Source organism: Halorubrum salinum (assembly GCF_024494575.1).
In the GTDB taxonomy this organism is placed as follows: Archaea; Halobacteriota; Halobacteria; order Halobacteriales; family Haloferacaceae; genus Halorubrum; species Halorubrum salinum.
The window spans coordinates 1-56471 of sequence record NZ_JANHDO010000002.1 but is presented as its reverse complement, the minus strand read 5'-3'; the positions used below and the strand labels follow the sequence as shown (position 1 = coordinate 56471).

Below are 56471 nucleotides of genomic sequence, written 5' to 3'. Positions count from 1 at the left end.
AGCATCCCCCGAACGGCCGAAGATTTTTGAATAGATACAACGCGATTGGCGAGTTTCCAAAGCGATTGTCCGCTCATATCGACACTCATCCGGTGATAATGGAATTATAAAAGACCTTCCTCGAATGTCTTCATCAGAGGGAATATACTTAGAGGACACACATCGTGGTAATATTAGATTATATATTGAATAGTAGTCGAATTATAGAGCAGACACGAGGAAGTAACACAGACATCTGAGATAAAACGGTTGCAAACTGGCTGTTCGCCGATCTGCGCTGACGGGGGCGTCGAGCACGGACGAGAGTGGGAGGCGACTCCGGACGGATTCGTGCCGTCGGTTCGTGTGAGCAACCAGTACACCTATCCAGCGGGAGCGACGTAACCGAAGTAGACGTGTCGAGCAGCCTACTGCCGGTTATCGCGACGATACTGGTCTCGGGGCTCGCGGTGCAACTGCTCGCGCACCGCCTTCGGGTCCCGAGTGTCATCTTTTATCTCGCTATCGGCGTGGTGTTGGGACCGGAAGTGCTGGGGGTCGTGACGCTCGAAACGTTCGGGAGCGGCCTGGAGATCATCGTCGGCCTCAGCGTCGCGATCATCGTCTTCGAGGGGGCGTTCGCCCTGGAGCTCGATCGAATCCGGCGCGCGTCCACGGTGTCGCTCCGGCTCGTGACGGTCAGCGCCCTCGTGATGTTCCTCGGGACGGCGGTCGCGGTCCGGACCTTCGAGGGGGCGAGTTGGGAGATCGCGCTGCTCGTCGGCGCGCTGCTCGTGGCGACCGGACCGACCGTCATCACGCCGATACTCGGCGTCGTCCGCGTCAGAGACCACGTCGCGACCGCCCTCGAAACGGAGGGCATAATCAACGACGTGACCGCCGCGATCGTCGCGGTGGTCATCTTCGAGACGCTGCTTCTCGACGACCTCGGCGTCCAAGCGACGGTCGGTGCCTTCCTCCAGCGGTTCGGCGTCGGCGTGGCGGCGGGCGTGCTGGCGACGGCGACAATCTACCTCCTCTTGGAGAGCGACTTCGTCCCGGAGCGGGACGTGCAGGCCTCGCAGTTCCTCGTGTTGGCGGCTGCGGTCGGGTCGTTCGCGGCCGCGGAAGTCGTCGCCGCCGAGGCCGGGATCGCGGCCGCGGCGACGAGCGGAATGCTGCTCGGGAACCTCGATATCGACAACCGCGAGGAGATCGAGCGGTTCGCACAGAACACGACGCTCATCGTGCTGTCGTTCGTCTTCATCTCGCTCGCCGCGCTCATCGACGTGGCCGCGATCCGCAGCCTCGGCCTCGGCGCGGTCGCGCTCGTGGCCGTCATCATGCTGGTGCTCCGGCCGCTCGGCGCGTTCATCGCGACCGCCGGCGTCGAACGGTTCACCCGGGCCGAGCGGCTGTTCATCGCGAGCGTCGGTCCCCGCGGAATCATCCCGGCGAGCGTGGCCACGCTGTTCGCGATCGAGTTGGAGCTGGCGGGGAACCTCGCGGCCGGGCAGCTTCTCGTCGGGACGGTGTTCGCCGTCATCTTCGCGACGGTCGCGATCGAGGCCGGGCTCGCGCGACAGATCGGCGACGTTCTCGGAGTGACACCAATGCGCACGATAATCGTCGGCGGCGGTCGGGTCGGCCGAGCGCTCGCCACACGACTGGAGAATCGCGGCGAGTACGTCGTCATCGTCGAACACGACGACGACGAACTCGAACGAACGCGGGCGGAGGGGTTCACCGTGTACGAGGGCGACGGCAGCGACGCGGAGACGCTGCGCGGCGCGCGCGTCGACGAGGCGAAGCGGTTCGTCGCGACGACGGCGGACGACGACATCAACCTGCTCGCCTGCCAGCTCGCGAAGACGAAGTTCGGCGTCGACGCCGTGTACGCCCGGGTGAACGACCCGACGAACGTCGACGCCTTCGAGAGCGTCGGCGTGACGCCGATCGACTCGGCGACGGCGACGGCGGTGGCGATCGACGACGAGATCGAGCGGCCGGCGCTGGCTCACTGGATGAACGAACTCGGCGACGACCACGACGTCCAGGAAGTCGCCGTGACCGCCGGGGGTATCGCCGGCAAGACGATCCGAGACCTCAACTCGGAGATCCCCGACGGGGCGTTCGTCGCCGTCGTCAGCCGAGACGGGGAGAACCACGTCCCGTCGGCCGACCGCGTGATCGAACGCGGCGACCGCGTCACGTTCGTCGGCGACGCCGGCGCGGTCAAGCGGGCGATGAACCGGTTCCATCCGCACGATTAACATCGCGACTCGCTACGCTCGCCGTTTGGTGCCTCGAAAAACGTCCTGACGGAGTCCTGCGCGAGCGGTGCGAGGGCGACCGAAGGGAGCCCCCGAAGGTGAGCGGCGAAGCCGCGAACGAGCGAGCGCAGGGCACGTTAGGGCGTGAACGCAGCGGCTGTCGAACGAAGTGAGACAGCCGCAAGGTGAACGTCCTGACGGAGATTTGAACTCCGGTCCCTGGCTCCGCAAGCCAAGAGGATAGTCCACTACCCTACCAGGACTCAATACGACGTATCGCGGTGGAACTTAAGACGGTTACGGTCCGTGTGTCCTGTGGCGAACGGTCGCACGCGCCGTGGGTCGGGGCGCTGTCAGAGACGGAGACCGGTGCGGCAGCCGGCGGGCACGAGTCGTCGGAGCCGGACTGCACACCTTTTGTATCGGCGGGAACCACGAACGGGTATGACGAGGCTTCGATCCGCGAGAACGACGCCGCGGAGGGGACCGAGACCGGAGAGTCGTTCGGCCGCGAGACCCCGGCAAGGACAACGCTTATCGGCGGGCTCGACAACCGAGGGGGTACGCGTATGGGAGTGATAGAGGACGTCTACGAGGATCTCGACACCGACGTCGAGTTCGAGGAGTTCGAGGCGGCCGTGGAGGACAAAGTCGAGCAGATGGGCGGGCTCGCAGACGACGAGACCGCCGCGATGCTCATCGCCCACGAGCTCCGCGACGAGGAGGCCGACACGATAGCCGACATCGAACCCGGCATGAACGACGTGAAGTTCCTCGGGAAGGTGACGTCCATCGGCGACGTCCGGACGTTCGACCGCGACGACGAAGACGCCGAGGAGGGGCGCGTCTGCAACATCGACGTGGCCGACGCCTCCGGTTCGGTCCGGGTGGCGCTCTGGGACGACATGGCGGCGGCGGCCCAAGACGAACTCGAAGTCGGGCAGGTCCTCCGCGTGATGGGCCGACCGAAGGAGGGGTACAGCGGGCTCGAAGTGAGCGCCGACAAGGTCGAGCCCGACGAGGACGCCGAGGTCGACGTGCAGGTGCTCGACACCTACCGCGTCGAGGACCTCTCGCTCGGAGCCTCCGACGTCGACCTCGTCGGGCAGGTTCTCGACACGGACGCGGTCCGGACGTTCGACCGCGACGACGGCAGCGAGGGCCGGGTCGCCAACCTCACCGTCGGCGACGAGACCGGCCGAGTCCGGGTCACCCTGTGGGACGACAAGGCCGACCTCGCAGACGAGTTCGGAGCCGGCGAGGTCGTCGAGATCGGCGACGGCTACGTCCGCGAGCGCGACGGGGACTTGGAGCTACACGTCGGCGATCGCGGGACCGTCGATCGCGTCGACGAGGACGTGGAGTACGTCCCGGAGACGACGGAGATCGCCGGCCTGGAGATCGGCGAGACCGTCGACATCGGCGGCGGGGTCATCGAGACGGACCCGAAGCGGACGTTCGACCGCGACGACGGCAGCGAGGGACAGGTCCGGAACGTCCGTATCAAAGACGAGACGGGCGAGATCCGCGTCGCACTCTGGGGCGACAAGGCCGACCGCGACATCGATCTGGCCGACCGCGTCGTCTTCACCGACGTGGAGATCCAAGACGGGTGGCAAGACGACCTCGAAGCGTCGGCGAACTGGCGGTCGACGGTCGCCGTGCTCGACGGAGAGGCGAGCGCGACGACGGACGGCGCGGCGTCGAACGGGTCGGAGGGCGGCGGGAGTTCGAGCGAGAGCGAAACCGGCCTCGACGCGTTCGGCGGCGCTGCCGACGAGGGGGACGCCGGAACGGCAGCTGACAGCGTCGCAGATGGTGGAGCCGCCGACGGCGGCGCAGCGGCCGCAACGACGGAGCGCGCGGAGGGGGACGAGGTCGAGTTCACCGGGACGGTCGTCCAGACGGGCGATCCGGTCGTGTTAGACGACGGTCAACGGACCAAACGCATCGAGACGGACGCGAACCTCCGGCTCGGCGAGGAGGTCACCGTCCGCGGGACGGAGCGAGAGGGGACGATCCAAAGCGAGGACGTGTTCTGATCGGTCGGTGAGGCGAATCGGTGTGAAACGGATCGACGCCGATCGCGGGAGACACGGCTAACGGAAAGCGTTATACGGTCCACGGACGCGACTGTGTGTATGAGTGTCGAGTTGCCGTTCGCGCCGATCGACGGCATCATCCGGCGGAACGCGGGGGAGCTCCGCGTCAGCGCGGATGCCGCCGAAGAGTTGGCCCGTCGGATCCAGTCACACGGCGCGGATCTGGCGATCGATGCGGCCGAACGCGCAACCGAGGATGGACGAAAGACGCTGATGGCGTCGGACTTCGGGGTCGAACAGGTTATCGACCGCGAAGATCTCACGCTGCCGGTCGCGCCAATCGATCGGATCGCGCGGCTGCGGATCGACGAGCGATATCGCGTCGGCGTCGACGCGCGGATCGCGTTGGCGGATATCCTAGAGGACTACGCCGACAACGTCGCGAGCGCGGCCGCCACGCTCGCGCGCCACGCCGACCGGCGAACCGTACAGGCCGAGGACATCGAGACGTACTTCGCACTGTTCGAGTAGATGCGGTTCGGCTACAGTGAGCGGTGTCTCGAACACGACACGGGCGAGAGACACCCCGAGAACCCGGACCGACTCCGCGCGATCCGCCGCGGACTGGCGAAACGACACGGCGTCGAGTACGTCGACGCCGAGCCCGCCGCGCGCGAGGACGTGGTCGCCGTCCACGACGAGGAGTACGTCGACGAGCTTGAGGCGTTTCTCGACGACGGCGGAGGGAGCTGGGACCCCGATACCGTCGCGAGCGAGGGGACGTGGGACGCCGCGCTCACCGCGGCCGGACTGGCACAGTGGGCGGCGCAGACGGCGCTGGACGGCGTGCGAGACCGAAACACGCCGTTCGCGATCGGCCGGCCGCCGGGACACCACGCGGTCACCGACGACGCGATGGGGTTTTGCTTTTTCAACAACGCCGCCGTCGCGGCCCAGACCGTCCTCGATGCGGGCGTCGCGGACCGCGTCGCGATCTTCGACTGGGACGTCCACCACGGCAACGGCACACAGGACATCTTCTACGACCGAAGCGACGTCCTCTACGCGTCGATACACGAAGACGGGCTCTACCCGGACACGGGAGCGCTCGAAGAGACCGGCGAGGGAGACGGTGAGGCCACGACGGTGAACCTCCCGCTCGCCGCGGGTGCCGGCGACGCTGACTACTGTTACGCCATCGACGAAGCGATCGCGCCGGCACTCGAATGGTTCGACCCGGATCTCGTGATCGTCTCGGCCGGGTTCGACGCGCACCGACACGACCCGATCTCGCGGATGCGCGTCTCCTCTGAGGGGTACGCACTGATGACCGACCGTATTCGGTCGATCACCGACGACGTCGGGGCCGCCGACGCCTACGTGTTAGAAGGCGGCTACGGTCTCGACACGCTGGCAGAGGGCGTCTCGATGGTCCACGAGACGTACGACGGGCGAACTCCCGTCGGCGGCGACGACGAGCCCGACGAGAAAACGGAGTCGATCGTCGCGGAGTCGCGGTCGCTTTTGGGGCTGTAGTAGCATTCACCGCCGGGACGGGATGTGGAAACGGTTCCGCTCGTTTCACTCGCTAGTTCGAACCCCTGCGAGCGGTTCTGAACGGCTCGCTACGCTCACCGAGTCGTTCGTCGCCGCCGGTCGACTCGCTCGTCGGCGTTGCTCCTCGCTCGTCGATTGGCGGCGACAGAATACGCCCGGAGCGGGATTTGAACCCGCGTCACGACCGTGACAGGGTCGTATGATGGGCCACTACACCATCCGGGCAAACAAGCGACAGCGCCCCGAAGTGGGGGACGCCCGGAGCGGGATTTGAACCCGCGTCACGACCGTGACAGGGTCGTATGATGGGCCACTACACCATCCGGGCTTGTCGCACTCACTCGTATCCCTGTCTGGCAAATAAGGCTTGTCATCGGCGGCGACGGTGGGGACGGGTGACAGGGTCCTAGCGAGGTTCACACCCGGCGGCGCAGCCGACGAGAGCCGGCCGAGTCGGCGGGGAACGAAACGACCACATCGGCGGTACCCTTTTGTGTGCGTCCCGCATGTGTTGAGGTATCGCACGCCCCGTCGTCGTGAGCCGCGCACGGCGTCTGCTTGGCAAGCCTTATTGCGCTGGCGTATATACGAAACTGTAGTATCTCGTGATAGCTTCTCTCAATAACCACCACCCATGGTAGACGTAAGCCAACACGAACTCGTCCCGGACCACGTCCTTCTCGACGCAGACGAGATCGACGAGGTCCTGGCGGAGTACGATGTGAAGAGAACGGAACTCCCGAAAATCAAACGCACGGATCCCGCGCTCCCCGACGAGGCCGAGGTCGGCGACGTGGTGAAGATCACACGGAACTCCCGAACGACTGAGGAGGCCGTAGTATACCGATTAGTCGTCTCATGAACAGGCAAGACCGACGCGTGGTGTCACGCGAGTATTTCTCCGACGAACGGCTGGCCGAACACCACTTCCGATCGTTCAACAACTTCCTCGACCGCGGCATGCAGGAAGTCGTCGACGAGAAAGAGCGGATCGAGACCGACATCGGCGACAAGGAGGGCCAAGAGCCCGTGTACGTCGAACTCGGCGACGTTCGGATGGTCACCCCGCGCGTCCGAGAGGCCGACGGCTCCGAGGAACTGCTGTACCCCCAGGAGGCGCGGCTGCGAAACATCACCTACTCCGCGCCCGTCTTCATGGAGATGTCCATTGTGCGCGGGGGCGAAGAGGAACCGGAGCAGGTCGTCGACACGACGGAGACCAAGGTCGGTCGGATGCCGATCATGGTCGGTTCCGAGAAGTGTAACATGGCGGGCTTCTCCGACGAGGAGCTCATCGACATCGGCGAGGACCCGGTCGACCCCGGCGGCTACTTCATCGTCAACGGCTCCGAGCGCGTGCTGATGACCTCGGAGGACCTGGCACCGAACAAGATCCTCGCCGAGTACGACTCCAAGTACGGCGACGAGATCCAGGTCGCGAAGACGTTCTCGCAGCGCCGTGGATACCGCGCGCTGGTGCTCTGTGAACGCAACCGCGAAGGGCTGCTCGAAGTGTCGTTCCCGTCCGTCTCCGGCTCGATCGACTTCGTCACGCTCGTCCGCGCGCTCGGACTCGAATCGGACGAAGAGATCGTCCACCGCGTCTCTGACGACCCGGAGATCGTGAAGTTCATGCTGGAGAATCTGGAGGAGGCCTCGGTTCAGACGACCGAGGAGGCCATCGAGACGCTCGGCGAACGGGTCGCCTCGGGCCAGGGGAAGAACTACCAGCTCAAGCGGGCGAACTACGTCATCGACCGGTACCTCCTCCCGCACCTCCACGAGGAGGGCGTCGACGAGGAGGACGTGCGGATCAACAAGGCGTACTACCTCTGCCGGATGGCCGAGGCGTGTTTCGAACTCGCCTTGGACCGCCGGGAGGCCGACGACAAGGACCACTACTCGAACAAGCGGCTGAAGGTCTCCGGCGACCTGATGCGCGATCTGTTCCGCACCGCGTTGAACAAGCTGGCGCGCGACGTGAAGTACCAGCTCGAACGCGCGAACATGCGGAACCGGCAGCTCACGGTGAACACGGTCGTCCGCTCGGACGTGTTGACAGAGCGGCTCGAACACCCGATCGCGACTGGCAACTGGGTCGGCGGCCGGTCCGGCGTCTCTCAGCTCGTCGACCGGACCGACTACATGGGCGTGCTCTCGCACCTTCGCCGTCTGCGATCGCCGCTGTCGCGGTCGCAGCCGCACTTCGAGGCGCGAGACCTTCACGCGACCCAGTGGGGTCGCATCTGTCCCTCCGAGACGCCGGAGGGACCGAACTGCGGTCTCGTGAAGAACTTCGCGCAGGCGATGGAGCTCTCACAGACCGTCGAGGACGAACAGGGGCTGAAACGAGAACTGGCGTCGATGGGTGTCGAGGGGATCCCCGGCATCGAGGGCGTCGAACGACAGACGGCGGACGACTAACATGGCTCAGGCAGAACGCGAAGCGAAAGTGTACGTCAACGGGAGTCTCGTGGGTACGCACGCGGACCCGGAGGCTCTCGCCGAACAGATCCGCGAGGCGCGTCGACGCGGCGACGTCTCGGAGATGGTGAACGTCTCGGTCAAAGACCGAACGCAGGAGGTGATCGTCAACGCGGACGCGGGACGCGCACGACGCCCGCTGATCGTCGTCGAGAACGGCGAGCCGCTCTTGGGCGACGAGGAGATCGACGCGCTGGAACGCGGCGACGTCGAGTTCGAGGACCTCGTCGACCGCGGGTACGTCGAGTTCATCGACGCGGAAGAGGAGGAGGACATCCTCGTCGCGGTCGACGAGGAGGACGTGACCGACGACCACACCCACCTCGAGATCGACCCGCAGCTCGTCTTCGGTATCGGCGCGGGGATGATCCCGTACCCCGAGCACAACGCGAGCCCCCGCATCACCATGGGAGCGGGGATGATGAAGCAGTCGCTCGGACTTCCCTCGGCCAACTACCGGATCCGCCCGGATACCCGCCAGCACCTGCTGCACTATCCGCAGCTGGCGATGGTGAAGACGCAGACCTCCGACCAGATCAGCTTCGACAAGCGGCCGGCGGCACAGAACTTCGTCGTCGCCGTGATGAGCTACGAGGGGTTCAACATCGAGGACGCGCTGGTGATGAACCAGGGCTCCGTGGACCGCGCGCTGATGCGGTCGCACTTCTTCCGGACGTACGAGGGCGAAGAGCGCCGGTACCCCGGCGGTCAGGAAGACCGATTCGAGATCCCCGATCAGGACGTCCGCGGAGCGCGCGGTGAGGACGCGTACACGCACCTCGACGAGGACGGCCTCGTCAACCCGGAGACGAAGGTGGACGAGTCGTCCGTGCTCTTGGGCAAGACGAGCCCGCCGCGATTCCTCGAAGAGCCCGACGACATGGGCGGCCTCTCGCCGCAGAAGCGGCGGGAGACGAGCGTGACGATGCGGTCGGGCGAAGACGGCGTCGTCGACACGGTGACGCTGATGGAGGGCGAAGACGGATCGAAGCTCTCGAAGGTGAAGGTACGCGACCAGCGCGTCCCCGAACTGGGCGACAAGTTCGCGTCCCGTCACGGCCAGAAGGGCGTCGTGGGCCACCTCGCACCGCAGGAGGACATGCCCTTCACGGAGGAGGGAGTCGTCCCCGACCTCGTGATGAACCCGCACGCGCTGCCGTCGCGGATGACGGTCGGCCACGTGCTGGAGATGCTCGGCGGGAAGGTCGGATCGCTGCGCGGCTCGCGCGTCGACGGGACGCCGTTCCAGGGCGAAGACGAGGAGGAACTCCGCGGCGGGCTCGAAGAGCACGGCTTCAAGTCCTCCGGCAAGGAGGTCATGTACTCCGGCGTCACCGGCGAGAAGATCGAGGCGGAGATCTTCGTCGGGACGATCTTCTATCACAAGCTGTACCACATGGTGTCGAACAAGCTCCACGCCCGCTCGCGCGGGCCGGTCCAGGTGCTCACGCGCCAGCCGACCGAGGGGCGCGCCCGCGAGGGCGGGCTGCGCGTCGGGGAGATGGAGCGCGACACGATCATCGGCCACGGCGCGTCGATGGTGCTCAACGAGCGGCTGCTGGAGTCGTCGGACGCCGAGACGGTACACGTCTCGGCCGAGACCGGCCTCGTCGCGGTCGAGGACCGCGAACAGCGCCGCGTGTACGACCCGGTGACCGGCGACGAGGACGACATCCACGAGCTCGAGGTCAGCTACGCGTTCAAGCTGCTGCTCGACGAGATGATCGCCCTCGGCATCCGACCGAAACTCGAACTGGAGGACGCGATTTAAATGTCAATGCAAACACCGAAAGTGCTCGGCGGCATCGACTTCGGCCTCATGGACCCGGAGACGTACCGGGACATGTCCGCAACGAAGGTGATCACGGCCGACACGTACGACGACGACGGCTATCCGATCGACATGGGGCTCATGGACCCGCGGCTCGGCGTCATCGACCCCGGCTTGGAGTGTCGGACCTGCGGCTCGCACTCCGGCTCCTGTAACGGCCACTTCGGCCACATCGAACTGGCGGCCCCCGTGATCCACGTCGGGTTCACGAAGCTCATCCGGCGGCTGCTCCGCTCGACGTGCCGCGAGTGCGGACGGCTCGCCCTAGACGAGGCGCAGCGCGACGAGTTCCGCGACCGCTACGAGCGGGCGAAAGAGCTCGGCGACGACGAGCACGACGTGTTGAAGGCCGCGGTCCGGCAGGCGCGGAAGGCGAGCACCTGTCCGTTCTGCGGCGAGCCGCAGGCGGACATCAAACACGAGAAGCCGACCACGTACTACGAGGTCCAAGACGTGCTCTCCGGTGAGTACTCGGAGCGCATCGCGGCCGCGATGCAGCCCGACGAGGAGGAGGACGACCCGGGAACCTCACCGCAGGAGCTCGCCGAGAAGACGGACATCGCCGTCGACCGGATCAACGAGATCATGGCCGGCGAGTTCCGCCCCCGCAAGGAGGACCGACGCGCCATCGAGAAGGCGCTCGACATCGACCTCACCGAGGAGGACATGAACAAGCTGATGCCCTCGGACATCCGCGACTGGTTCGAGGACATCCCGGACGAAGACCTCGAGGTGCTCGGCATCGACGCCGAGGACTCCCGACCGGAGTGGATGATCCTGACGGTGCTCCCCGTCCCGCCGGTCACCACCCGCCCGTCGATCACGCTCGACAACGGTCAGCGCTCCGAGGACGACCTCACCCACAAGCTCGTCGACATCATCCGGATCAACCAGCGGTTCATGGAGAACCGGGAGGCGGGCGCGCCACAGCTCATTATCGAGGACCTCTGGGAACTCCTCCAGTACCACGTCACCACGTTCGTGGACAACGAGATCAGCGGGACGCCGCCGGCGCGTCACCGCTCCGGCCGCCCCCTGAAGACCCTCAGCCAGCGGCTGAAGGGGAAAGAGGGCCGCTTCCGCGGCTCGCTTTCCGGGAAGCGCGTCAACTTCTCCGCCCGGACCGTCATCTCGCCGGACCCGACGCTCTCGCTCAACGAGGTCGGGGTTCCGGACCGGGTCGCAAAAGAGATGACGCAGACGCTCAACGTCACCGAGCGCAACGTCGAGGAGGCGCGCCAGTACGTCCGGAACGGACCGGAGGCGCACCCCGGCGCGAACTACGTGCGTCGGCCCGACGGCCGCCGCTTGAAGGTGACAGAGAAGAACTGCGAGGAGCTCGCGGAGAAGGTCGAAGCCGACTGGGAGGTCAACCGCCACCTCGTCGACGGCGACATCGTGATCTTCAACCGCCAGCCCTCGCTGCACCGGATGTCCATCATGGCCCACGAGGTCGTGGTGATGCCGTACAAGACGTTCCGGCTCAACACCGTCGTCTGTCCGCCGTACAACGCCGACTTCGACGGCGACGAGATGAACATGCACGCCCTCCAGAACGAGGAGGCCCGCGCCGAGGCGCGCGTGTTGATGCGCGTCCAAGAGCAGATCCTCTCGCCGCGGTTCGGCGGGAACATCATCGGCGCGATTCAGGACCACATCTCGGGGACGTACCTGCTCACCCACACGAACCCCGAGTTCACGGAGACGCAGGCGCTCGACCTGCTCCGGGCGACGCGGGTCGACGAGCTGCCGGACGCCGACGGCGTCGACGACGACGGCAACGAGTTCTGGACGGGCCGAACGCTGTTCTCGGAACTGCTCCCTGAGGACCTGTCGCTTCACTTCACGTCGTCGACCGGCGACGAGGTCGTCATCGAGAACGGCCAGCTGATAGAGGGGACGATAGACGAGGACGCGGTGGGCGCGTTCGGCGGCGAAGTCGTCGACACCCTCACGAAGGAGTACGGCGAGACGCGCTCTCGCGTGTTCATCAACGAGATCGCGTCGCTCGCGATGCGCGCGATCATGCACTTCGGCTTCTCGATCGGGATCGACGACGAGTCGATCCCGCCGGAGGCCGAAGAGCAGGTCGACGACGCGATCGGCAGCGCGTACGACCGCGTTCAGGAACTGATCGCGACGTACGAGGCGGGCGAGTTGGAGTCGCTGCCCGGCCGCGGCGTCGACGAGACGCTGGAGATGAAGATCATGCAGACGCTCGGGAAGGCCCGCGACTCGGCCGGCGAGATCGCGGACCAGCACTTCGGCGACGACAACCCGGCGGTCGTGATGGCCCGCTCCGGCGCGCGTGGGTCGATGCTGAACCTGACGCAGATGGCCGGTTCCGTCGGCCAGCAGGCGGTCCGCGGCGAGCGGATCAACCGCGGCTACGAGGACCGGACGCTCTCACACTACAAGGAGAACGACCTCTCCGCGGAGGCGCACGGCTTCGTGGAGAACTCCTATCGAGGCGGTCTCACGCCGGAGGAGTTCTTCTTCCACGCGATGGGCGGCCGCGAGGGGCTCGTCGACACGGCGGTCCGGACCTCGAAGTCCGGCTACCTGCAGCGGCGGCTCATCAACGCGCTCTCCGAACTCGAGGCGCAGTACGACGGAACGGTACGGGACACCTCGGGCCGGATCGTCCAGTTCGAGTTCGGCGAGGACGGCACGTCGCCGGTGAAGGTCTCGTCCGGCGAGGGCGACGGAATCGACGTCGACGAGATCGTCGACCGCGTCGTCGACGCGGAGTTCGAATCCGACGACGAGAAAGACCGGTTCCTCGGCGAGCGCGCACCGCCGACGAACCTCTCGGAGCACGCGGGCCCGGGCCTGAACAAGGCCGCGGGCACGGGGGTGGAGTCCGATGACTGAATACGACCACGTCACCGACGACATGGAAGCGGTCGTGGAGGCGACCGAGCTTCCGCCGCGTCTCAAAAGCGAGGTGTACGAGGCGATAGACCGGAAGGCAACAGAAACCGGCGAGGTCACCATCGAACAGGCCACAGACATCGCGACCGGCGTCGAGAACCGCTATCTCGACACGCGAGTCGACCCCCTCGACCCAGTCGGAACCGTCTCGGCGCAGTCGATCGGCGAGCCCGGAACGCAGATGACGATGAACACGTTCCACTACGCCGGCGTCGCGGAGATCGACGTCACGCAGGGTCTCCCCCGGCTCATCGAGCTGGTGGACGCCCGGAAGACGCCGGACACGCCGATGATGACGGTCCACCTCGAAGGCGAGTACGCGACGAATCGCGAGAAGGCCCACGAGGTCGTCTGGTCGATCGAGGCGACCAGGATCCTCGCGCTCGGAGACGTGTCGACCAACGTCGCCGACATGCTCGTGCGGATCGACCTCAACGACGACACCCTCTTGGAGCGGTGGCCGACGCACTCGGACCCCTCCGAAGTCGCGGAGATCATCGCGGAGACGATCGAGGACTCACTCGGCGTCGACGCCCGGCAGTCGGGAACGGTGATCGAGTTCGGCCCGAACGAGCCGAGCTACCGAGAGCTGCTGCAGCTCGTCGAGCGGCTCCGCGACATCGTCTTCAAGGGTATCGAAGAGATCGAGCGCGTCGTCATCCGCAAAGAGGAGATCGACGGCCGAGAGGAGTTCGTCCTCTACACCGAGGGATCGGCGTTCGGCGACACGCTCTCCATCGAGGGCGTCGACGCGTCGCGAACCACGTGTAACAACATCCACGAGGTGTACCGCAACCTCGGCGTCGAGGCGGCTCGCGAGACGATCATCGACGAGACGAAAAACACGCTCGAAGAGCAGGGGCTCGACGACGTGAACGTTCGACACCTCATGCTCGTCGCCGACATCATGACGAACAACGGCGAGATCGAGTCGATCGGTCGCCACGGTATATCCGGGTCGAAGGACTCGGTGCTCGCGCGCGCGGCGTTCGAGGTGACGGTCAACCACCTGCTCGACGCCGCGGTCCACGGCGAGTACGACGAGCTCGACGGGGTCATAGAGAACGTCATCGCCGGCAAGCCGATCTCGCTCGGGACCGGCGACGTCGACCTCCGGATGGGCTCGCGGGTCGTCGGCGACGACTGATGCGCGTCGAGCTCTCCGACGAGGCGCGACGCTACATCGGTCGGTTCGACGAGCTGACGGGGGTCGCTCCGACCGACTGCCTCGTGGAGAGCGACCGGCTCGTGTTCCTCGTGCCGGCCGGCGAGATGGCTTCGGCGGTCGGACAGGCTGGCGAGACGGTCGAGGAAGCCGAGCGACGGCTCGACGCGTCGATCGAGTTAGTCGAAGACGCCGACACGCCGGAGGCGTTCGTCGCGAACGCGCTCGCGCCGGCTGCGGTGAACGCGGTGACGATCTCCGAACAGAACGATCGGGTCGCGTACGTCGAGGTGCAAGACGCCGACCGCGGCGTGGCAATCGGCGCGGACGGGACGAACATCGAGACGGCGCGACGGCTGGCGGAGCGTCACCACGACATCGACGACATCCAGTTGACCTGACGAGCGGCCCGACTATCGACGAGACGGAAACGACGCGCTCTCGCAGCCGCTTATCGGCTCATCGATTCTGTGCGACCGTCTTTCGGCCACGAAACAGCCTCAGATCCGGCGAGAGGTACCGTTCGAGCGATCTGCGGGCGTTTCTCCGAGTCGAAAGACGACGCTTAAGTACCTTCGTTTGGAAGTGGATGTACGATGGCGAACGGCAAGTACGCGGCCCGTAAGCTCAAGCAGGACCGGCAGAAGCGCCGCTGGTCCGACTCCGAGTACGCTCGGCGCGAGCGCGGGCTCAAAAAGAAGTCCGACCCCCTCGAAGGTGCCCCGCAGGCGCGCGGGATCGTACTGGAGAAGGTCGGCATCGAGGCAAAGCAGCCGAACTCGGCGATCCGAAAGTGCGTCCGCGTCCAGCTCATCAAGAACGGGAAGCAGGTCACCGCGTTCTGTCCCGGTGACGGCGCTATCTCGTTCATCGACGAGCACGACGAGGTCACGATCGCCGGGATCGGTGGGGCCAAGGGTCGCGCGATGGGCGACCTCTCCGGTGTCAACTACAAGGTCGAAAAGGTCAACGGCGTCTCCATGATCGAACTGGTGCGCGGCAACGCGGAGAAGCCCGTCCGATGAGCGGGGAGGAGTCCGAGGCGGCGTCTACAGAGGACGTCGCCGCCGACGAGCCGGACCCGGACGCGCCCGCATCGAGCGAGGCCGCGAACGAGAACGCCAAGCTGTTCGGCGTGTGGGACGTCACCGAGATCGCCTACGACGACCCCTCGACGAAGCGCTATATGACCGTGACGCCCATCGCGCACACGATGGGCCGCCACGCGTCAAAGCAGTTCAAGAAGTCGGAGATCTCCTTAGTCGAGCGGCTGATCAACCGCCTGATGCAGACCGAGGAGAACACGGGCAAGAAACAGCAGGCGACGCGGATCGTCCGCGACGCCTTCGACATCGTCCACGAGCGCACCGAGGAGAACCCGGTCCAGATCCTCGTCAGCGCCGTGGAGAACGCCGCGCCTCGCGAGGAGACCGTCCGCCTGAAGTACGGCGGCATCTCCGTCCCGAAAGCGGTCGACGTCGCACCGCAGCGCCGCGTCGACCAGGCGCTGCTGTTCATTTCCGACGGCGTCGCCAGCGCGACGTACAAGTCGAGCACGTCCGCCGCCGACGCGCTCGCGAACGAGCTGGTCGCCGCCGCCGACTACGACGCGGAACGTTCGTACTCCATCTCACAGAAGGAGGAGCGCGAGCGCGTCGCCGCCGCCGCCCGCTGAGGCCGGCTCCCGCGTACCGGCGAAGTCGTGGTTTTCGTTTTTGCTGACCCGCTTCGTGAGCAGCGGCTCTCGGAAGCGACGACGCGAACTGAGAGTCAACCGTCGAGGAGAGCGAGGCGCTCTGCGTGACTAAAAAATAGCGAGGACCGCGGGTCTGCGCGTGCTCAGTCGTCGGCCGGGGCAGCGCCGGAACCGCCCTGGTGCTGCTGTTTGACCCACGAGAGCTTGCCGCCGGCGGCGAGGATCTCGCGCTCGCGTTCGGAGGCGTCGAGTTCGGCGGTGAACTCCCAGTCGTCGTTCACGCGCGCGGTGAACTCCGTCTGGCCGGAGTTGACGCCGGCGGGCACGTCGTCGACGATCTCGATGTCGTCGCCCTGGTCGATCTGTTCGTACGTCTCCGCGTCGATCGCGAGCGGGACGATACCGAAGTTGAACAGGTTCGCCTTGTGAATGCGGGCGAAGCTCTGGGCGAACACGGCCTCGATACCGAGGTACATCGGACAGAGGGCGGCGTGTTCACGCGAGGAGCCCTGCCCGTAGTTCTCGCCGGCCACGAGGACGCCGCCGTCGGCGTCGAGCGCGCGCTGTGCGAACGTGTCGTCGACGCGCGAGAGCGTGAACTCGGAGAGCTTCTCGATGTTCGAGCGGAACTTCAGGATGTCCGCGGTCGCCGGGATGATGTGGTCGGTGGTGATGTTGTCCTCCATCTTGAGGAGCGCTTCGCCGCCGTCCACGTCGATCCCGTCTTTCAGCGGCACGTCGCCGATGTTCGGGCCCTTGACGAGTCCGTCGTCGATCGCCTCGTCGGGCGAGATGATGTCGGAGTCGTCCTGCCCCATTCCGGGACCGTACTTCGTTCCCATCTCCAGGCCGGGCGCTTCGAGGTCGCCGAGGTCGTCGGCCAGGTCTCGCGGGTCGACGATCTCGCCCGTGATGGCAGCCGCGGTTGCGACCTCGGGCGAACAGAGGAACACGGAGTCGTCTTCGATGCCCGAGCGGCCCTCGAAGTTGCGGTTGAAGGTACGCAGCGAGACGGAGTCGGAGGCGGGCACGTGACCGATGCCGATACACGCACCGCAGGTCGCCTCGGAGAAGTTGACGCCGGCCGCCATCATCTCCGCGGTCCAGCCCTCGCGGGCCAGCATCTCGGAGGCCTGCTTGGATCCGGGCGCGACGATCATCTCGGTCTGTTTCGCGACCTCGCGGCCCTCCAGCATCTTCGCGCTGGGGAGGATGTCCTCGTAGGCACCGTTGGTACAGGAGCCGACGATGACCTGCTCGACGTCGGTTCCCTCGTACTCGCTGACGGGGGCGACGTTGTCGGGCATCGACGGGGCGGCCACGAGCGGTTCGAGCTCGTCTAAGTCGACCTCGATCGTCTCCGCGTACTCCGCGTCCTCGTCGGGCGAGAGCTCGACGAATTCGTCTTCGCGGTCCTGGCGCGCCAGCCAGTCTTTCGTCTTCTCGTCGGTACCGAAGATCGAGGAGGTGGCACCGAGCTCCGTCCCGAGGTTCGTGATCGTCGTCCGCTCGGGGATGGTGAGGTTCTCGGCACCGGGGCCGGTGTACTCGAAGATCTTGCCGACGCCGCCTTTGACGGTCAGCTCGCCGAGCAGGTGAAGCGCGACGTCCTTGGCGGTCGCCCACTCGGGAAGCTCGCCTTCGAGGTGAACGTTGACGACCTCGGGCATCTCGACGTAGTACGGGCCGCCGCCCATCGCGACGGCGATGTCGAGGCCGCCCGCGCCGATCGCGAGCTGGCCGAGCCCGCCCGGCGTCGGGGTGTGCGAGTCGGAGCCGAGGAGCGTCTTTCCGGGGGCGGCGAAGTTCTCCTTGTGAACCTGATGACAGATACCGTTGCCGGGCCGAGAGAAGTACGCGCCGTAGGTGCCGGCCGCAGAGCGGAGGAAGCGGTGGTCGTCGGTGTTTTTGAAGTCGAACTGGTACGTCTGGTGGTCGCAGTACTGCGCGGCGAGCTCCGTCTGGACCTCGTCCATCTCCAGCGCCTCGAACTGGAGCCACACCATCGTACCCGTGGTGTCCTGGGTAAGCACTTGGTCGATGTCGATGCCGATCTCCTCGCCGGGCGTCAGCTCGCCCTCGACGAGATGCTCATCGAGGATCTTCTCCGTAATCGTTTGTCCCATATCATCCGGAGTTGGCTTTCCCGTGGATATAAAACCCGCGAGTTTTCCGGGAGATCGACCGTGTTAGATCGACTGGTCCAGCAATTTTCGACCCGAAATGCGTGTGGTATCACACACCACGAGAGAGATAGGCGTAACGAGTGTTTAAGGCCCATAAAGGCTAATATCGCTGTCTCAGCCCGCAACTGGGCGGCGACGATCGGTGCCGCGTTCGACGGATCGAGCGGTCGACACGGTTTAGTCTCGCCCGCGGGTCCGGGCGGGTATGTTCGACTCAGGCGCGGCGGTGGCAGCGGCGCTCGAAGCGGGCGACGCCGACCTCGACGACACACAGCGGCAGCCGAACGGCGTCGACCTCACGCTGGGCGCGGTCTTCGAGCAAACCGAGCCGGGAGTCGTCGGCCGCGACGGGAAGCGCGTCGGCGAACGCGAGGAACTGAGCGGCGACGGCGGGGCCTACCGCCTGGACGCGGGGACGTACGTGGTGCGGTACGGCGAGCCGGTGCGGATACCCGAGGAGCGGGTCGGGTTCGTTCTCCCCCGGTCGACGCTGCTTCGGAACTCGTGTACGCTCGACACGGCGGTGTGGGACGCGGGCTACGAGGGAATCGGCGAAGGACGCCTCGATGTGGGACACGAGATCGAGATCGAGCCGGGAGCGCGGATCGCGCAGTTGGTGTTGGCCGAGGCGGACCACGAAGAGACGTACGCGGGCGCGTATCAGAGAGAGAACCTCTGAGGAGACGGGAGCCGGTTGATCGAGAAAACGCCGGAACACGGCCGCATCGCTCGGCGGTCGAAAGGAACGAACGGCGCGGCCGTGCCGGAAAAAGTGGCACGGCCGCGTCGTTCAGTAGGTCCCCGCTGACGCTTCGGCCCTCCAAGCGAAGCGTCATTTGACGAAAGCGGGTGAGTGTACTTAAATATGCCGGGGGCGGCAGTCTTAGCGTCAGAGATATCGGCAATATAGACGGGAGTTCGGGGACTATGGCGACGGGGCCTCCGGAGAAGAGACGTACGCGGCGAAATCAGAGGTGGTGATGATACCGATCGGGGTACCGCCGTCGACGACGGGCACGTGGTGGATGCCGTGTTCGATCATCGTCGCCGCGACGGCCGCGACGGAGTCCTGTGCGCCCGCCGTGATCGGGTCGGGACTCATGTACCGCTCGACCGTCGTCTCGGCTTTCGGCTGGCTCTTGGCCACGATGTCGACGAAGTCGGTCGTCGTGAGGATCCCCACGAGCGTCCCGTCGTCGACGACGAGCGCCGAGCTGACGTCGTTGTCGAGAAGCACCGCGGCCGCGTCTTCCACGAGTGTGTCCGGGGTCACGGTGTGGAGGTCGCTCGTCATCAGTCGCGCGACGAACACGTCGTCGATATCGTCCATACCAGAGGATTCCGCCGTCGACGTATAAGAGTTCTCACGTCACACGGTACCGCGGTATCGGTTCGGACGGTGGGGCGAACCGGAGCGCGGCCGCGGACCGCTACCGGAACCGCGAGAGGCTCGCCTGTCGGCGTGGCTCCGCTCCGTCGGGATCTGCGACCCACGCGGTTCGCGCGTCGCGCAGCCGGTCGCGATCGAGCGCCGGCGGGTCGGCCGGTTCGAACGCGGCGCAGGTCGTGCCGCAGTCGCGGCCGGGGTCGACGATTTGGTCGAAGCGGTCGCAGTGGGGGCGGCCGTCGTCGGTCGCCCGCGCGTACACGCACCGTGGCGGGTCCGGTCGCCACCCCTTCCCGTAGGCGCGCTCGGCGATCCGGCGTCGCTTGCGGGCCTTCTCGGCCGGATCGACGAGCGCGACGTCCGTTCGGAGCGCGCGTTCGTCGCGGATCTCGACGCCCGACGCGCCGGGGTCGAGGCGGGTCGGTTCTCGAACCACCTCGCGGTCGCCGCTCTCCGGATCGAACCGCCAGACTCCGACGGTCTCCGGAATTCGATTGAGATGCGCGCGCGTGACGTACGAGCCGGTCGCGAGCACGACCTCGTCGAATAATCCGAGCGCGACGTCGTAGCGCAGTTGCGCGGCCAGGTCGCCGGGCGTCGACAGGTCCGGCTTGTTCTCGATCGCCGTCAGCGAGCCGATCCAGTCGTCGGGGTACCGTGCGGTCGCGCGGACGACCGCCCGGCCGTCGCGGCGATCGCGTTCGAGGTAGCCGACGCCGACCGCCCGGTCGATTACCGCGGCGGCGCGGTCGGCCGGGAGGTCGAACGCCGCCGAGACGGGGACCGCCTCCCCCGGCCCGACGGCCGCCTCGATCGCGGGGTCGGGAATGCGGTCGGCGGTGATCGACGCGCGGCGGTCGAATCCGGGACCGGGCGTGAGCACGCAGACGTCGACGATCCGACCGCCGGGGTTCGTGACGCCGGCACCGAGCTGTCTCGCGACGACCGAGTCGGGCGATTCGAGCGCGGCACAGAGCGCCAGCTCGAACCGGTACTCCATGCCCACCGGAAGGAGCGCCGGCGGCTAAAACGCATCGGGAACTGGGGCGAACGACGACGAGCCGACGGCGAAACCGGTGTTCCGCGGCGGTGCCAGCCGACGGCGAAACCGGTGTTCCGCGGCGGTGCCAGCCGACGGCGAAACCGGTATTCCGCGGCGGTGCCAACGGTGGGTATGCGCCGGGTCACCCGGAACCTCGTCGTCGCAATCGCGCTGGTCGTCGTCGCGCTGCTCGCGCTGGGCGCGCTCCCGAGCTATCTCGGCACCGGCGACCCCTACTACCTCACCGCCGAGCCGATCGAGACCGACGAGCCGGCGATCGACGTGACAAACGTCTCCGAGCGCCGGTATCCGTACCTCGTGGGCGCGCTCACGAGCGACGACGGTCGTTCTCCGGAGTACCAGACCGGCCCGTACGGGATCAAAGAGCCGTTCACGCACAGCCCCTTCGACGAGATGGGATCGCTCGTCCAACAGCGTCCGGAAGCCGCGACGACGGAGATGGCGCGGGTCCGGTACGAGGGGGAGACCTACCGCGTGGAGGTGGTTCGACCGTGACCGGTGGCGACGACGGAGCGATCGGAGGCGGGAACAGCGTCGACGACGGCGGGAGCGACGCGCCCGCACGCGACCGCCGCGAGCCCGCTTCTGACCTCCGGGACCTCCCGGCGTTCGCGGACGGCCGCACGCACTCGCTGCCCGGCGAGCCGGAGTGGCCGGTGAGAGAGGTCGTCGTCGAGTACGACGAAGGGTGGTTCGTCGGCGGATACGACCGCGTCGAGCAGCCGGACGGGTCGGAGAAGAAGTACTACTGGGCGGAGCTGTCACCCGCGACCGTCGTGATCGCGGTCGCCGACGGCGACGTGTTGTTCGTCGATCAGTACCGTCCGACCGTGCGAAACACCCAGTCGGAGCTGCCGGCGGGGATCGTCGAGCCCGGTGAGACGTACACCGAGGCGGGAGCGCGCGAACTCGCCGAGGAGACGGGGTTCGCACCCGACTCGACCGCGCTCTTACAGGAGGTGTGGTGTTCGACGGGCGTGCTCCGCCACAAGCGCGGCTACGTAGTCGCCGAGGGGCTCGAACCGGTCGACGTCGAGGCCGACAGCAACGAGTTCCTCGAACCGCGAGCCGTGCCGATCGACGAGGCGCTGTCACTCGCGCGCTCGCCTCCGACGAACGACGCGACGCTCGAAGGACTGCTTTTAGCCGAGCGCGACGGGTACCTGTGATCGGCCCACCTTGTGACCGTCTCGCGTGGGACCGTTCCACTCGAAACGGAGCCCGCGTCTGGCTGACGGGCGTCTGACGCGGGCGCGGGGAACGGCGAAGAGGCTTCGAGGCCGATCGCGAAACAACCGTGAGACGCCGGAAACGCACCGTTCTATTCACTTTCACCGCGGTGGCGGGCGTTTTAATACCAAGAGGACCCAACCGACGTACGCCTCCCAGTGAAACCAGACCGGAGGCGGAGACACCCATGAGCGAACTGCGACAGGAAGCGGAAGCGATAGCGGAACAGTTCTCGGACCACCTCGACGTGGCCCCCGACGACGTCGAAGAACGGCTTGAGACGCTCGTCGACGAGTACCGCGTGCCGCTCGACGAGGCGAGCAGGAGCGTCACCAACAGCTACCTCGAAGACGCCGGCATGGAGCGCGACGAACTCGGCCGGGGGAGCAGCGAGTCGGTCCTCGTCAACGAGATCGACGAGGACGAACAGTGGGTCGACGTACGCGTGAAGCTGGTCGACCTCTGGGAGCCCCGCAGCGACTCGATCTCGCAGGTCGGGCTCCTCGGCGACGAGTCGGGCACGATCAAGTTCGTCGCCTTCGAGACCTCCGACCTCCCCGAACTGGAGGAGGACGCGTGCTACGAGCTCTCGAACGTCGTCACGGACGAGTACGAGGGGAGCTACTCGGTGAAGCTCAACCGGACGACCCAGATCACCGAGATCGACGAGGCGATCGAGGTCGGTGACAACGCCGACACCGTCGAAGGCGCACTGGTCGACATCCAGTCCGGGTCCGGGCTGATCAAGCGCTGTCCCGAGGACGACTGCACTCGCGTCCTTCAGAACGGACGGTGTTCCGAACACGGCCAGGTCGACGGGGAGTTCGACCTCCGGATCAAGGGCGTGTTAGACGACGGCGAGACGGTCACCGAGGTCATCTTCGACCGCGAGGCGACCGAGGACCTCACGGGCATGACCCTCGAAGAAGCCAAAGACATGGCGATGGACGCGCTCGACACCACGGTCGTCGCAGAGGAGATGGCCGACGACGTGTTGGGCCGGTATTACCGCGTCACCGGACCCACGTTCCGCCGATACGTCCTGGTCGACGAGATGGAAGAGCCCGGGAAAGTGGACGCGGAGAGCGCGCTGATCGAAGCGAGGTCGATCTGAATGAGCCAATCAGCACCCAGCCGAGAGGTCGCCCGCCGCGTGTTCGCGACCGAGTTCAACGACGCCGGCTTCACGTTCACCGAGTCCGACGACGAGCGCGCACCCGTGTACGCGCTGTTACCGACGGGCGAGTCGGCGAACCGCGTGTTCTTCGTCGGCACGCTGACCGAGAAGGAAGACGTCGGCGAGGACTCGGAGTACTGGCGCGGTCGCATCGTCGACCCGACGGGCACGTTCTTCGTGTACGCCGGCCAGTACCAGCCCGAGGCCGCCTCGAAGCTCCGTGAGCTCGACGCCCCCGCCTACGTCGCAGTCGTGGGGAAACCGCGGACGTACGAGACCGACGACGGCACCGTCCGGGTGTCGGTCCGCCCCGAGTCGATCACCGAAGTCGACGCCGCGACCCGCGATCGGTGGGTCGTAGAGACCGCGAACCGGACCATCGAGCGCGTCGCCGCCTTCGACGACGACGGGAACGAGTACGCGCGGATGGCCCGCGAGGAGTACGACTTCGACCCCGAGACGTACAAGGCCGCGGCGCTGTCTGCGCTCGAAGACTTAGACGAGAGCGACGGCGACGAGCTGGCCGGAGACGGTTCCGCGGGCGAAGACGGATCCGGCGGTTCCGCGGCCGACGAACCGGCAGAGACGCCGGATCTGTAGCGCGGAAGCGTGTCGCGTCGGCCGTACGGTCTGTGAACGGTCGGCCGGTCGAATCCCCTCGCGGCCAGATCGAAGGTTTGGCCCGCTCTCGGGTCGGTCGCGACGCGAATCCTGCGACCGTCTGACAAACGTTTAAGTATTCTGCGCGACGAATGGTCCGGTAATGGGCAACAAGAACAAGACGATCTCGTTCCGCGTCAACGAGGACGCGTTCGAGACCCTCCGCGATATCGCCGAAGAGCGGGACATCTCGCTTTCGGCGGTCTTCCGGGACTACGTGGATACGCTGGTTGCCCACGACGGACAGGTCCGGGTCGTTCCGGAGGCGGAACTGGATAGCATGGGCGAAAGCGGGGAGTCGTTCCCCCCGAAGATCGAGGTCCCGAAGAGCTTCGTCCGCGAGCACGAGCGGCTGGAGCTGGAGGCGGACCACCTCCGTGAGCAGTTAGAAGAGCACAAACGCTACGTCAACTACCTCCGCGAGCAGTTGGAAGACGGCGACGAGGAAGTGATCCAACTGGAGGACCTCGACGGCGAGCCGGACGAGCCCTCCTTCCGGCTCGGATGAGCGGGGTCCGCCGCCGGTGTCGTCGGTATCGGCGGCGGCGGGCCGGCGCGCAGTCGCACGCCGTCTGAGACTCGTCTACATCGGTCGCGTTCGGACGGGGTATCTCCGTACGCACCGATGTCGGCAGAAATCTCTCTGATCGCACTTCAAACCATTCGAGTTGGTCTGATTATTCCATCATTCGCTGGACGTTTTTGCACTTCACTGGGCTATTTCTGTCCGTCTCAAACCCGGTGCGAAACCAATAATACCCGGGCGGTGGAGGGTTTACGTATGAACAGGTGGGTCCGACCGTGAGCGTGTTCGACAGGCCGTACGACGATCCGGTCCGCGTGCTCGACGAGGACGGCGCGGTCGTCGGCGAGGTTCCCGACGTCGACGACGAGACGCTCGTCGACATCTATCGCCAGATGCGGCTCGCCCGGCACTTCGACGCGCGGGCGGTGAGCCTCCAGCGACAGGGCCGGATGGGGACGTACCCGCCGCTGTCGGGACAGGAGGGGGCGCAGGTCGGCTCCGCCGCGGCGCTCGGAGACGACGACTGGATCGTTCCGTCCTACCGGGAGCACGCCGCCGGCTTCGTTCGGGGGCGCTCGCTGAAGCGGACCCTGCTCTACTGGATGGGCCACCCGGACGGGAACCGGGTCGAAGACGGGGTCAACGTCTTTCCCGTCGCCGTCCCCATCGCCTCGCAGGTCCCCCACGCCACGGGGGCGTCGTGGGCGGCTTCGCTGCGGGGGACCGACGAGGTGTTCTGCTGTTACTTCGGCGACGGGGCGACGAGCGAGGGGGACTTCCACGAGGGCGTCAACTTCGCCGGCGTGTTCGACACTCCCACGGTGTTCTTCTGTAACAACAACCAGTGGGCCATCTCGGTTCCGCGGGCACGGCAGACGCGGAGCGCGACGCTGGCACAGAAGGCGGAGGCGTACGGGATAGACGGCGTGCAGGTCGACGGGATGGACCCGCTCGCGGTGTATCGAGTCACTGAGGCCGCGGTCGAGAAGGCGCGCGACCCCGAGGCGGACCGCCCGCGACCGACGCTCATCGAGGCGATACAGTACCGGTTCGGCGCGCACACGACCGCCGACGATCCGACCGTCTACCGCGACGACGACGAGGTCGAGCGGTGGCGGGAGAAGGACCCGATCCCGCGGCTGGAGGCGTACCTCCGTTCGGAGGGGGTGCTCGACGAGGAGCGCGTCGCCGAGGTCGAGTCCGCGGTCGAATCGCGGGTCGCAGACGCTATCGCGGCGGCGGAGTCGACGGCGCGACCGGAGCCGCGAGAGCTGTTCGAGCACGCGTACGCGGAGGTCCCATCCGAACTCGAACGACAGCACGAAGACCTCGCCGCGGTCCGCGAGTCGCGCGGCGACGCGGCCTTCTTGGAGGAGTGAATGACCGAGACACAAAACCTCACCCTGGTGCAGGCGGTTCGAGACGGACTGTACACCGAGATGCGCGAGGACGACGACGTGCTCGTGTTGGGCCAAGACGTCGGGAAGAACGGCGGCGTCTTCCGGGCGACCGAGGGCCTGTTCGACGAGTTCGGCGGCGACCGCGTCGTCGACACGCCGCTCGCGGAGTCGGGCATCGTCGGCTGCGCGGTCGGGATGGCCGCGATGGGGCTGCGGCCGGTCCCCGAGATCCAGTTCTCGGGGTTCATGTATCCCGGATTCGACCAGATCGTCTCGCACGTGGCCCGGTTTCGCGCGCGCACTCGCGGGCAGTTCACGGTCCCGCTGACGCTGCGGGCCCCCTACGGCGGCGGCATCCGCGCGCCGGAACACCACTCCGAGTCGAAGGAGGCCTTGTACGCCCACGAGGCGGGGCTCAAGGTCGTGATCCCCTCGACGCCGCACGACGCGAAGGGGCTCTTGGCGGCGTCGATCCGCGACCCCGACCCCGTGGTCTTCCTCGAACCGAAGCTCATCTACCGGGCGTTCCGCGAGCAGGTGCCCGAAGAGCCGTACACCGTCCCGATCGGCGAGGCGGTCACGCGGCGCGAGGGCGACGACGTCGCCGTGTTCACCTACGGCGCGATGACCCGGCCGACCCTGGAGGCGGCCGAGACGCTCGCCGAGGAGGGGATCGACTGTGCGGTCGTCGACCTCCGGACCGTCTCCCCGCTCGACCGGGAGGCGATCGTGGAGGCGTTCGAGGCGACCGGCCGCGCGGTCGTCGTCCACGAGGCTCCGAAGACGGGCGGGCTCGCCGGCGAGATAACCGCGCTCATCCAAGAGGAGTCGCTGCTGTATCAGGAAGCGCCGGTCGGACGCGTGACGGGGTTCGACGTGCCGTACCCGCTGTACGCGCTCGAGGACTACTACCTCCCGACTGCGGCGCGCATCGAGGACGGTATCAGGGAGGCGGTGGAGTTCTGAATATGTCAGTCAAAGAGTTCACGCTACCAGACGTCGGCGAGGGTGTCGCGGAGGGCGAACTCGTCAATTGGCTCGTCTCGCCCGGCGACCGGGTCGAGGAAGACCAGCCGGTGGCGGAGGTGGAGACAGACAAGGCGCTCGTGGAGGTGCCGTCGCGGTACGACGGCGTCGTCGAGGAGCTGTTCGTCGAGGAGGGCGACGTCGTCCCCGTGGGCGACGTGATCATCTCGTTCCGCGTCGGCGAGGAGGAGGGGACCGACGAGGAATCTTCGGCAGACGAGGGGACAGAAGCGGCGTCAGACGACGAGCCGGAGCCCGCGTCCGATGACGAGCCGGAGCCCGTTTCCGACGGCGAAACGGAGCCCGCCGTCACCGCCGGCCGAGCGTTCGCCCCGCCGTCGGCCAGACGGCTCGCCCGCGAACTGGGCGTGGCGATCGGCGCGGTCGACGGGAGCGGCCCCGGCGGCCGGGTGACCGAGGCCGACGTGCGGGCGCACGCCGAGGAGGGTCTAGGAGCAGACGACGGTGACGTGGTCGTCGGCGACCCCGACGACGCGCCGACGCCCCGGTCCCCCGGCGGCGCAGACGAGAGGAAGACCGCGGTCACGAAACGAGGCGGGACGGAAACCGCCGGGACCGCGCAGGCCGCGCCGGAGCCGGCCGGTCGCGAGACCACGCTGGCGACGCCGGCGACCCGCAAGGTCGCCCGCGAACTGGGCGTCGACGTCGACGACGTGCCCACGGAGGAGACCCGAGACGGTGAGGCGTTCGTCACCGAGGCCGACGTGCGGGCGTACGCCGACGCGCTGGAGTTGGAAGGGGCGGACGGAGCCGAAACGAGCGACGAGTCCGCTCGGCCGTCGCCCCGCGTGGTCGACCTCGACGCGACCGATTCGGCGACCGCTCCGGCCGACGGGGCGGCGAACGAGACGGGCGGGGCGTCCGGCGGTTCGGCCGACCCCGTCGACACTGCCGGCTCCGTCGAGAGCGCGGAGACGATCCCCTACCGCGGCGTGCGGCGCACGATCGGCAAGCAGATGGAGCGGTCGAAGTACACCGCGCCGCACGTCTCCCACCATGACACCGTCGCGGTCGACCGGCTCGTCGAGGCCCGCGAGCGGCTGAAACCCGTCGCCGAGGAGCGCGGGGTGAAGCTCACCTACATGCCGTTCGTGATGAAGGCGATCGTGGCGGGGCTCAGGGAGTATCCCGTCCTCAACAGCGAGCTGCGCGAGGACGACGAGGAGATCGTGTTGAAAGACGAGTACAACCTCGGGGTCGCCGTCGCGACCGACGCGGGACTGATGGTCCCCGTCGTCGAGGACGTCGACGAGAAGGGGCTCTTCGAGCTGGCCGGGGAGATTTCCGACCTCGCCGCGCGCGCTCGGGACCGGACCCTGAAGCCCGGCGAGATGAAGGGCGGTACGTTCTCCATCACGAACTTCGGCGCTATCGGCGGCGAGTACGCCACGCCGATCATCAACTACCCCGAAACCGCGATCTTGGGCCTCGGGGCCATCGAGAAGCGGCCCGTCGTGCGCGAGCGCGACGGCGACGGAACGGGCGACCGCGGCGGTGTGGGCGGTGCGGGGGTCGCGGGCGGCGACGCGGTCGGCCGCGGAGACGGCAGTGAGGTCGTCGCGGCCCCGACACTCCCGCTGTCGCTGTCGATAGACCACCGGGTCGTCGACGGCGCGGTCGCGGCCGAGTTCGTCAACACCGTCATGGAACACCTAGAAGAACCCCTGCTGTTACTCAACGAACAATGGTAGTCGGAGACGTCACGACGGGAACGGAGGTACTGGTCATCGGCGCTGGGCCTGGCGGCTACGTCGCCGCCATCCGCGCCGCACAGGAGGGACTCGACACGACCTTGGTCGAGAAGGACGCCTACGGCGGAGCCTGTCTCAACCGCGGCTGTATCCCCTCGAAGGCGCTCATCACGGGCGCTGGACTGGCCCACGAGGCCGGGAACGCGGAGTTCATGGGCGTTCACGCGGACCCCGCAGTCGACCTCGGCAAGATGATCGAGTGGAAAGACGGCGTGGTCGACCGGCTCACCGGGGGCGTCGAGAAGCTCTGTAAGGCCAACGGCGTGAACTTGGTCGAGGGAACGGTGTCGTTCGTCGACGAGACGACCGTCCGGGTCGCACACGGCGGCGATGGACAGGGGTCGGAGTCGATCGCCTTCGAGCACGCGGTCGTCGCGACCGGCTCGCGGCCGATCCAGATTCCCGGCTTCGAGTTTTCGGACGACCACGTCTGGAGCTCGGCCGACGCGCTCGACGCCGACGCGGTGCCCGACCGCCTCGGGATCGTCGGGGGCGGCTACATCGGCATGGAGCTCGCGACGACGTTCGCGAAGCTCGGAGCCGACGTGACCGTCGTGGAGATGCTCGACGACATCCTCGACCCCTACGAGGACGACGTGAAGCGACTCGTCCGGAAGCGCGCGGAGGAGCTCGGCGTGACCTTCCACTTCGGCGAGGGCGCGAGCGAGTGGTCGGAGGGCGGCGACGGGGGGTACCTGCTCCACACCGAGACGGAGGACGGCGAGGCGTCGTCGTATCCGGTCGACAAGATATTGGTCGCGGTCGGCCGCCAGCCCGTGACCGACGGACTCGACCTCGAAGACGCGGGCGTCGAGACGGACGACCGCGGGTTCATCGAGACGGACGACCGGACGCGCACTGAGGTCGAACACATCCACGCGGTCGGCGACGTCGCGGGCGATCCGATGCTCGCCCACGCGGCCTCGAACGAGGGGATCGTCGCCGCCGAGGTGATCGCCGGCGAGCCGGCCGCGCTCGACCGGCAGGCCGTCCCCGCGGCCGTCTTCACCGATCCCGAGGTCGGAACCGTGGGAATGACCGAGGCCGAGGCCGCAGAGGCCGGGTTCACCCCCGTCGTCGGCGAGATGCCCTTCAACGCCTCCGGCCGTGCGATGACGACCGGCCACACCGAAGGGTTCGTTCGGATCGTCGCGGACGAGGAGACCGGCTTCGTGCTCGGCGGGCAGATCGTCGGCCCGGAGGCCTCGGAGCTGATCGCGGAAGTCGCGCTCGCGGTCGAGATGGGCGCGACGCTGGAAGACGTCGCGGCGACGGTTCACACTCACCCGACGCTCGCGGAGGCGGTGATGGAAGCCGCGGAGAACGCCCGCGGACAGGCGATACACACCCTGAACCGCTAGGCGGTCGGGCCGTGAGCCATCCGGGCCGCTAGTCCGCGGGCCGGCATCCGCCGAGCCGGCAACCGGAGTGACCTACGCCGACGCCTCGTATCCCGCGTCCTCGACCGCACGCACGAGCGCGTCGGGATCGGCGTCCCCCTCGACGGTCGCGGCGTCGCGCTCGCGGTCCGCGCGCGCGGTCGTGACGCCGGCGACGCCCGACAGCGCCTCCTCGACGCTCTGTTCGCAGTGTTCACACGACATTCCTCGGACGGCGATAGTCAGTTCCATGACGCCGTTCGGTAGGGGAGCGAGGGCTTTGTGGGTTGTCGCTTCGATATCACCGCTCTATCTGGCGTTCGAGTTTCGGTTCGAAAGTATCGCGGACAACATTCTTGTGGAAGCCGTGTCTCGGTTTCGATATGCGCGATTTAGACGAGACAGACGTGGAGATCCTCTCGCTTCTGGCCGCGGACGCCCGCCGGCCGTTCAGCGAGATCGGCGAGCGAGTGGGGCTGTCCGGTCCGGCGGTTTCCGATCGGGTTACCCGGCTGGAGGAGACCGGCGTCATCGAGGGGTTCACCGTCGACGTCGATCGGACGAAGCTCCGGGGCGGCGTCCCCGTCATGGTCGACGTCGATCTCGCGGTCGCGGCCGGTTCGGACTCTGAGACGCGGAAGTCGGCTCGGGAGCGCCTCCGCGAGGCCGACGCCGTCGAGCACGTGTTCGTCACCGCCGAGGGCGACCTCCGGTTTTACGCCCGCGTCGGGGGGCAGGCCGTCCGGGAGTGGCTCGGAGGGATCTTCGAGGGGCTCGCGGTCGACGACTGGACGGTCACGCTCGTCGACGAGGTCGAGTGGACGCCCTCGATCGACGGGGTCGAGTTCGCGCTGACCTGTGCGGAGTGTTCGAACACGGTGGACAGCGAAGGCGAGACGGCCCGGATCGACGGCGAGGTGTACCACTTCTGTTGTTCCTCCTGTCTGTCCCGGTTCCGCGACCGATACCGGCGTCTCGAAGAGGGCGTGTGACGACCGTCGGGAAAACACAGCGGTAGCACAGATCCGCGGCGCGAAGCCGCCGCCGACGGCGCGCGGGACGCCCGACCGGTTCGCGCGCCAGAGTGACCCGTCGCCGATCGAGGGGGGGGGACCGTGGCCGAGTCCGGAGGATCTTCCGGTTTAACCGCCGCTAGCTGAAAACACCGGTACAGCCGCGTTAACCGGGACACAAACCGAATTAAACCGCGTTAACGGAGTTTCCTTTTTATGTGATACCGGCGGCACGACCCGAGTGGACATGAGCGACAGAACGATTGGGACGAAACCGGTTGCGCTGCTCGTGGTCGCGGTCGTCGCGCTCGGCGCGATGGCCGGCGTCGCGGCCGCCGACGGCGAGCTCGGCGTAAGCGTCGAGGACACGGACGGCGAACCGACAGTGACAGTGACTGAGAACGGTACCGCAGTCGAGAACGCGACGGTCAACGTCACCGTCGTCGACGAGACCAACGAGTCGTACGCCGGAGCGGGCGAGTACGCGACCGACGAGAACGGAACGGTCGGGCTCCCCGCGCCCGAGGAGAACGTCACGGTCGACGTGACAGCGACCGCTGACAACCGGAGCGCGTCGACGACGGTCGACCTCGAAGCGACGGCCGAGCCCGAATCCGAACTCGGGCTCGACGTGGCGATCGACGACGGCGAGCCGGTAGTCACGGTGACCGACGGCGGCGACGGAGTCGAGAACGCCTCGGTCAACGTCACCACGGCCGACGGACAGAACGTCACGTACGTCGGCGAGGGAGACTACGAGACGGACGAGAACGGAACGGTGACTCTGCCCGCGCCCGAGGAGAACGTCACGGTCGACGTGACCGCGACCGTCGGGAACGACTCGATCGCGGCGACGGTTGACCTGACCGTCGAGGAGGCCGAGGAACCGGTTGCGGAGGAGCCGTCCTCGGGAGGCCCGTTCGGACAGCTGGTCCGTGACTTCATCGACCGTATCGGCGACCGCGAGGGCGGCATCGGTGCCGCAGTCTCGGACTTCGTGAGAGAGAACAACCCCGGCAACGCGCCGGATGACGCCGGCGCTCCTGACGACCCGGGCAACGGGGACGAGAACGCGAGCGACGGCCCCGGCAACGCGCCGGACCGCGCGGGCAACGGCAACGGGAACGCAAACGGAAACGGCGGCGAGCAGGGGCCGCCCGAGAACGTCGGCCCGGACAGTGACGACGACGCGGACGACGGCGATGACGCAGACGACAGGCGCGGGCCCCCGGACCACGCCGGCCCCGATCGTGACGACGACGCGGACGACGACGAGGCCGAGGAGGACGACGCGGACGACGATGAGGCTGAGGAAGATGACGCTGAGGAGGACGACGCGGATGACGACGAGGCCGAGGAAGATGATGCGGATGACGACGAGGCCGAGGAAAATGATGCGGACGACGCGGATGAGAACGACGCGGACGACGATGACACAGACGATGACGACAGCGACGCGGACGATGACGACGACTCCAGTAGCGGAAACGGAGCCGGCAACGGGAACGGCCCCGGAAACGGAAACGGGCCGCCGTAGACCGGCGTTCGGAGCGGCCTGCGAGATGTGACCGGATCGCGGACGATACAGATTCTTTTCGTCGGGTCCCTGTCGGCAGGGTTTAGTGCGGCGTGAGCGAACTGCGAGTATGAGCGAAACCGCGTACGCGCCGGTATCACAGCACCTCTCAGACGTGGAGGCGGCTCGGGAGGAGGGCCGCCGGAAGATGGACTGGGCGCTCCAGCACATGCCGATCTTGAACGCGCTCCGCGAGGAGTTCGAGGAGACGCAGCCGCTGGCGGGCGAGACGATCGCGATGGCGATGCACGTCGAGGCGAAGACGGCGAACCTCGTCGAACTCCTCGCGGACGGCGGAGCCGAGGTGGCGATCACCGGCTGTAACCCGCTCTCGACGCACGACGACGTGTCGGCCGCGCTCGACACCCACGAGTCGATCACCTCGTACGCGGTCCGCGGCGTCGACGACGAGGCGTACTACGACGCGATGCACGCCTGTCTGGCCCACGAGCCGACGATCACCGTCGACGACGGGATGGACATGGTGAAGCTCGTTCACGAGGAGTACCCGGATCTGATCGACTCGATCGTCGGCGGGGCCGAGGAGACGACCACCGGCGTCGATCGCCTGCGCGCGATGGACGCCGACGGAGAGTTACACTACCCCGTCTTCGCCGTCAACGACACGCCGATGAAACAGCTCTTCGACAACGTCCACGGCACGGGCGAGTCGTCGCTCGCGACCATCGCGATGACGACGAACCTCTCGTGGGCCGGCAAGGACGTCGTCGTCGGCGGCTACGGCCAGTGTGGGAAGGGTGTCGCGAAGAAGGCGTCCGGCCAGAACGCGAACGTCATCGTCTGCGAGGTCGACCCGCGGAAGGCCTTGGAGGCCCACATGGAGGGGTACGAGGTCATGCCCATGCGAGAGGCTGCCAAGTCGGGCGACGTGTTCATCACCACCACCGGCAACCGCGACGTGATCACCCGCGAGCACTTCGAACAGATGCAAGACGGTGTGCTGCTCGCCAACGCCGGTCACTTCGACGTGGAGGTGAACTTGGAGGACCTCGCCGACCTCGCGGTCGACCGCTACGAGGTCCGGGACGGCGTCGAGGGGTTCGAGATGGAGGACGGGCGCGTCCTGAACGTCATCGCGGAGGGCCGACTCGTCAACCTCGCCGCGCCCATCGCCCTCGGCCACCCGGTCGAAGTGATGGATCAGAGCTTCGGCGTGCAGGCGGTCGTCGTGCGCGAACTGGCCGAGAACGGCGAGGCGTACGAGCCGGGCGTCCACGACGTGCCCGACGAACTCGACCGAGAGGTCGCCGAGATCAAACTCGCCGCGGAGGGCGTCGAACACGACGCGCTCTCCGACGAACAGCGCGAGTATATGGACAGCTGGGAGCACGGGACCTAAGCGGTCGATCGGGCGTTTTGTGCATTTATTGAACAGGAGTATCTATTCGACAGACGCAGTGGGGCGCTTCCGAGCGGCCGCCACCGGCGGCCGCGAGGAGCCCGCGAGGTCGCCGCGCGTAGCGCTGGCTGCCAGAGAATCGAAGATTCTCGCTGGAGTCGGTCGACGGAGCGAAGCGGAGGCGACTGACGAGGCTGGGGAGGCGTGAGGTTCGGGGCGGTGCTGCGCGGACGGGACTCAAGACTGGGGCTCAAGACTGGGGCTTTGGAGACGTTCTCCGCCGATCCGCTCCCGGCTAGGTATAAACAGCCGACCGCCCGACCGACGCGACCGGCGTTCACGCGCTCCCTTTTTGAACGACAGACGCGTACGGAGAGCAGTGACAGTCACCAGCGTCCACGACCCGAGCCACCGCGAGGCGCTGTGGGAACTGGAGGACGCCTTCGAGCGCGGCGACCTGATAAGCCTGTTCGGGCGCTGTTCGGTCACCTACGAGGGACGCGCCGCGTCCGACCTCGGTGCGGGCGACCGACTTCTCGTGTTGAAACCCGACGGGGCCGCCTTGGTCCACACCGACGAGGGACGCCAGCCGGTCAACTGGCAGCCGCCGGGATCCGAGCACCGCGCCGCGGTGCGCGAGGGGCGGCTCCGCGTGGTCTCTGCGAGAACCAATCCAGCCGAGACGCTCACCGTCGCTTTCGAGGACGTACAACAGCTCTCGGCGATGGCCGTCACCGGGGGGCGCGACCTCACCCTCCATGGCAGCGAGGAGGACCTTCGAACGCGAATCTTAGAACGCCCCGACCTCGTCGAGGAGGGGTTCGAGCCGAAAGCGACCGAACGACCCTCCAGCGCCGGCCCGATGGACGTGTTCGGCGTCGACGCCGACGGCACTCCGGTCGTCGTCGAACTGAAACGGCGGCGGGTGGGGCCGGACGCCGTCGGACAGCTGGCGCGGTACGTGCGGGCGCTAGAGGAAGAGGTGGAAGCCGAAGAGCGCGGTCTCGCGGTTCGCGGGGTCCTCGTCGCACCGTCGGTAACGGACCGGGCCGCAGAGCGGCTGGCGGAGAGAGGGTTCGACCACGTCGCGCTCGATCCGTCGCCGGAGTGACGCCAGCACGGCGGTATCCGCGACCGACCGGTCTGACGGTGCGACGCCGCCGTATCGAAGGCTTTATCGACGCAGCGGAGGCTACATCGGACAAGTAGCCATGTCTGATAAACCCGCCTCTATGTATCGGACGATCGATAAGCCGTCCTACACCCGCCGCGAATACATCACGGGTATCCCCGGCTCGAAGATCGCACAGCACAACATGGGCGACCTGTCCGCGGAGCCGGACGACTACCCCGTCCAGATCAGCCTCCGCGTCGAAGAGGAGCTCCAGATCCGTCACGGCTCCTTAGAGAGCGCGCGCCTCTCTGCGAACCGCCACCTCATCAAAGAACTCGGCGAGGGGAACTACAAGATGACGCTGCGAAAGTTCCCCCACCAGGTCATCCGGGAGAACAAGCAGGCGACCGGCGCTGGCGCGGACCGTGTCTCCGACGGAATGCGGCAGGCGTTCGGTAAGCCGGTCGGGACCGCCGCGCGACTCAACAAAGACGACATCGTCTTCACCGCCTACTGCGACGTCGACCAGGCACCCGTGGTGAAGGAGGCGTTCCGCCGCGCGTACAACAAGCTCTCGCCGCCGTGTCGCATCACGGTCGAGCGCGGCGAGAAGCTGCTCGTCTCGTAGACGACCGCTCGGACTTTTCGAGCACGGGTCGCGTCCGAACAGCGGCGCTTTCGCCACGCTCGACGGCTACTCGGAAGACGGCGAGACGGAGAGACGTCGAGCCGAACTCCTGAAATACCTCGCTCGCGTATCGACGGGCAGTGTCACAGCAGTTGGCCGAGGTCGAGACGCTCTTTCTCCACGAGGCGCGGAGCGATTACACCGTCGTCGCCGTCCGCGACGGTAACCGGGTGCTCCGCGGGCGGCTCGAACTCAAGGAGACGTCCGCGGGACCTCGACCGGGGAAGTTCCGTGTCGTTCGCGACGGGGAGGACGAACCCCGACGACCGGACGAGTTCGTCGACCTCGCGCGTGCGGCCGATAGGATTCGGATATCAGAGCAGACTGCCCCCGAGAACCGCGAGCGCCTCGAAGCGATGTTGGACGGCTACCAGCTGGAGGCGCTCACCGTGCGAACCTGCCGACGGTGTGCGAACGACGGACGGTACGGACCGATAACGGCGGATACCGCGATCGAGCACAACGACGAGCTGATCTGTCAAGACTGTGCTCGGCGGGAACTGGAGCGGGAGCTGTCGTACAAAGGCGAGTTCACGGGCGCGGCCGAGGAGCGTCTCGAAGAGCTACTGTACGAGTCCGGTGATTTAGATCGGATCGTCAATCTGTTACAGGGCGGTCTCGACCCGGATCTCACGAAGTACGACGAGGTGTCTGCGAACGTCGACGACGTCTCGCCGGTGTCGACCGCCGATTTGGATCTCCACCCCGATCTCGCGGACCACGTCCAGGGACGGTTCGACGAACTGCTCCCGGTACAGAGCCTCTCGGTGCGGAACGGTCTGCTCGACGGCGACGACCAGCTCGTCGTGAGCGCGACCGCGACGGGGAAGACGCTCGTCGGCGAGCTGACCGGGATCGACCGCGCGCTGAAGGGAAACGGGAAGCTCCTCTTTTTAGTCCCGCTCGTCGCGCTCGCCAACCAGAAGCACGAGGACTTCGAGGACCGCTACGGCCACTTGCTCGACGTCTCGATCCGCGTCGGATCCTCCCGGGTGAACGATGACGGCAACCGATTCGACCCGAACGCCGACGTGATCGTCGGCACCTACGAGGGGATAGACCACGCGCTCCGGACCGGCAAGGACCTCGGCGACGTGGGGACGGTCGTCATCGACGAGGTCCATACGCTGAAGGAAGGCGAGCGCGGCCACCGGCTCGACGGGCTCATCTCGCGGCTGAAGTACTACAGCGAAGACCGGATGGAGACGCACTCGGGGTACGACGGCACGCAGTTCGTCTACCTCTCGGCGACGGTCGGGAATCCCGAGTGGCTCGCCGAGAAGCTGCGGGCGACGCTGATCGAGTTCGAGGAGCGGCCCGTCCCGATCGAGCGCCACGTCACCTTCGCCGACAGCCGCGAGAAAGCCGACATCGCCGACAAGCTCGTCAAGCGGGAGTTCGACACGAAGTCCTCGAAGGGGTACCGGGGACAGACGATCATCTTCACGAACTCCCGCCGGCGATGCCACGAGATCAGCCGGAAGCTCAGGTACGACTCCGCGCCGTATCACGCCGGTCTCGACTACAAGCGGCGCAAGCAGGTGGAACGCCAGTTCGGGAACCAGGACCTGTCGGCGGTCGTCACTACCGCGGCGCTCGCCGCCGGCGTCGACTTCCCCGCCTCGCAGGTGATCTTCGATTCGTTGGCGATGGGGATCGAATGGCTCTCGGTACAGGAGTTCTCCCAGATGCTCGGGCGGGCGGGACGCCCGGACTACCACGACCGCGGGCGGGTGTACCTCCTCGTCGAGCCTGACGGGGTCTACCACAACTCGATGGAACGCACCGAAGACGAGGTCGCCTTCACCCTGCTCAAAGGCGAGATGGAAGACGTGGCGACCCACTACGACGAGACGGCGGCGGTCGAGGAGACGCTCGCAAACGTGGTCGTCGCGGGCAAGAAGGCGAAGCGGCTCAACGACCGAATGATCGGCGACGTGCCGACGAAACACGCGGTCGGGAAGCTGCTCGAATGGGAGTTCATCGACGGGTTCGAGCCGACGCCGCTCGGTCGGGGGATCACGAGGCACTTTCTCGCGCCCGACGAGGCCTTCTTCATGCTCGATTCGATCCGGAAGGGGACCGATCCCTATCAGATCGTCGCCGATCTCGAACTTCGCGACGACGAGGAGTGAGCCCGCGGCGAACCGGCAGGGGTGCGTGCGAACTGTCCGCGCGGGTCGAGACGCAACGAAACGCTTTAGCGGCCGATGCGGGTAGATAAGGGCACGGGACCGTGGGTTAGTGGTATACTCCGGGCCTTGGGTGCCCGTGACCCCGGTTCGAATCCGGGCGGTCCCACTTCTGCGGCGCGAGCAACTCCGCGAGCAGCAGCGAAACGGATCGGAAGACGGTGAAGCGAGTCGACGGTACGGTTCCCCCGATCCGCCTGCCGCCTTTCGAAATCCTTTTGTCTCGAATCGGCGTTGGTCCGAGTGCGAGCCGCCTTAGCTCAGACTGGGAGAGCACTCGACTGAAGATCGAGCTGTCCCCCGTTCAAATCGGGGAGGCGGCATAGTTTTTCGGCGCGATCCGCATTTGTTAGTCCCGATTGAAGATCGAGCTGTCCCCCGTCCCCGCGAGCGAAGCGAGCGGGGAACAGTGAGACGACCGGAGAGAGCCTCACGCGTTTTAAATCGGGGAGGCGGCATTTTCCTGCGAACCTACGAGGGAGCGCAGCGACCGAGTCGTGAGCAGTGAAAATGCTCCCAGTTCCACGCGTGTTCCGGTCGAGCCGTCGTCCGTCTCGTACTTCACATTTAGCGTATCACAGGGGAGTCAGACGAAGAGAACGGTGCCGCATCTTAATATATACGCTTCACCTCGCTTATGTAGGATGCCTCAGGGAACGGACGGCGAATCGAGTGGGACGGCGTCAGACCGGCCGTACCCCGAGGTAAAGGATCTCGAGATCCCGGAGGACATCGTACAGAAGTGGCAACAACTGCTCGACATCACGGCCGAGATTTTCGAGGTGCCGGCGGGGCTCATCATGCGTATCGACCCGCCGTACATCGAGGTGTTCGAGGCGAGCGGGAACCCAGAGAACCCCTACGAGATCGGCGGGACGGAGGACATGCTCGGCCTCTACTGTGAAGAGGTGGTGCTCTCTCAGGAGCCGCTACACGTCCCGGACGCCCAGCAGAGCGACCGCTGGCGGGACAACATGGATGTAGAGGAGTTTGGCCTGGTGTCCTACCTCGGGTACCCCATCGAGTGGCCCGGCGGCGCGGTGTTCGGGACGATCTGCGTCCTCGACGATGAGGAGCGGGAGTTCGAGGGAATCTACCGCGACCTCCTCCAGCAGTTCAAGCGAATGGTCGAAGTGGACCTCGAGATGATCGTCCGACAGCAGGAGCTCGAAGCGAAGAACGATCGGCTCCAGGAGTTCGCCACCATCGTTAGCCACGACCTCCGGAATCCCCTGAACGTCGCTGAGGGGCAGCTCGAACTCGCACAACAGGAGTACACCAACGAGCACCTTAGGGCCGTTGAGCGGGCCCACGAGCGGATCCACGTCCTGATCGACGACCTTCTGACGCTGGCGCGCAACACCGACCGGCCGACCGAACTCGCGTCGATCGAGCTCGGGGCGTTCGCCGAATCGTCTTGGCAGAACGTCGACGTCGGCGACGCGACCCTACACGTCGATGTCGAGCAGACCGTCCGCGCCGACGCGAGTCGCCTCGGGCAGGTGTTCGAGAACCTGTACCGGAACGCGATCGAACACGGAGGAGCGGACGTCCACGTCTGGGTCGGCCCGCTCGAGGACGGGTTCTACGTGGAGGACGACGGCCCCGGCATCGACGTCGCCGACCGAGAGCGCGTGTTCGAGTCCGGCTACACCAACTCGAGGACTGGAAGCGGGTACGGCCTCGCGATCGTGGCCGACATCGTTGCCATACACGGCTGGGACGTCGAGATCGTCGAGAGTGCGGCCGGCGGCGCGCGCTTCGAGTTCAGAGGCGTCGAGTAGTCCGAGAGTCGTTATCGGCTTAGGGTTCCGTCGTCGCTCTTCCGAGTGTAGCTTTCGCCCCGAGAGGTCGTTCATATCGTCGAGCGACGTTCTCGCTCCAGCGAATGGGTACTGTGAGCCGATAACGGTAGCCGCCGAGTGTGGTTTCCGATACCCCGTTTTTTCTATCGTTCAGGTACATGTCTTTGGCTTCAGCCGGGGAAATGTGTTCGAGTTCAGTTTCGCTCGTGTTTCTCCGAACACCAGCCGGAGTGAGGATGTGTGCTCTCTGGGTTATTCCCCGTTCAAATCGGGGAGGCGGACGTGACTCATCCCGTAGGTCGAAGCCGCGACGCGCACTGACGACAGTAGCTGAACGCCGGGTCGTTGATCGCGCCACATCGGGGACACGGGACCGACGCACCATCTCGGTCGCGCTCCCCGGTTTCCCTCTCGGTGTCCGCGGCTTCGTCTGGCGATGTTGACGGACCGGGGACTGACGTCTCATCCTCGGTGTGCGACTCCAGATCGCCAGATTTTCGCCGGCGGTGACGCTCCCTCGCTTCGTTGAAGATATCGCCGAGGACGCGGAGTCCCAGTGCGAGCACGGCGAGCAACAGCACGCCGATGACTGCGAGGTAGACCGTTCCGACCTCGACCATGCGAACGTCTACGGCCCGGAACGGTAGATATGCTTGGGGGAGGCATTCAGTACCGAAGCGTGGCGTCGAGGATGCCGGCGGTCTGGCCGAGGCCGACGAGCGCGAGACCGGCGACGATTCCCGGCGGAGACGAGGCGGCGACGACGGCGACCGCACCGGCGACACAGCAGGCGGCCCCGACCTCGTAGATCCGGGCGCCGACTTCGACCCGCCGAGCCGTGTACAAGAACCCGGCCGCGGGAAGCAGCATCCACCCGAAAACGGAGAGGGCGAACAGCGCACGCGGGGGGACGCCCCAGAGCGCGAGGAAGCCCGCGACGCCGGCGAGGGTGACCGGCGTGCCGACGAGAACCACGAGCCGCCACGCACGGAGCACGTCGGCGTCCATGTCCCGCCAAGAGGCCGCGAGGAACGCGACGAGGAGGACGCTCATGACGACGTGGGCGACGAACAGGGCGTGTGTCGAGACGATCTCAAGGACCGTCGCGGCGACGACGAGCCACGCGGCGGGAACGAGCAGCGCCGGACCGTTCTCGCGGAGGGACCGGAACATGGGATCGGTTCACGCCGAGCGAGGATACGCGTTTGGATCGGATTGAGGGGCCGGTGGCGAATAGTCGGTTCGGTTCGTCTCAGCGATCGAATCGAGGGAACGGTCGGTCTGTGAATCCCTCGTCCGATAAATACTCACTGTCCGCCGCTTCAGGTTCCAATACGGAACACGAATGTCCGGCAGCTGTCGTGGTAACTGTACACTCGCAATCCTTATCCCCCAAGCGGGCGTTCGTTGAGTTGCAATGGCGACCGGAAAGGTTGATTTCTTCAACGACACTGGCGGCTACGGATTCATCGAGACTGACGACGCAGACGACGACGTGTTCTTCCACATGGAAGACGTCGGCGGCCCCGACCTCGAAGAGGGACAGGAGCTCGAGTTCGAAATCGAGTCCTCCGACAAGGGCCCGCGCGCGTCCAACGTCGTTCGGCAGTAAGCCGATACCGATTAGGCGGGTCGGTCCGGCTGACGCCGAACACGGCTCTGACACGCGATACTGAACCATTCTGCCCGCGCTGCGGACCTCGTCCGTTGCGGGTTGTTATCCGCGCACCGAGCGGCGGCCACAGCGATCGGGCGGGGCGATCAGACGTGTTGGCCCCACAGCCCGCGGCCCTTCGTCACCTCGACGTCGCCTTCGACGCGGGCCTGACACGCGAGGCGCACGTCGTGGCTCGGGTGGTGCGGGGGAAGCCAGAGCCGGGCTTTTTCCTTCTTATCGGGCTCGCTGACGTCGCCCTCGATCTTGACCGCGCACGTGCCACACGACCCCATTCCGCGGCAGTTGAGCGCCTCGGATTTCCCGTTGTACACGGAGAGGCCGGCCTCCGCGAGCACGTCGCGTAAGATATCGCCTTTCTCGCACTCGATCTCCTCGCCCTGATAGGATACGGTCGGCATAGACGGTCACTGATACGAGGGCGACCCACAAAGAGTCTGTGTCACGTCGTGTCGACGAGGGGAACGAAGTGAGAGACCGTGTGCCGATCGTCAGACGCCGGACGGGGCGTTTTTTACGCTTCGGCACCGCAGAGGTGGCATAATGGGACTCAGGTGTCTGCTCGGACACGACTTCGACGAACCCGAACTACAGCGCGAACGGGAGGAAGACGGGAACGAGGTCGTCACGACCGTCACCGAGGTGAAGACCTGCGCTCGCTGCGGCGAGACGCAGATCGTCAGCGAAAACACCGAGGTCACGACGATGGAGCAGTTGGCCGAGGAGGCCGCCGTCGGAACCGAAACGGGCGATGGGACGGCGGGCACGGGCGAGCCCGAAGCAACCGATTCCGCTGGCGGAGCGGCCGACGAACCGAGCGCCGCCGCGTCGAGCAGCGCTGTCGATCTCGGAGACGCCGACGCGGCGGAAGAGGACGCGGTGATCATCGACGAGGGGCCGACCGACGCCGTATCCGGCGAGGAGCCGACGGCCGACGCGCCGGCCGCGACCGAGAGCGGGGGAACTGCACGCAGCGAGGAGGATGCGGAACTTCTCGACGAGGGGGCCGACGATGGCGACGGAGCGCGGGAGCAGGCCGGGTCCCCAGAGACGGACGCCGAGGAGGAACCGGCGACCGGCGAGGCCGCGGACGGCGACGACGGCGTTATCCTCGACGAGGAGACTGAGGCGGAAGCCGGTGAGCGAGAGCGAGGCGCGTGGCCGGACGTCGAGGAAGCGGAATCGGCGGGCGAGGACCCGACGCCGTGGCCCGAGCAACGGGGAGAAGACGAGGGGTTCAGCGCGGAGATCGACGACGGCGACGCGGACGGGAACGTCGAGTTCGGCGGCGGCCTCACTCCGGAGGCGGCCGAGGCGGCGGCAGACGAGGACGTCGAGTACGTGACCGCACCGGAATCGAGCGATGCGAGCGCGGCGGGCGGTGCGGACCGGTCCGCGGTGGACGACGGAGCACCGATCACCCACGGTTCGAGTCCGGATCTCGGAACGGCGAGCGACGACGTGACGACGGAGTACTACTGTCCCGAGTGCGAGATGACGCGGTCTGCCGACGGAAACTCCATGCGAGCGGGGGACATCTGTCCCGAGTGCAAGCGCGGATACATCGACGAGCGACCGATCTGACGGCTCGGAATCGCGCCGAGACACCGCTCAGCGGCGGCGAACCCCGTGACGAAACTGGTTTAGGCACCCCAATCGAACGGTGCCGATATGAAGGAGTACAAGATGCGACGCGGCGAGCATCTCGGAGACCGAATGCCCGATCTGAAGGGCTCGATCGAGGAGTACTTCGGCGAAGTCAGCGATACCGAGGAGTGGGAGGGCCACGAACTGTACGTCGTCGAGGACCCCGACAACCCCGTGTTCGAGCGCATCGTGGCCGGTGCGGCCGAGTACGGAAGTAAGAAGGACAAACTCGCGGTCCACTTCGAGGAGCGGCCAGCCGAAGACGTCATCGCGGAGGGCAACGCCGACGCCGCGGCCGACGCCGTCGACGCCAAAAACGACTTCTTACTCGAAGCCACCGGCCGCGATGCGAAATCGCGGCGCGACTCGTTGAAGCGCGAAGTCGAGGACGACGCGCCGGACTACTAAGACGAACTCACGTCGGCCGGTGTCTCGGCGGTCGGATCTGTTCTCTCGCCGCAGCAACCGCACCGAGCGAAGCGTGTGCCGAGCGATCTCGACGGACAGGCGTCAGAACGCGAGCCGAGGCGGACATCCGGACGCGAGCCGAGGCGGGCATCCGGACGCGAGCCGGGACGGACGCCCGCTCAGGCGACACGCCACATCGGCGGCGACGCGGGCCGCCGAGACTGTCAGGATTGATTGAATAAATTTATTCAGAACTGAGTTAAAAACTGCACATTTTAATCTGATCGGGCACTAACGGAACCTATGAGCATCGATACGGTCGTCTTGGCGGTCGGGACCGAAGGTGAGGCACAGACAGCACAGCTCGCGAAGGAGGCTATCGCCGTGGCCGAACCGGCGAGCGCGGAGGTGGTGTTAGTCCACGTGTTCGACGGGTCGGAGTTCGAGCGCATCCGAGCGAAGCTCGGGGTCGACGGAGGTGGCGAGGGCTCGATACCGGACGCCGTCGCGGAACGGCACACCACGACGCGCGCGCTCGGGGACGCCCTCTCGGCCGCCGACGTGCGCTACTCCGTCCGGGGGGCAGTCGGTGACCTCGCCGACGAGGTCACCGAGGCGGCGACTGACGTCGGCGCAGACCGAGTCGTCGTGGGCGGCCGTCGGCGTTCGCCGACCGGAAAGGCCGTGTTCGGCAGCGTCGCACAGGAGGTCATGCTCTCTGCTCCCTGTCCGGTGACGTTCGTTCGAGACGTCACGGCCTAACCCGCCGCGTCGGCACGCCGCGGGTCCCCAGAAGCGTCCTGCTTAAGTGATACCGGTTCGCCCGTTTACCCGATGCACTACGTGGGCGTCGACCTCGGGGCGACGAACGTTCGGGCGGTCGTCGGCGACGAAACGGCGACCGTTCTCGGGAGCGACTCGCGAGGAACGCCCCGCGGACCGAACGGGATCGCCGTGACCGAGGCGGTTTTGGGCGTCGTCCGCGGGGCGTGCGCGAACGCCGACGTCGACCCGTCGACGGTGACCGCGGCCGGCATCGGGTCGATCGGGCCGCTCGACCTCGCCGCCGGCGTGGTTCAGGGTCCGGCGAACCTCCCGGACACGGTCGAGCGCATCCCGCTCGTCGGCCCGGTCTCACGGCTTTTAGACACCGAAGAGGTGTACCTCCACAACGACACGATCGCGGGCGTCATCGGGGAGCGGTTCCACTCCGAGCGCAACCCGGACGACATGGTGTACCTCACTATCTCGTCCGGGATCGGCGCGGGCGTCGCCGTCGACGGCAACGTGCTCTCGGGCTGGGACGGCAACGCCGGCGAGGTGGGCCACATGACCGTCGACCCCCACGGCTTCATGACCTGCGGCTGCGGGCTCGACGGCCACTGGGAGGGGTACTGCTCCGGCAACAACATCCCGGAGTACGCCCGCGAACTACACGAGGAAGACCCCGTCGAGACGGTGCTCCCGGTGGAAGACCCCGACTTCACCGCGGTCGACGTGTTCGAGGCCGCGGGCGAGGACACGTTCGCCGACCACGTGATAGACCAGGTCGCACACTGGAACGCGATGGGAATCGCCAACGTCATTCACGCGTACGCGCCGCTCGTCGTGAGCGTCGGGGGGGCAGTCGCGCTCAACAACCCCGACCGCGTCTTGGATCCCGTCCGAGAGAAGCTCGCGGACATGGTGTTCATCAACGTTCCCGAGATCAGGCTGACCGCGCTCGGCGATGAGGTCGTCGTCAAGGGCGCGCTCGCGAGCGCGCTCACCGCCGGAACTGGCGACCGGTCCCGAGTCGAGAACCCGCCGTAACAACGGGCCGGTCAGCTCTCGAACTCGGTGAGCTCCGGCTCCATCTCGGGATCGACCGAGTCTCGGGTGTCGAGGTACGCGTCGCGGTACCGCCACACCTTTCGTAACAACACGTAGCCGAACGCGCCTTGGAAGGCGAGGACGAACACGAGGAGACTGCCGACGGACGGGATGCCGGTGATCCCGGATATCGCCGTCGTGACGGGGCCGACGAGCGTGTTGTACAGCGCGTGAATGACGGCGGCGAGTATCAGCCCCTTCACTACGATCGGCCCGCGGTTGCCGGGGTTGAACTTCGCGAGCCCGAGGTAGTACCCCGCGAACGCCGAGTAGATGACGTGGCCCGGCCCCGCCAGCGCGCGGAGCGCGGCGATGCCGTCGCCCGCGCCAAGTGCCGCGATTCCGAGCGTGAGTTCCCCGAGGTCGACCGACTGCGCGATGTAGACGAGGTTCTCGATGACGGCGAATCCGAGCCCGGCGATCGCGCCGTACACCGCCCCGTCGATCACCGCGTCGAACCGAGCGTCGGTGTACGCGTACAGCCGGACTGCGAGAAGCTTCACCGTCTCCTCTATCGGACCGACGATGACGAAGAAGAACGCGACCATGCCGAGGAACCCGAACCGCTGGAAGTACGGCTGTGCGACGCTGTTGAGGATCGCCGCGAACGTGGCGGTCAGGATCGACAACAGGAACGTCGCGACGAGAAGCGAGAGGGGTTCACCGCTCGTGACGTCCGAGACGTAGACGTACGCGGCGAGCCCGAGCGCCGGAACCGCGGACAGCCCGACGAGCATCGCGACCGCCGGATCGAAGACGAGTCCGAGACCGATCGACCCGAGTACGGTGAGGAGCCCGAGGAGCGCGACGAGGACCACGAACGCCTTGGCCGAGCGGGTAATGAACCAGTGTAACGCGACCGAGAGCCCGTCGAGAGACGTTCGTTCTTCCCACGTGGCGATGTCGTAGAGGTCGCGGTCGTCGTCGGCACGCGACTCGATCGGGTCCGACTGGGAGGACATGCGCGCGGATTTCGTCCACAGGCACTTAACGGATGGCGGACGACAGTCTTGAAACGCGAGCGCCCGAAACGGAGGGTATGCACTTCGACAGCCGGACCCAGCGGGCGCTCCGGGAGGCGGGGCTCGATACCGACGCGATCGCGGCGGCGTCCGACCGCGTCGCCGAGCTTGTCGCCGAGGACGCCGAGCGTCTGCGAGCGTTCTTCGACGAGGACGGCCCGTGCTACTCGGATATGGAACTGTCACACAGCACCGCGTCGGTCCAGGAACACCCGACGGCCGCCGTCGACCTGTTCACTCACGGCGGCGACCTCCGGGGATACCTCTCGCTCGACGGGTGGGGCGTCCCGGTCGAAGGCGGTCGGGTGCTCCGGAGCGAGAGCGGAGGCACGGACGGAGAACACGGGGGCCGGCCCGTTCTGATCGAACTGTCGCTCGGCGGGACCCTCCACGACCGCGTCCGGTTCGCCCGCAGCCGCGAGGTGTTGTGACCGTGAACGCCCGCGTTCGCGGCATTTACACGACCGGAATCACCCGCCTGCTGTTGGAGGCAGGCCACGAGGTCGTCGATGCGTCCGGGCCGATACGCCGACGGTTCGAGGCGGAGTTCCCGACCGCACCTCCCGATGTTCGGGTGGAGACGACCGCGGACAGACAGGGCGTCGGGGCGCACGGCGACCCGGAGGCAGTCGAGGACCTTCGCGCCCTCCTCGCGGAGATCGGACTCGACGCGCTCGCGTGGGACGACCCGGCTCCGCCCGGAACGGTGCTCGACGGCGAGGTGGCGGAGACGCTCGGCGGGGGCGCAGTCGTGCGTCTCCGGGTCGGGACAGGCGAACCGGAACGCGACGGAGGCGGGGGTCCGAAGACCGCGGAGGGGTACCTTCCGTACGGGAACGTCGACGATCACGTCGAGGCCGGGGATCCGGTCCGGGTACAGGTGCGCGAGTCCGCCGCGCCGTGGACGGAGCAGCGGCCGGCCCTCGACGGCTCGCTTCGGGTCGGCGGCGATCTCGTCTCGCTCGAACCGGGGTCCGGAACTCGCGTCGACGTCCGAAACGACGAGGCCGCGCGCGAACTCGCGGGAATGGTCGACCTGCTCGGACTGGAGCCGCCCGAGGGCTGGCGAGCCGTGTGGAAGCCGTCCGCGGTCGACGCCGGGACGGACGAGTTGGAGGCCGGCCTCCGCCGAGCCGTCGACGCGGCCGAACGGGTGGATTCGGTCGTCGAGGCGGCCGGGGGCCTCGGCGTTCTCGACGCCGCGAGCCGACTCCGCGACGAGCCGAGCGCCCTCCCGAACGCCGGCACGTGGGTCTGGTTCGGACGGGGGAGCCGGTTCGCGCTCGACGACGCGCGTCGCGAGGTGACCCCGACGATGCCGGGACACCACCGGGTGAAGGCGGGAACGTCTAGCGCGTCCGCGGGCGTCGACCTCGCGGAGGCGCTTTGTGAGCCCGGGCCGGACGCCGAGTTCCCGTTCGGAGTCGTGGCGGACGCGTTCGGCCCGACGGAGGGTGACGCGCTTCGAATCGACCACGGCAAGCCCGACGGGCGGGTCGTCACGCTCGGTGAGGCGACGGTGACGGGGGTCGACGCCGACGGGTCGGTCACGGTAGAGCGCGAGATGACGGGCGGGGGCACCTACGACGGACTGGGCGTCGACCGCGAGGCCGGGGACATCGCGGAGACGAGCCTGAAGGAGGGCCGATGGTGGTACCCGACGACGTACCGCGGCGGCGACGGGACGGTTCGGGGGACGTACGTCAACGTCTGTACGCCGGTCGAAGTGTTCCCCGACGCCGCGCGCTACGTCGACCTCCACGTGGACGTGGTGAAACGTCCGAACGGAGCCGTCGAACGGGTGGACGACGACGTCCTCCGAGAGTCGGTCGCCGCCGGCGACACGCCGGAGCCGTTGGCCGAGAAAGCCAGGAGCGTCGCGTCGGCGCTCGAAGACGCCCTGTAGCGAAACGGACACGCCGATCGCGGGACACTTTCAGCGCGCGGATCGAGCCGGTCGGAAGACACGCCGTATCGATCACGTATTAGTGTATTAGTATGACGAGTATACGGATCTACCAGATATTCTTGCACAAACATTATTACGCTATCTGCCCGATCCGCAGCCATGCTAGGTAATACCACTCATGACCGAGGCGGCGTCCGTGATCGAACCGACGCGCGTTTCATCGACCCGTGACAGATACCGCCACCGGGGGATCGGCGACAGGAGACGGCGGTGGAGAGCTACTCCGCAGCGTCGAGGTCGAGTACTGGGTGATAGACGAGGACGGACGGCTAACCGACCCCGGCGAACTCGTCGACGCGTCGGCGGGGGTCGAACGGGAGTTCGTCGTTCCGCTCTTGGAGGTAAAGACGACGCCGTGTGAGTCGACAGGAGAACTCCGCGAGGAGTTGTTCGAGCGGCTCGGCCGGGTCGTAGAGCGAGCCGACGCGCTCGGCAAGAGGCTGGTTCCGCTGGCGACGCCGATCTACGACGGGGAGATACCCGACCTCGGGAGCGAACGAACGCGGATTCAGCACCGCGTCGTCGGAGATCGGTTCGAGTACGTCCGTCACTGCGCCGGTACGCACGTCCACGTCGAGCAGCTCCCGGGACGAGAGATCGACCAGCTCAACGCGCTCACGGCCCTGGATCCGGCGTTGGCGCTCGTCAACTCCTCTCCCCACTTCGGGCACGAGTCGTTGGCTACGGGCGCACGGTCGATGCTGTATCGGTGGATGGCCTACGATCAGCTCCCACGGCAGGGGGAGTTGTGGTCGTACACCGATGACACGGAAGAGTGGGCGAGGCGGCTCGAGCGCCGGTACGAGTCGTTCGTCACCGAGGCGGTCGTCGCCGGCTGTGAACGAGAGACCGTCGAATCGTGTTTTACCCCCGAGAGCGCGGTCTGGACTCCGGTCAAGCTCCGAGCGGAGTTCGGAACGGTCGAGTGGCGCTCGCCGGACGCCGCGCTGCCGAGTCAGATCGTCCGGTTGGCAGACGACGTCGTCGGTATCGTCGAGCGCCTCGGGGACGCTGATCTCCACGTCGGCGGCGATCCCTACGGCGTCGGAGACGAGGCCGTCGTCCTCCCGACGTTCGACACCGTTCGCGACCGCGTCGAAGACAGCGTCCGGAACGGGCTCGCCTCGAACGCGGTCCGTTCGTACCTCGATCGGATGGGGTTCGACGTGGACGCGTACGAACCGCTGTCGGCGGAGCTGCGTGAGTGGGGATCGCTCACCGAGACGGACGCGAGGCGGATGCGTCTCGACTGTGCAGACCGGCTCGAACGAGACGTCTACCGGCGACGGCCGCTCATCGGCGACTGAGTCCCACCGAGGAGGCGATGGACGGTCAGAAGTGGTTCGCGGATTCGGTCTCGTGTTTGAGTTCGCCGCCGCGCCCGCCTTCGACCGTGGACGCGCCCTGATCGCCCGAGGAAGCGGTCCGAACGGTCACGTTCGTGACCTCTTCGAAGTCCATGATCAGGTCGCGGCGGATGTTGTCCGCGGTGATGTTCGAGATTCCACAGCCGGAGCAGGTACCGCCGAGTTCGACGACGACCTCGCCGGTCTCGGGGTCGGCCTCGCGGACGACGCTCGTGCCGCCATGCATCTGAATGATCGGCATCTGACCGACCATCCACTGCTCGACTCGCTCGGCGAGGCTCTCGTCGCTCATTGCCCCGTGTTGGAGCCCGACCGTATGGAAGCTTGCGGTTTGCGAGCACACCGAGCGGGCGAAACGAACTGTGTCATCGTCGATTCGGCGGGTTACGTCGACGTCGGCTGGCGGGGTCACTCGTCGGGGTCGTCGGAGTCCGATCCGCTGGGGAGGTGTGTCGGGTCCGGCGGTCCGTCGGCGTGCGTCGAGTCGTCGCGTTCGAGCAGGTACAAGAGCGGCCCCATGACGGCCAACACGAGCACGCCCGGAAGGGGAGCGTCGGGGACGAGAACCGCGGTGACGACGCTCGCTCCGGACGAGAGGAGCACGAGCGCGGCCCACAGAAACGGTGAGCCGACCTCGACGCCGATTCGCGTCGCGTCCCGGTAGACGAGAACGGACGCGAGCGCGACGACCGCGGCGACGACCCCGCCGCCGAGAAGGGTAATGAGAGACATACGTGTACTTCACGCGAGCCGAAAAAAGGGTGTCGCGCCGGACGATAGACACCGGTTTGAGGGGACGAGCCGGCGGAAAACGTGGGCCAGCCAGAGGCGCTCGACACCGCGGTGGCGGGTGAGCTAGGGTGCCTCGCCGGTCTCGATGCTGAAGGAGTCGCGGGGGTACGCGACGCACGTCAGCGTGTATCCGTCGTCGAGCTCGGGGTCTTCGAGCATCTGCTGGTTGTCGTGTTCGACGAAGTCCTCGGACGGACCGTCCGTGATATGGCCGGCACAGGAGACACACTGTCCCTGCCGACAGGCGTACGGCAGATCCCAGCCCTGGTCTTCGCCCTGTTCGAGGATCGGCTGGTCGTTCGAGAGCTCGATCGTCTCGCCCTGTTTGACGAACTCGACGTCGAAGTACTTGACTTCGTCTTCGGGGATGTCACCGGGGCCGGAACTCGCAGCGCTCCCGTCTTCGAGTTCACCCTCTTCTCCCTCCGCGCCGGCGGGAATCGCACCGCCGCCGCCACCGCCGCCGATGGCCCGGTTGCCCGGCTCGGGGAAGTCGGTCTCCGGTACGGCGGATGCGCGCCGTTCGAGGACCGTGTCCGAGATGTCCGTCGTCGGTTCCCACCCCGTCCCCTTCAGCGAACTGACGAGGACCACGGTCAGCGTCGCGATCCCTGCGATAACGATCGCGAGCGGGTTCGCGAGCGACGTGATCGCCAGTGGGTTGAGCATACGAGTCGATACGAACAGGTTGCTTAAGGCCGTTTTGATCGGTCCAACGAGGCGAGAGTCGGCGTGGAGCGGACCATTTATCGGCCGAGCGGTCGACAGAGCGTCCATGCAAGTGAAATCGCGGCATCACCTCCGGAGCGACGACATCGACGCGATCCGCGAGGCGGTCGCGGACCACCTCGGCGTGGACATCGACGGGGACACCTTCGAGTTCGTCGAGTTCGTCGACGCGGACTACGAGCTCGTGTTGGTCGACGGCGAACCGGCCGTCTTCTACGTGGACGACGACGAGCCCTTCCTCACCGTTCGAGGCGCGAACGACTACGAGCCGGAGACGGGCGTCGTCACGGTCGACGCCGGTGCTATCTCGTTCGTCTCCGACGGCGCCGACGTGATGCGACCGGGGATCGTCGAAGCGGACCCCGCGATTCGCGAGGGAGATCTGGTCGTGATCGCCGAGGAGACCCACGGCAAGGTGCTCGCGGTCGGTCGGGCACTGGTCGACGGCGACGAGATGGCCGGCGAGAGCGGCAAGGTCGTCTCTTCGATCCACCATGTCGGCGACGAGCTGTACGAGTTCTCGGCGTAGCCACGACCTGGAGGTACGCCCGGATCTGCAGGGGCGCACTTCGTCTGTCGACGCGCCGGACGTTTTAATCGCCCACCACCCCACCGCACTGACAATGACCGGGATTCGGATCGTGAGCTACAACGTCCGCTACGCGAACCGTAACGATCACCACGACGCGTGGCACGAGCGGCGCGACGCGGTCGCACGGCTCGTTCGGTTCCATCGGCCGGACGTCGTTGCGTTCCAGGAGCCGATCGCCGAGCAGCGTCGCGACCTCCGGGAGCGGCTTCCGGGGTACGCGCTCGTCGGCCGCGGACGCGACGACGGCGGCGACGGCGAGGGATGTCCGATCGGGGTTCGCACGGACCGGTGGCGGATCGCCGACCACGGGACCTTCTGGCTCTCCGAAACGCCCGGCTCGCCGTCGACAGACTGGGGCGCAACCCATCCGCGGATCGCAACGTGGGCGCGCGTGCAACCGGCCGGCGACCGCCCCGGCGAGACGCGAGGCGACGGAGACCGAGAGGCGGGTGACGGCGGCAGACACCGCTCGTTCCTCGTCGCCAACACGCACTTCGACCACGTGAGCGGCCGGGCCCGCCGGGCGTCCGCGCGGTTACTCCGGCGGCGACTCCCCGAGATCGCCGGCGACGCGAGCGAGACGGCGACCGGTGGCGAGGCGGACCACCGACGTCCGTTCGTGCTCGTCGGCGACCTCAACTGCACTCCGGGGTCAACCCCGCACCAGATACTCACCGAAACGGACGGTGGCGGCGAAGCCGAGGGGGGCGAGAACGAAGGACGGGACGGCGTGAACGCCTTTCGTGACGCCGCCGTGGCGGCCGACCTCCGGCACGGACCGGCGACCAGTCTGACGGACTTCGCACGGCTGATCGACGGCCGGCGTATCGACCACGTGCTCGTGTCGCCCACCGTCGGCGTCGAGTCGTTCGCGACGCTAACCGATCGCGACGATCGAGGGCGATACCCGTCGGACCACCTCCCGGTGTTCGCGAAAGTGACGCTTCCGACGAGCCACTGATCAGACGGGCTTCCGCAAGGCGTTCACTCGGCGTCCCCCGACGCGACGGCGTACTTCTCTGTCACCGCCTCGTAGCCGCGCATCGCCGTCTCGTAGGTCTCACGAAGGGTCGAGATCGGCGTCTCCGTGGCGTCGACGCGGAGGTCGTTGTAGTACGGAGAGATATCGAGCGTCTCGGTAGTCGTGACCAAAAGCGCCGCAGACTGGACCGAGAGGTCCTCTCTTCGGTCTCCGCCCGCATCGTGACCGGCCGCGAGCGCGTCGATCAGCCGTCCCGCAAGAGGAGCGTCGGCGTGTGCGCTCGACTCGTAGGTAGCCGCGGCGTCTTCGACGACGTCTCGGTCGGTCAGCAGATTTCCCGCGACGGTGAAGTTCTCACCGACGACGTGCCCGCTCCAGTCTCGGCACTCCTCTCCGGTGAACGCGAAGACGTCGTCGGCACCGACGCCGTGGACCTGCCGCTTCTCTCGCCCGTCGTCAGCGTTCAGCAGCGACCGAAGCGCGTCGTCCACTACGAGACCGTCTGCGAGGTACTCCACTCCGTTCCGACCGAGATCCGGATTGGCGAACGACTGCGTCGCCACCGCACCGTCGGCCGAGGCGAACGGACAGAGCGTGCCGACGCCGGGGAGTCGAGCCGTCGCCGCCACACCGTACCTGATCTGTCCGGTTCCACCGTCGTCGGTGTATCGCTCGCGAACACAGATGCTGAACGTCACATTCGTGTTGACTCGTCGGACGACAAAAGCACGGGGCTCGGACGCGAGCGATCGGCCCGTTTTCAGACCCCGACGCCCGCGTCGGCGTCCGGAAGGTCGTACTTGTTGACGGGAAGCCCCAGCTCCTCCAAGGCAGCCTCCATGTGTCGATCCTGAGCGAAGTCGGCACCGTCCTCCTCGCGTATCCGCTGTGCCGTCGCGAGGACCTCGCCCTTCCTGTCGTCCGGGATCTCGTACTTGTCGGACGACAGCTCGATGACGAGCCCGTTGTTGTCCTGCGTGTAAATCGAATGGAATATCCCGCGGTCAAAGACGTTGTACCCCTTTCCGGCCTCGGAGAGCGCAGCCATGATATCCTCGTACTCGTCCGGATCGACGCTGAAACAGAGGTGGTGGACCGCGCCGGTTCCGGCTCGCTGACCGCGAGCAGACGGACGGTCGTCGCTCACAAAGAACGTCAAGATCCGCCCGTCGCCCGTGTCGAAAAACAGGTGCGTCTGCGAGGGATCATCGAGGTTCGGCTGCCGCAACACGAGCGGCATACCGAGCAGGTCGCGGTAGAACGCGATCGTGTCGGCCTCGTTGCTCCCCCAGACGGTGACGTGGTCGGTGCCCGTCGTGTGAAACGGTGCGTCAGGGAGGTCGGTCGTGACCGGCGTCGAGTGGTCGTCGCTCATACGCAGGGTACGAGACGGATACATAAAAATACGGACGAGACGGAGGGGTGATCGGCTGACGCCGGTGTTATCGCATCGAGCACAGACGCGCAGTTAAGGAAAAATACGGGAGAGTTTCAGTATCGGGACGGAACGAACGCCGTGGCGGCGAGCAGCAGCGTCGAGAGGATACTGAGGACGATCACTCGCGTGAGACCGTTGTTGTACCGCTGGTGTTGCTCCTGCTGGTCGACCTGCGCCTCGTAGGCGGCGATGTCCGTAGAGAGCGTCAGCGTCGACGCGTCCGGGTAGTGTGCGACGAACTCGGTCTCGCCGATCGTGACCATCGACTCCTGTCCGACGTCTATCGTCTCGGTCTGTGTCCCCTCCCAGACGACGACCGCCTGACCGGTCGTGACTTCGTCCACCGTCACGGTCCGGTCCTGATAGTCGATCGAATCGCCGGTCGAAAGGGATCGCTCGTCAGGTGCCGGGAAGTACTCCTCGACCGGAACCAGCGTCGTCTCACCGTCCTCGGTGACCGCGACGTACTCACCGTCGTCGCGAGTGACCGTCTCGTTGTCAGCCGCGTCGTCGCTCTCGAGGATCGCCTGCCGGTCGAGAACCTCGACGAGCGTGAACGAGCTCGGGTCCTCACCCGAGATCTCGACGCGCCACTCGGTGTCGTCGATCGTCACCGTCGACTCGTTGGCCCACGCCTCCGACATCTGCGTCTGGAACTCGCGTTCGAGCGTGCCGGAGATCACAGTCGTGGCCGAACCGCCGTGTCCACCCCCGCCCTCCTCGGTCTCGGAGATGCTAGCTACCGTGTACGTCCGGTCGTCCACGTCGATCGTATCTCCCTCAGATACCTCGAAATCTGGGTTTTCGAGCGCTATTTCCGGAGACTCAGCCGTCGCGGTGAGGACGCCGGCCACCCCCGCGATGAGAATGAAGAGCGTGGCATACACGGCCACAGCGCGTCGTTGCATAGTTGCAGCATGGGTCACCCGGTGTATAACGGTTACTAAGCCGAGCGCGATCGCCACACCGTGGGAACGGCGCACCCACTCGAACCGATCCGATCCCACGGTGGATCGACGCCGCTCCCACAGCACAGAGCGGACGCGAAACCACCGCGCCGGGACAGTACAATTTTACTTGTAGAGCGTCGACGGCCGACAATGGCAGATCCCGACAGGGACACACCCCCAGAGGTCCTCGACAGCAAGCGCGACGCGACGCGCTATCAGGTGTTAGTGGAAATCGCCGCACGCCAACCCGCAGTGAGCCAGCACGAGATCGCAGACACGATCGGTGTGACCTCACAGGCAGTCAGCGATTACGTCCGAGACCTCGTGGAACACGACTACGTCGACAAGCGCGGTCGGGGTCGATACGAGGTGACGAAAGAAGGGGTCGACTGGCTCATCTCGCGAACGGACAACCTCGAAGCGTACCTAGAGCGTGTCACCTCCGACGTGTTGGGAAGCGTCGAGGTCGACGCCGCGATCGCGATCGACTCCATCGACGAGGGGACAGAGGTCGGACTGGTGATGCGCGACGGAATCCTCCACGCCGACCCCGACGGCGGCACGGCACGCGCCGTGGCCGTCACGAGCGGAGACCCCGGCGAAGCCGTCGGAGTCACCGACTTCGAGGGAGTGGTCGACTACGAGACCGGATACGTCACCGTCGTCCGCGTGCCGCAAGTCACCGACAGAACTCCAGTGGATCCAAGCCGCATCGACGAGTGGCACTCGGGGGACCAACTCGTCGCGACCGCCGGAGCCGAGGCGTACGCTCTCGTCACGCGTGCCGGTATCCGGCCGGACATCCGGTTCGGTACGGTCGAGGCCACGACGGAGGCCGCCGTCCGCGGCGTCGACCTCCTCCTCGTCGTCGGCCCCGACCAGCTGTCACAACACACGACCAAGTTCCGAGAGACGAACGTCCCCCACGAAGTGCTCGACGCCGCCGATCTGTAATCTACACGAGCGACTTAGGTCCGGCGCGGTACTACCACAGCCGTGACTGTCCGTCTGAAAATCAAGCCAAGGGCCGGATTTGAACCGGCGTTGGGCGGCTCTGCAGGCCGCTGCGTCTGACCAGACTCTGCCACCTTGGCGCTATCGAACGTACCGCAGTCGAGCGTTTAAGCCTAGCGGTCGGGAAGGGCGGACTAGCGCGTCCGCTCTTCTACATAGACAAAAAGCCCAGCGACGTGGTGTCGCTGGGCGTGGGTGGGAGTGTGCTCCCGTATGAGTGGGTAGGCGGCGAACCGCGGTTCCCAGAGGATCGCTCACTCCAGTACTTCCCGGTACGCTGGTGGGCTTAACTTCCGTGTTCGGAATGGGTACGGGTGTGGCCCCACCGCTCTGGCCGCCTTCATGCCGACTCTCGGACTCGAACCGAGACTCTCTACCATAGAGAGATCCCTGTGTCGGTTGGTTCCGATCTCGCGATCGGCCGACCGTGTGTACGTGCGATCCAGTTACCGCCTGAACTCATGCGAGTGTGGTGTCAGTGCCGTATGATTGTGGCTTC

The 56471-nt window shown here is 66.7% G+C and carries 54 protein-coding genes, 6 tRNA genes and 1 rRNA gene; 42 read left to right on the top strand and 19 right to left on the bottom strand.

Annotated elements, in window-relative coordinates; all coding sequences use genetic code 11:
* The first annotated feature begins 410 nt into the window (after positions 1-410).
* Complete coding sequence (locus NO930_RS06070) at positions 411-2252, top strand: cation:proton antiporter domain-containing protein (protein ID WP_256403151.1); 1842 nt, start codon at positions 411-413, stop codon at positions 2250-2252.
* A 190-nt stretch (positions 2253-2442) separates the two neighbouring features.
* Here NO930_RS06070 and NO930_RS06065 read toward each other — a convergent pair.
* Positions 2443-2515 (bottom strand) — tRNA-Arg (locus NO930_RS06065).
* Between the two features lie 306 nt (positions 2516-2821).
* Here NO930_RS06065 and NO930_RS06060 point away from each other — a divergent pair.
* From NO930_RS06060 to NO930_RS06050, 3 genes are all read left to right on the top strand, one after another.
* Positions 2822-4294 (top strand): single-stranded DNA binding protein, encoded by a 1473-nt coding sequence (locus NO930_RS06060; RefSeq protein WP_137783080.1) that lies wholly within the window; start codon positions 2822-2824, stop codon positions 4292-4294.
* A gap of 99 nt (positions 4295-4393) precedes the next feature.
* Positions 4394-4825, top strand: a complete 432-nt coding sequence (locus NO930_RS06055; protein ID WP_137783079.1) for a histone — start codon at positions 4394-4396, stop codon at positions 4823-4825.
* Positions 4826-5830, top strand: coding sequence for a histone deacetylase family protein (locus NO930_RS06050; RefSeq protein ID WP_137783078.1), 1005 nt, complete (start codon positions 4826-4828; stop codon positions 5828-5830).
* Positions 5831-6003: 173 nt separating this feature from the next.
* On the opposite strand, the gene NO930_RS06045 is transcribed toward NO930_RS06050, so the two are convergent.
* Together NO930_RS06045 and NO930_RS06040 are read right to left on the bottom strand one after the other, a co-directional pair.
* Positions 6004-6076: transfer RNA gene (locus tag NO930_RS06045), tRNA-Asp, on the bottom strand.
* Between the two features lie 30 nt (positions 6077-6106).
* Positions 6107-6179, bottom strand: a tRNA-Asp gene (locus tag NO930_RS06040).
* 306 nt (positions 6180-6485) lie between these two features.
* Here NO930_RS06040 and NO930_RS06035 point away from each other — a divergent pair.
* The 8 genes from NO930_RS06035 (at position 6486) to NO930_RS06000 (ending at position 15940) form a co-directional block, all read left to right on the top strand.
* Entirely contained in the window at positions 6486-6713 is a 228-nt protein-coding gene (locus NO930_RS06035; protein WP_137783077.1) for a DNA-directed RNA polymerase subunit H, read from the top strand.
* Positions 6710-8275, top strand: coding sequence for a DNA-directed RNA polymerase subunit B'' (locus tag NO930_RS06030; protein ID WP_137783076.1), 1566 nt, complete (start codon positions 6710-6712; stop codon positions 8273-8275). The genes NO930_RS06035 and NO930_RS06030 overlap by 4 nt, the downstream gene beginning before the upstream one ends.
* 1 nt (position 8276) lies before the next feature.
* Positions 8277-10106: a DNA-directed RNA polymerase subunit B gene (rpoB, locus tag NO930_RS06025; protein WP_256402843.1), complete on the top strand. Its 1830-nt coding sequence runs from the start codon at positions 8277-8279 to the stop codon at positions 10104-10106.
* Between the two features lie 6 nt (positions 10107-10112).
* The gene (locus tag NO930_RS06020) at positions 10113-13040 is read left to right on the top strand and encodes a DNA-directed RNA polymerase subunit A' (RefSeq protein ID WP_137782958.1); all 2928 of its coding nucleotides are present in this window, start codon (positions 10113-10115) and stop codon (positions 13038-13040) included.
* Positions 13033-14247 (top strand): DNA-directed RNA polymerase subunit A'', encoded by a 1215-nt coding sequence (rpoA2, locus tag NO930_RS06015; protein WP_256402842.1) that lies wholly within the window; start codon positions 13033-13035, stop codon positions 14245-14247. The genes NO930_RS06020 and rpoA2 overlap by 8 nt, the downstream gene beginning before the upstream one ends.
* The gene (locus NO930_RS06010) at positions 14247-14666 is read left to right on the top strand and encodes a NusA-like transcription termination signal-binding factor (protein WP_137782960.1); all 420 of its coding nucleotides are present in this window, start codon (positions 14247-14249) and stop codon (positions 14664-14666) included. Before rpoA2 ends, NO930_RS06010 begins: the two co-directional genes overlap by 1 nt.
* Positions 14667-14861: 195 nt before the next feature.
* Positions 14862-15290 carry a 30S ribosomal protein S12 gene (locus NO930_RS06005; protein ID WP_004048726.1) on the top strand — a complete coding sequence of 143 codons (429 nt, stop codon included), beginning with the start codon at positions 14862-14864 and terminating at the stop codon, positions 15288-15290.
* Positions 15287-15940: a 30S ribosomal protein S7 gene (locus NO930_RS06000; protein WP_137782961.1), complete on the top strand. Its 654-nt coding sequence runs from the start codon at positions 15287-15289 to the stop codon at positions 15938-15940. Before NO930_RS06005 ends, NO930_RS06000 begins: the two co-directional genes overlap by 4 nt.
* A gap of 164 nt (positions 15941-16104) precedes the next feature.
* Here NO930_RS06000 and NO930_RS05995 read toward each other — a convergent pair whose 3' ends face one another.
* Entirely contained in the window at positions 16105-18087 is a 1983-nt protein-coding gene (locus NO930_RS05995) for an aconitate hydratase (protein ID WP_137782962.1), read from the bottom strand.
* A gap of 265 nt (positions 18088-18352) precedes the next feature.
* On the opposite strand from NO930_RS05995, the gene NO930_RS05990 reads away from it, so the two are divergent.
* Entirely contained in the window at positions 18353-18826 is a 474-nt protein-coding gene (locus NO930_RS05990) for a deoxyuridine 5'-triphosphate nucleotidohydrolase (RefSeq protein WP_137782963.1), read from the top strand.
* Between the two features lie 246 nt (positions 18827-19072).
* Here NO930_RS05990 and NO930_RS05985 read toward each other — a convergent pair whose 3' ends face one another.
* On the bottom strand, positions 19073-19477 hold the full coding sequence (locus tag NO930_RS05985; RefSeq protein ID WP_137782964.1) for a CBS domain-containing protein: 405 nt from the start codon (positions 19475-19477) through the stop codon (positions 19073-19075).
* A 100-nt stretch (positions 19478-19577) separates the two neighbouring features.
* Complete coding sequence (locus NO930_RS05980) at positions 19578-20534, bottom strand: DUF5787 family protein (protein ID WP_256402841.1); 957 nt, start codon at positions 20532-20534, stop codon at positions 19578-19580.
* Between the two features lie 174 nt (positions 20535-20708).
* Here NO930_RS05980 and NO930_RS05975 point away from each other — a divergent pair, with 174 nt between their 5' ends.
* From NO930_RS05975 to lpdA, 9 genes are all read left to right on the top strand, one after another.
* The gene (locus tag NO930_RS05975) at positions 20709-21092 is read left to right on the top strand and encodes a hypothetical protein (RefSeq protein WP_092567197.1); all 384 of its coding nucleotides are present in this window, start codon (positions 20709-20711) and stop codon (positions 21090-21092) included.
* Positions 21093-21112: 20 nt separating this feature from the next.
* Entirely contained in the window at positions 21113-21766 is a 654-nt protein-coding gene (locus NO930_RS05970; RefSeq protein ID WP_425601444.1) for an NUDIX hydrolase, read from the top strand.
* 248 nt (positions 21767-22014) lie between these two features.
* The gene (locus tag NO930_RS05965; protein ID WP_256402840.1) at positions 22015-22941 is read left to right on the top strand and encodes a replication factor A; all 927 of its coding nucleotides are present in this window, start codon (positions 22015-22017) and stop codon (positions 22939-22941) included.
* Entirely contained in the window at positions 22942-23604 is a 663-nt protein-coding gene (locus tag NO930_RS05960; protein WP_137783118.1) for an RPA family protein, read from the top strand. It begins immediately after the preceding gene.
* A gap of 163 nt (positions 23605-23767) precedes the next feature.
* Complete coding sequence (locus NO930_RS05955) at positions 23768-24172, top strand: DUF8146 domain-containing protein (protein ID WP_004048800.1); 405 nt, start codon at positions 23768-23770, stop codon at positions 24170-24172.
* Positions 24173-24465: 293 nt separating this feature from the next.
* Positions 24466-25569 carry a pyruvate dehydrogenase (acetyl-transferring) E1 component subunit alpha gene (gene pdhA, locus NO930_RS05950; protein ID WP_256402839.1) on the top strand — a complete coding sequence of 368 codons (1104 nt, stop codon included), beginning with the start codon at positions 24466-24468 and terminating at the stop codon, positions 25567-25569.
* A complete protein-coding gene (locus NO930_RS05945) occupies positions 25570-26556 on the top strand; it encodes an alpha-ketoacid dehydrogenase subunit beta (protein ID WP_256402838.1) in 987 nt (328 codons plus the stop codon).
* Positions 26557-26558: 2 nt separating this feature from the next.
* A complete protein-coding gene (locus NO930_RS05940; RefSeq protein ID WP_256402837.1) occupies positions 26559-28328 on the top strand; it encodes a 2-oxo acid dehydrogenase subunit E2 in 1770 nt (589 codons plus the stop codon).
* The gene (gene lpdA, locus NO930_RS05935) at positions 28322-29749 is read left to right on the top strand and encodes a dihydrolipoyl dehydrogenase (protein ID WP_256402836.1); all 1428 of its coding nucleotides are present in this window, start codon (positions 28322-28324) and stop codon (positions 29747-29749) included. Before NO930_RS05940 ends, lpdA begins: the two co-directional genes overlap by 7 nt.
* 72 nt (positions 29750-29821) lie before the next feature.
* Here lpdA and NO930_RS05930 read toward each other — a convergent pair whose 3' ends face one another.
* Positions 29822-30019 carry a heavy-metal-associated domain-containing protein gene (locus tag NO930_RS05930; protein ID WP_137783123.1) on the bottom strand — a complete coding sequence of 66 codons (198 nt, stop codon included), beginning with the start codon at positions 30017-30019 and terminating at the stop codon, positions 29822-29824.
* 131 nt (positions 30020-30150) lie between these two features.
* Here NO930_RS05930 and NO930_RS05925 point away from each other — a divergent pair, with 131 nt between their 5' ends.
* The 9 genes from NO930_RS05925 (at position 30151) to NO930_RS05885 (ending at position 39494) form a co-directional block, all read left to right on the top strand.
* Complete coding sequence (locus NO930_RS05925; RefSeq protein WP_256402835.1) at positions 30151-30759, top strand: AsnC family transcriptional regulator; 609 nt, start codon at positions 30151-30153, stop codon at positions 30757-30759.
* 268 nt (positions 30760-31027) lie between these two features.
* On the top strand, positions 31028-32317 hold the full coding sequence (locus tag NO930_RS05920; RefSeq protein ID WP_256402834.1) for a hypothetical protein: 1290 nt from the start codon (positions 31028-31030) through the stop codon (positions 32315-32317).
* Positions 32318-32426: 109 nt separating this feature from the next.
* The gene (locus NO930_RS05915) at positions 32427-33716 is read left to right on the top strand and encodes an adenosylhomocysteinase (RefSeq protein WP_256402833.1); all 1290 of its coding nucleotides are present in this window, start codon (positions 32427-32429) and stop codon (positions 33714-33716) included.
* A gap of 379 nt (positions 33717-34095) precedes the next feature.
* Positions 34096-34827, top strand: coding sequence for an endonuclease NucS (gene nucS, locus NO930_RS05910; RefSeq protein WP_137784365.1), 732 nt, complete (start codon positions 34096-34098; stop codon positions 34825-34827).
* Positions 34828-34927: 100 nt separating this feature from the next.
* Positions 34928-35458, top strand: coding sequence for a 50S ribosomal protein L16 (locus NO930_RS05905; protein WP_256402832.1), 531 nt, complete (start codon positions 34928-34930; stop codon positions 35456-35458).
* Positions 35459-35598: 140 nt separating this feature from the next.
* Positions 35599-37653, top strand: a complete 2055-nt coding sequence (locus NO930_RS05900) for a DEAD/DEAH box helicase (RefSeq protein ID WP_256402831.1) — start codon at positions 35599-35601, stop codon at positions 37651-37653.
* Positions 37654-37748: 95 nt separating this feature from the next.
* A tRNA-Pro gene (locus NO930_RS05895) sits at positions 37749-37819 on the top strand.
* Positions 37820-37959: 140 nt separating this feature from the next.
* Positions 37960-38033 (top strand) — tRNA-Phe (locus NO930_RS05890).
* 321 nt (positions 38034-38354) lie between these two features.
* The gene (locus tag NO930_RS05885) at positions 38355-39494 is read left to right on the top strand and encodes a GAF domain-containing sensor histidine kinase (RefSeq protein ID WP_256402830.1); all 1140 of its coding nucleotides are present in this window, start codon (positions 38355-38357) and stop codon (positions 39492-39494) included.
* Between the two features lie 308 nt (positions 39495-39802).
* On the opposite strand, the gene NO930_RS05880 is transcribed toward NO930_RS05885, so the two are convergent.
* Both NO930_RS05880 and NO930_RS05875 read right to left on the bottom strand, forming a co-directional pair.
* Entirely contained in the window at positions 39803-40135 is a 333-nt protein-coding gene (locus NO930_RS05880; RefSeq protein WP_256402829.1) for a zinc ribbon domain-containing protein, read from the bottom strand.
* A gap of 46 nt (positions 40136-40181) precedes the next feature.
* Entirely contained in the window at positions 40182-40688 is a 507-nt protein-coding gene (locus tag NO930_RS05875; RefSeq protein WP_256402828.1) for a hypothetical protein, read from the bottom strand.
* Between the two features lie 244 nt (positions 40689-40932).
* On the opposite strand from NO930_RS05875, the gene NO930_RS05870 reads away from it, so the two are divergent.
* Positions 40933-41127, top strand: coding sequence for a cold-shock protein (locus NO930_RS05870; RefSeq protein WP_137783147.1), 195 nt, complete (start codon positions 40933-40935; stop codon positions 41125-41127).
* A 149-nt stretch (positions 41128-41276) separates the two neighbouring features.
* Here the strand turns inward: NO930_RS05870 and NO930_RS05865 are convergent, their stop codons facing one another.
* A complete protein-coding gene (locus NO930_RS05865) occupies positions 41277-41591 on the bottom strand; it encodes a 2Fe-2S iron-sulfur cluster-binding protein (protein WP_137783148.1) in 315 nt (104 codons plus the stop codon).
* Positions 41592-41733: 142 nt separating this feature from the next.
* On the opposite strand from NO930_RS05865, the gene NO930_RS05860 reads away from it, so the two are divergent.
* From NO930_RS05860 to NO930_RS05845, 4 genes are all read left to right on the top strand, one after another.
* Positions 41734-42774 carry a DUF7093 family protein gene (locus tag NO930_RS05860; RefSeq protein WP_256402827.1) on the top strand — a complete coding sequence of 347 codons (1041 nt, stop codon included), beginning with the start codon at positions 41734-41736 and terminating at the stop codon, positions 42772-42774.
* An 87-nt stretch (positions 42775-42861) separates the two neighbouring features.
* On the top strand, positions 42862-43245 hold the full coding sequence (locus NO930_RS05855) for a DUF5611 family protein (protein ID WP_137783150.1): 384 nt from the start codon (positions 42862-42864) through the stop codon (positions 43243-43245).
* A gap of 303 nt (positions 43246-43548) precedes the next feature.
* Entirely contained in the window at positions 43549-44007 is a 459-nt protein-coding gene (locus NO930_RS05850) for a universal stress protein (RefSeq protein ID WP_256402826.1), read from the top strand.
* A 72-nt stretch (positions 44008-44079) separates the two neighbouring features.
* Entirely contained in the window at positions 44080-45057 is a 978-nt protein-coding gene (locus tag NO930_RS05845; protein WP_137784751.1) for an ROK family protein, read from the top strand.
* 11 nt (positions 45058-45068) lie between these two features.
* Here NO930_RS05845 and NO930_RS05840 read toward each other — a convergent pair whose 3' ends face one another.
* Positions 45069-46079, bottom strand: coding sequence for a PrsW family intramembrane metalloprotease (locus NO930_RS05840; RefSeq protein WP_256402825.1), 1011 nt, complete (start codon positions 46077-46079; stop codon positions 45069-45071).
* Positions 46080-46156: 77 nt separating this feature from the next.
* Here NO930_RS05840 and NO930_RS05835 point away from each other — a divergent pair, with 77 nt between their 5' ends.
* From NO930_RS05835 to NO930_RS05825, 3 genes are all read left to right on the top strand, one after another.
* Entirely contained in the window at positions 46157-46570 is a 414-nt protein-coding gene (locus NO930_RS05835) for a DUF7532 family protein (RefSeq protein ID WP_256402824.1), read from the top strand.
* 2 nt (positions 46571-46572) lie between these two features.
* Positions 46573-48045: a ribonuclease FAU-1 family protein gene (locus NO930_RS05830; protein WP_256402823.1), complete on the top strand. Its 1473-nt coding sequence runs from the start codon at positions 46573-46575 to the stop codon at positions 48043-48045.
* Positions 48046-48275: 230 nt separating this feature from the next.
* Positions 48276-49415: a glutamate-cysteine ligase family protein gene (locus NO930_RS05825; RefSeq protein ID WP_256402822.1), complete on the top strand. Its 1140-nt coding sequence runs from the start codon at positions 48276-48278 to the stop codon at positions 49413-49415.
* A gap of 25 nt (positions 49416-49440) precedes the next feature.
* Here NO930_RS05825 and NO930_RS05820 read toward each other — a convergent pair whose 3' ends face one another.
* From NO930_RS05820 to NO930_RS05810, 3 genes are all read right to left on the bottom strand, one after another.
* Positions 49441-49767: a NifU family protein gene (locus NO930_RS05820; RefSeq protein ID WP_137782886.1), complete on the bottom strand. Its 327-nt coding sequence runs from the start codon at positions 49765-49767 to the stop codon at positions 49441-49443.
* 116 nt (positions 49768-49883) lie between these two features.
* Complete coding sequence (locus tag NO930_RS05815) at positions 49884-50207, bottom strand: hypothetical protein (RefSeq protein ID WP_137782885.1); 324 nt, start codon at positions 50205-50207, stop codon at positions 49884-49886.
* A 123-nt stretch (positions 50208-50330) separates the two neighbouring features.
* The gene (locus NO930_RS05810; protein ID WP_256402821.1) at positions 50331-50936 is read right to left on the bottom strand and encodes a 2Fe-2S iron-sulfur cluster-binding protein; all 606 of its coding nucleotides are present in this window, start codon (positions 50934-50936) and stop codon (positions 50331-50333) included.
* Positions 50937-51042: 106 nt separating this feature from the next.
* On the opposite strand from NO930_RS05810, the gene NO930_RS05805 reads away from it, so the two are divergent.
* Positions 51043-51525, top strand: a complete 483-nt coding sequence (locus NO930_RS05805; RefSeq protein WP_137782883.1) for an RNA-binding protein — start codon at positions 51043-51045, stop codon at positions 51523-51525.
* Positions 51526-51619: 94 nt separating this feature from the next.
* Positions 51620-52549, top strand: coding sequence for an endonuclease/exonuclease/phosphatase family protein (locus NO930_RS05800; protein ID WP_256402820.1), 930 nt, complete (start codon positions 51620-51622; stop codon positions 52547-52549).
* Positions 52550-52572: 23 nt separating this feature from the next.
* Here NO930_RS05800 and NO930_RS05795 read toward each other — a convergent pair whose 3' ends face one another.
* From NO930_RS05795 to NO930_RS05785, 3 genes are all read right to left on the bottom strand, one after another.
* On the bottom strand, positions 52573-53268 hold the full coding sequence (locus NO930_RS05795; RefSeq protein WP_256402819.1) for a DUF1028 domain-containing protein: 696 nt from the start codon (positions 53266-53268) through the stop codon (positions 52573-52575).
* A 62-nt stretch (positions 53269-53330) separates the two neighbouring features.
* A complete protein-coding gene (locus tag NO930_RS05790; RefSeq protein WP_137782880.1) occupies positions 53331-53945 on the bottom strand; it encodes a VOC family protein in 615 nt (204 codons plus the stop codon).
* A 116-nt stretch (positions 53946-54061) separates the two neighbouring features.
* Positions 54062-54901 carry a hypothetical protein gene (locus tag NO930_RS05785; RefSeq protein WP_256403149.1) on the bottom strand — a complete coding sequence of 280 codons (840 nt, stop codon included), beginning with the start codon at positions 54899-54901 and terminating at the stop codon, positions 54062-54064.
* A gap of 207 nt (positions 54902-55108) precedes the next feature.
* On the opposite strand from NO930_RS05785, the gene NO930_RS05780 reads away from it, so the two are divergent.
* Positions 55109-55912, top strand: a complete 804-nt coding sequence (locus tag NO930_RS05780) for a DUF7839 domain-containing protein (protein WP_256402818.1) — start codon at positions 55109-55111, stop codon at positions 55910-55912.
* Between the two features lie 64 nt (positions 55913-55976).
* Here the strand turns inward: NO930_RS05780 and NO930_RS05775 are convergent.
* Together NO930_RS05775 and rrf are read right to left on the bottom strand one after the other, a co-directional pair.
* A tRNA-Cys gene (locus NO930_RS05775) sits at positions 55977-56052 on the bottom strand.
* A gap of 140 nt (positions 56053-56192) precedes the next feature.
* Positions 56193-56314 (bottom strand): 5S ribosomal RNA (gene rrf / locus NO930_RS05770).
* Between the last annotated feature and the right edge of the window lie 157 nt (positions 56315-56471).

Bases quoted from the DNA above. Each gene is read 5' to 3' on its own strand.
- NO930_RS05835 (WP_256402824.1), top strand. From the start codon at position 46,157: ATGCACTTCGACAGCCGGACCCAGCGGGCGCTCCGGGAGGCGGGGCTC.
- NO930_RS05905 (WP_256402832.1), top strand. From the start codon at position 34,928: ATGTCTGATAAACCCGCCTCTATGTATCGGACGATCGATAAGCCGTCC.
- NO930_RS05960 (WP_137783118.1), top strand. From the start codon at position 22,942: ATGAGCCAATCAGCACCCAGCCGAGAGGTCGCCCGCCGCGTGTTCGCG.
- NO930_RS05925 (WP_256402835.1), top strand. From the start codon at position 30,151: ATGCGCGATTTAGACGAGACAGACGTGGAGATCCTCTCGCTTCTGGCC.
- NO930_RS06035 (WP_137783077.1), top strand. From the start codon at position 6,486: ATGGTAGACGTAAGCCAACACGAACTCGTCCCGGACCACGTCCTTCTC.
- NO930_RS05985 (WP_137782964.1), bottom strand. From the start codon at position 19,477: ATGGACGATATCGACGACGTGTTCGTCGCGCGACTGATGACGAGCGAC.
- NO930_RS06030 (WP_137783076.1), top strand. From the start codon at position 6,710: ATGAACAGGCAAGACCGACGCGTGGTGTCACGCGAGTATTTCTCCGAC.
- NO930_RS06050 (WP_137783078.1), top strand. From the start codon at position 4,826: ATGCGGTTCGGCTACAGTGAGCGGTGTCTCGAACACGACACGGGCGAG.
- NO930_RS05880 (WP_256402829.1), bottom strand. From the start codon at position 40,135: ATGGTCGAGGTCGGAACGGTCTACCTCGCAGTCATCGGCGTGCTGTTG.
- NO930_RS05920 (WP_256402834.1), top strand. From the start codon at position 31,028: ATGAGCGACAGAACGATTGGGACGAAACCGGTTGCGCTGCTCGTGGTC.
- NO930_RS05815 (WP_137782885.1), bottom strand. From the start codon at position 50,207: ATGTCTCTCATTACCCTTCTCGGCGGCGGGGTCGTCGCCGCGGTCGTC.
- NO930_RS05915 (WP_256402833.1), top strand. From the start codon at position 32,427: ATGAGCGAAACCGCGTACGCGCCGGTATCACAGCACCTCTCAGACGTG.
- NO930_RS05810 (WP_256402821.1), bottom strand. From the start codon at position 50,936: ATGCTCAACCCACTGGCGATCACGTCGCTCGCGAACCCGCTCGCGATC.
- rpoB (WP_256402843.1), top strand. From the start codon at position 8,277: ATGGCTCAGGCAGAACGCGAAGCGAAAGTGTACGTCAACGGGAGTCTC.
- NO930_RS06010 (WP_137782960.1), top strand. From the start codon at position 14,247: ATGCGCGTCGAGCTCTCCGACGAGGCGCGACGCTACATCGGTCGGTTC.
- NO930_RS05875 (WP_256402828.1), bottom strand. From the start codon at position 40,688: ATGTTCCGGTCCCTCCGCGAGAACGGTCCGGCGCTGCTCGTTCCCGCC.
- NO930_RS05855 (WP_137783150.1), top strand. From the start codon at position 42,862: ATGAAGGAGTACAAGATGCGACGCGGCGAGCATCTCGGAGACCGAATG.
- NO930_RS05945 (WP_256402838.1), top strand. From the start codon at position 25,570: ATGACCGAGACACAAAACCTCACCCTGGTGCAGGCGGTTCGAGACGGA.
- NO930_RS05840 (WP_256402825.1), bottom strand. From the start codon at position 46,079: ATGTCCTCCCAGTCGGACCCGATCGAGTCGCGTGCCGACGACGACCGC.
- NO930_RS05975 (WP_092567197.1), top strand. From the start codon at position 20,709: ATGCGCCGGGTCACCCGGAACCTCGTCGTCGCAATCGCGCTGGTCGTC.
- NO930_RS05955 (WP_004048800.1), top strand. From the start codon at position 23,768: ATGGGCAACAAGAACAAGACGATCTCGTTCCGCGTCAACGAGGACGCG.
- NO930_RS05805 (WP_137782883.1), top strand. From the start codon at position 51,043: ATGCAAGTGAAATCGCGGCATCACCTCCGGAGCGACGACATCGACGCG.
- NO930_RS05990 (WP_137782963.1), top strand. From the start codon at position 18,353: ATGTTCGACTCAGGCGCGGCGGTGGCAGCGGCGCTCGAAGCGGGCGAC.
- NO930_RS06000 (WP_137782961.1), top strand. From the start codon at position 15,287: ATGAGCGGGGAGGAGTCCGAGGCGGCGTCTACAGAGGACGTCGCCGCC.
- NO930_RS05850 (WP_256402826.1), top strand. From the start codon at position 43,549: ATGAGCATCGATACGGTCGTCTTGGCGGTCGGGACCGAAGGTGAGGCA.
- NO930_RS05820 (WP_137782886.1), bottom strand. From the start codon at position 49,767: ATGAGCGACGAGAGCCTCGCCGAGCGAGTCGAGCAGTGGATGGTCGGT.
- NO930_RS05800 (WP_256402820.1), top strand. From the start codon at position 51,620: ATGACCGGGATTCGGATCGTGAGCTACAACGTCCGCTACGCGAACCGT.
- lpdA (WP_256402836.1), top strand. From the start codon at position 28,322: ATGGTAGTCGGAGACGTCACGACGGGAACGGAGGTACTGGTCATCGGC.
- NO930_RS05965 (WP_256402840.1), top strand. From the start codon at position 22,015: ATGAGCGAACTGCGACAGGAAGCGGAAGCGATAGCGGAACAGTTCTCG.
- NO930_RS05930 (WP_137783123.1), bottom strand. From the start codon at position 30,019: ATGGAACTGACTATCGCCGTCCGAGGAATGTCGTGTGAACACTGCGAA.
- NO930_RS05980 (WP_256402841.1), bottom strand. From the start codon at position 20,534: ATGGAGTACCGGTTCGAGCTGGCGCTCTGTGCCGCGCTCGAATCGCCC.
- NO930_RS05870 (WP_137783147.1), top strand. From the start codon at position 40,933: ATGGCGACCGGAAAGGTTGATTTCTTCAACGACACTGGCGGCTACGGA.
- NO930_RS06060 (WP_137783080.1), top strand. From the start codon at position 2,822: ATGGGAGTGATAGAGGACGTCTACGAGGATCTCGACACCGACGTCGAG.
- NO930_RS05780 (WP_256402818.1), top strand. From the start codon at position 55,109: ATGGCAGATCCCGACAGGGACACACCCCCAGAGGTCCTCGACAGCAAG.
- NO930_RS05995 (WP_137782962.1), bottom strand. From the start codon at position 18,087: ATGGGACAAACGATTACGGAGAAGATCCTCGATGAGCATCTCGTCGAG.
- NO930_RS05860 (WP_256402827.1), top strand. From the start codon at position 41,734: ATGGGACTCAGGTGTCTGCTCGGACACGACTTCGACGAACCCGAACTA.
- NO930_RS05790 (WP_137782880.1), bottom strand. From the start codon at position 53,945: ATGAGCGACGACCACTCGACGCCGGTCACGACCGACCTCCCTGACGCA.
- NO930_RS05865 (WP_137783148.1), bottom strand. From the start codon at position 41,591: ATGCCGACCGTATCCTATCAGGGCGAGGAGATCGAGTGCGAGAAAGGC.
- NO930_RS05940 (WP_256402837.1), top strand. From the start codon at position 26,559: ATGTCAGTCAAAGAGTTCACGCTACCAGACGTCGGCGAGGGTGTCGCG.
- NO930_RS06055 (WP_137783079.1), top strand. From the start codon at position 4,394: ATGAGTGTCGAGTTGCCGTTCGCGCCGATCGACGGCATCATCCGGCGG.
- NO930_RS05845 (WP_137784751.1), top strand. From the start codon at position 44,080: ATGCACTACGTGGGCGTCGACCTCGGGGCGACGAACGTTCGGGCGGTC.
- NO930_RS05885 (WP_256402830.1), top strand. From the start codon at position 38,355: ATGCCTCAGGGAACGGACGGCGAATCGAGTGGGACGGCGTCAGACCGG.
- rpoA2 (WP_256402842.1), top strand. From the start codon at position 13,033: ATGACTGAATACGACCACGTCACCGACGACATGGAAGCGGTCGTGGAG.
- NO930_RS06005 (WP_004048726.1), top strand. From the start codon at position 14,862: ATGGCGAACGGCAAGTACGCGGCCCGTAAGCTCAAGCAGGACCGGCAG.
- NO930_RS06020 (WP_137782958.1), top strand. From the start codon at position 10,113: ATGCAAACACCGAAAGTGCTCGGCGGCATCGACTTCGGCCTCATGGAC.